Genomic DNA, 56702 nt, shown 5'->3' on the forward strand with positions numbered 1-56702 from the left:
ACCGCGGCCTCGGCGTCATCTTCATCACCCACAACCCCCACCACGCCTACATGGTCGGCGACCACTTCAGCGTCCTGCGCCTGGGAACCCTCGAACTCTCCGCCTCCCGCGACCAGGTCAGCCTCGAAGAACTCACCAACCACATGGCCGGCGGCACCGAACTCGCCGCCCTCAAGCACGAGCTGGCACAGGTGAGGGGTGTCGACGTCGAAGAGCTTCCCGAGGCGAAGGACCTCAACGCACCCGTGGCGGGCGCCGGTTCGGAAGAGGCGTCCTGAGATGGCGGCGCCGCTGGACCGCATCCGGGTCGGCTCCGCCCCCGACTCCTGGGGTGTCTGGTTCCCCGACGACCCCCGACAGGTGCCCTGGGAAAGGTTCCTGGACGAGGTGGCCGAGGCCGGCTACTCCTGGATCGAACTGGGCCCCTACGGCTATCTGCCGACCGACCCGGCCCGGCTCACCGACGAGGTGGGCAAGCGCGGCCTCACGGTCTCGGCGGGCACGGTCTTCACCGGTCTGCACCGGGGGCCGTCCGTCTGGGAGTCCACCTGGGAGCACGTGAGTCAAGTGGCCGCGCTCACCCAGGCCATGGGCGCGAGGCATCTCGTCGTCATCCCGTCCTTCTGGCGCGACGACAAGACCGCCGAGATCCTGGAGCCGCCGGAGCTGACCGGTGAGCAGTGGGCGTACCTGACCAAGGGCATGGAGCGGCTGGGACACGAGGTGAAGGAGACCTACGGTCTCGACATCGTCGTCCACCCGCACGCCGACACCCACATCGACACCGAGGACCATGTGGAGCGCTTCCTCGACTCCACCGACTCCGAACTGGTCAACCTCTGCCTGGACACCGGTCATTACGCCTACTGCGGCGGCGACAGCGTCAAGCTGATCGAGACCTACGGCGAACGTATCGGCTATCTGCACCTCAAGCAGGTGGACCCGGAGATCCTCGCCGACGTGGTGCGCGGCGAGGTGCCGTTCGGGCCGGCGGTCCAGCGCGGGGTGATGTGCGAACCGCCGTCCGGTGTCCCGGAGCTGGGGCCGGTCCTGGTCGCGGCGCAGCGGCTCGGTGTCGAGCTGTTCGCGATCGTCGAGCAGGACATGTACCCGTGCGAGCCGGACCGGCCGCTGCCGATCGCGGTGCGCACCCGGCAGTTCCTGCGGTCCTGCGGGGCGTGATCCCGGCTTCGGCCCGCTGACCAGGCGCGTCGCGCCGTCGCCCGACAGGCGGCGGCGCGCCCGCGCTCGTACGGTGGTCGGGCCGCGCGCGGCCCCTGCCCCATGGTGCGGCTGTGGCCTGCGGCGGACGCCTCCTCGGGAGTGCTGCCCGACGGCGACCGGATGATCAGCGCCGCCACGCAGAACCAGCGGCTGCTCACATCGCCTGCCGTCGGCGCGACCCTCGTGGTCGTGCTGAACACCGACATCAGCTACCGGAACCACGAACCGAGCACCGTGTTCGGCGACTCGATCACGAAGATCATCTCCCCTGACCATGTCTTCAACCTGCCGGCGGAACCAGCGGCGAGGTGAAAACGTCAAGTAGGTGCAAGGTGTGCAGGAGTGGGACGGGGAGGCGAGATGCAGGACAGGAAGCCGCAGGAAGAGCCGTCCGGCTCCGCGGAGGCCGGGCGCCGGTCACGGTTCGCGGCGCTGCCCGAGCGGGTGCGGCCGGAGGACACGGTGGAGGAGCGGCCGGCCACCCCGCGGGACCCGGCGCGGGACGCGTACGACCCGGACGAGTGGATGGTCCGCTACTCCCTGTGAGAGCGGGTGCGGCCCCGGGCAGGGGCCGCACCGGGGCCGGTCGTCAGGAGGCCCGTACCTCGGCGATCGTCACCGGCCGGTGCTCGTGCAGTGACAGGGTGCACGCCTCGGCGATCCAGCCGGCCTCCAGGGCGTCCTCGACCGTGCAGGGCGAGGGCCGGGTGCCCGCCACGACCTCGGTGAACGCGGTCAGCTCGGCGCGGTAGGCGGCCGTGAAGCGGTCCATGAAGAAGTCGTGCGGGGTGCCGGCCGGGAAGGTGACACCGGGCTCGACCGAGCGCAGCGGCAGCTTGTCCTCCAGGCCCACGGCGATCGAGTCCGTGAAGCCGTGGATCTCCATGCGGACGTCGTAACCGCGGGCGTTGTGGCGGGAGTTGGAGACCACCGCGATCGTGCCGTCGTCCAGGGTGAGGATCGCGCCGGTGGTGTCGGCGTCGCCCGCCTCCTTGATGTAGTCGGCGCCCCGGTTGCCGCCGACCGCGTACACCTCGGTGACCTCGCGGCCGGTGACCCAGCGGATGATGTCGAAGTCGTGCACCGAACAGTCCCGGAAGATGCCCCCGGAGGCGGCGACATAGGCGGCCGGCGGCGGCGCCGGGTCCAGGGTGGTGGAGCGGACCGTGTGCAGCTTGCCCAGCTCACCCGACCGCACGGCGGCGCGCGCGGCGACGAAACCGGCGTCGAAGCGGCGGTTGTAGCCGATCTGGATCGGTACGGCGCCGCCCTGGACGGCCTTGAGCACCTCGACGCCCTCGGCCATGGTCTTCGCGACCGGCTTCTCGCAGAAGACCGGGACGCCGGCCTCGACCCCGGCCAGGATCAGGGCGGGGTGGGCGTCGGTCGCCGCGGCGACGACGATGCCGTCGACCCCGGCGGCCAGCAGGGCCTCCGGTGAGTCCACGACCTCGGCCCCGAACCGCTCGGCGGCGTTCTTCGCGGCTTCCGCGAACGGGTCGGTCACGACGAGCGACTCGACGGCGTCGAGTGCGGAGAGGGTCTCGGCGTGGAAGGCGCCGATGCGGCCGAGGCCGAGGATTCCGATACGCATGGGTTGCGGCTCCTAGCGGGGTCGTACAGGGGGCGGGGAGAGGGGGAGACCTAGTCGAGGCCGCCGAGGACGTTCTGGTCCCAGTCGATCACCGAACCGGTGACCACGCCGGACCGTTCGGACAGCAGGAACACCACGAAGTCGGCGATCTCGTCCGGCTGGCCCAGCTTGCCCATCGGCAGCCGGGCCGCCGCCTGCTCACGCCAGTCGTCCCCGGCGCCGTGGAACGCCTTCTGGGTCGCGTCCTCGCCCTCGGTCGCCGTCCAGCCGATGTTCAGGCCGTTGATCCGGACCCGGTCGAAGCGGTGGGCGTGCGCCGCGTTGCGGGTCAGGCCGATCAGCCCGGCCTTGGCGGCGACGTACGGCGCGAGGAAGGGCTGCCCGCCGTGCGCCGAGGACGTGATGATGTTGACGACCGTGCCGGGTGCCTCGCGGGCCACCATGTCCGCCACCGCCGCCTGCATGGCGAAGAACGGCGCCTTCAGGTTGATGGCGATGTGCTGGTCGAACAGCTCGGGCGTGGTGTCGAGGAGCGTGCCCCGGGAGGTCAGCCCGGCCGCGTTGACCAGGCAGTCGACCCGGCCGTAGGCGGCCACCGTCTCGGTCACGGACGCCTTCGCCTGCTCGGCGTCGGCCAGGTCGGCGCGTACGAACAGCGCCTTGCCGCCCGCGGCGCCCAGTTCGGCCACCAGCGCCTCGCCCGGTCCGGGCCGGCGCCCGGTGACGGCGACGACGGCGCCCGCACGGACCGCGGCCCGCGCGACGGCCGCGCCGACTCCCTGGCTGCCGCCATTGACGAGGACGACCTTGTCGTCGAGAAGTCCCATGTACGGAAGGTCCTTTCAGGTGCGGCTCAGCACTGTCATTGTTGTCATGACAAACCCGTCGAACAACCGGCAGGCAGCCATCAAAAAGCCCTCAAGACGATTCAGGAGCCGGACGTGGGCCATCCCTTCCCCATCCGTGAGATCGCACGTCAGGCGGGCCTGAGCGAGGCCACCGTCGACCGGGTCCTCAACGGCAGGGGAGGGGTCCGCGAGTCCACCGCCGAGGAGGTGCGGCGGGCCATCGCGGACCTGGACCGCCAGCGCACCCAGGTCCGGCTGGTGGGCCGTACCTTCATGGTCGACATCGTGATGCAGGCACCCGAGCGCTTCACCACCGCCGTGCGCGCCGCCCTGGAGACCGAGCTGCCCTCCCTGCACCCGGCCGTGCTGCGCTGCCGCTTCCACTTCCGCGAGACCGGCACGGTCCAGGAGCAGGTGGCGATCCTGGACCGGATCGCCCGGCGCGGCTCGCAGGGCGTCATCCTCAAGGCACCGGACGTCCCCGAGATCGGCGCCGCCGTGGGCCGCCTTGCCGCCGCCGGCATCCCGGTCGTCACCCTGGTCACCGACCTGCCCGCGAGCCCCCGCCTGGCCTACGTCGGCATAGACAACCGGGCCGCCGGGGCCACCGCCGCCTACCTCATGGGCCAGTGGCTCGGCGAGCGGCCGGGCAACGTCCTGACCACTCTCGCCAGCGGCTTCTTCCGCAACGAGGAGGAGCGCGAGATGGGCTTCCGCGGTGCCGTGCGGGCCCGCCACCCCGAGCGCGCGCTCGTCGAGATCACCGAGGGCCAGGGGCTGGACGCCACCCAGTACGACCTGGTCCGCGCCGCCCTCGAACGCGACCCGGACATCCGCGCCGTCTACTCCATCGGCGGCGGCAACATCGCCACCCTGCGGGCCTTCGCCGACCTCGGCCGAGAGTGCGCCGTGTTCGTCGCCCACGACCTCGACCACGACAACACCCGTCTGCTGCGCGAGCACCGGCTGTCCGCCGTCCTCCACCACGACCTCCGCCAGGACATGCGCGAGGCCTGCCACACCGTGCTGCGGGCCCACGGCGCCCTGCCGCCGGCGGGGCCCACGCTGCCGTCCGCGATCCAGGTGGTGACGCCGTACAACATGCCGCCCCAGGCGGCGGCCGGGTGACGCGGGCCGCCGCCCGGGGCGGGCGTTGAGCGCGAGGGCCTCAGCCGTGCGGGGCCGCCGCATGTGCCGCCGTCGCCGGGGCGACCCGTGCGGCGCTCCGGTACGTCGTGACGCCCAGGGCCAGCAGCCAGTAGCTGAGGACGGCCCCCATCAGCGCCGTCGTGGCCCAGCCGTTCGCCGCGTAGAAGAACGCGGGGTCGTTGCCGAAGAACAGCGACGGCACGAAGGCGAGGTTGGTCCCGGCCAGGACGTACGCCGAGCGGCCGGTCCAGCGGGGCAGCAGCCCGGCGCGGGAGACGGCGTACCCGAACGCCGTCAGGAACAGGGCCAGCATCAGGCGGGAGATCGAGCCGTAGAGGATGTACGTGCCGCTGACGTCGATGGTCGGGTCGATCGGATGGTCGACGGCGATGACCGCGCCCGCCTCCAGGCCCATGGAGACGAGGGTGACCGTCGCGTAGACCATCCCCGCGGCGAAGGCGATCGAGCCGGCCCAGGCGTGCTCCGGGCGCACTCGCCCGACCAGTTCGCGGAAGGCGGTCACGAACACGACCAGGGACGCCAGCGCGACGATCCCGATCAGCAGCCGGGCCAGCACGTTTGCGTCCGGCGGCGGGCCCGCGTAGACGAAGTACAGCGGTACCTGGACGATCAGGGCGACCGCGGCGACGATGCCCGCGAGGCCGGTCAGTCGCCGGGCGAGGAATTCCGACATGGGTGTCCCCCGAGTTCTCGGTGTGGCGGATTCGGTGCCGGCGTGCGTGCCGGTACCCAGAAGCCTGCCGTTCGCGGCGCGCGCGGTCGCTGGGCCTGAGGACCGAGTCCGCGGTGGTCCTGGCACCACCCCTGGGGGTGCGCCGCACGGCGCGATACGGCGCGATACGGCGGACAAAATTGTTGACAATCTTGTTTGGCTAGATTTAGGTTCGACAGGCACTCACGCAGGGAGGGCAACGATGCCGAAGGAAGCCCGTCCGAGCACCGGGGAGCAGGCCAAGCAGCATGCGTTCGCGCAGCTGCGGCAGGCGATCCTGCACGGCGAGATGGCACCGGCGCAGCGGCTGGTGGAGAACGAGCTCGCCGAGCAGTTCGGTGTGACGCGGGCCAGCATCCGCGCGGCACTCATCGATCTGGAGTCCCAGGGACTCGTCGAACGGATCCGCAACCGCGGCTCGCGGGTGCGGGTGGTGACCGTGGACGAAGCGGTCGCCATCACCGAGTGCCGGATGGCCCTCGAAGGGCTGTGCGCGGCGAAGGCGGCCGTCGCGGCCAGCGACGAGCAGCTGCTCCAGCTGACCGAGCTCGGCACGGCGATGACCAAGGCCGTCGCCGACGGCGAACCGGTCACCTACTCCGACCTCAACCACGAACTGCACGTCCGTATCCGGGAGTTCTCCGGGCAGCGGACCGCGCAGGAGCTGCTGGAGCGGCTCAACGCCCAACTGGTGCGTCACCGCTTCCAGTTGGCGCTGCGGCCGGGGCGTCCGCAGCAATCCCTGAACGAGCACCTGGCCATGATCGAGGCGATCCGGGCCAGGGACCAGCAGGCGGCCGAGACGGCCGTCCGCGCCCACCTCACCAGTGTGATCGAGGCACTGCGCAACTGATCGCACCGGCGCGGGGCGGGCGCCCGTCTGTCATCGAGGAGATCCGAGCATGACCCAGGCCAACGCGCCCGCCCTCCGACCACGTTCGACCCTCGTCGTCACCGCGCACGCCGGCGACTTCGTCTGGCGGGCGGGCGGCGCCATCGCCCTGGCCGCCGCGCGCGGGGAGAGGGTCACCATCGCCTGTCTCACCTTCGGCGAGCGCGGCGAGTCCGCCAAGGCGTGGCGCGAGGGCCGGAAGCTCGACGAGATCAAGGCGATACGCAGGGACGAGGCCGAGCGCGCCGCCGCCGCCCTGGGCGCGGAGGTCCGCTTCTTCGACGCCGGCGACTACCCGCTCGTCGCCACCGCCGAGCTGACCGACCGGCTCGTCGCCGTCTACCGGGAGACCCAGCCGGACGTCGTCCTCACCCACCCCGCCGAGGACCCGTACAACGGCGACCACCCGGCCGCGAGCCGGATGGCCCTGGAGGCCAGGGTTCTCGCCCAGGCCATCGGCTATCCGGGCGAGGGCGAGATCATCGGCGCCCCGCCGGTCTTCTACTTCGAGCCGCACCAGCCCGAGATGAGCGGCTTCAAGCCCCAGGTCCTGCTCGACATCACCGAGGTCTGGGACACCAAGCGCGAGGCGATGGAGTGCCTGGCCGCGCAGCAGCACCTGTGGGACTACTACACCGACCTCGCCGTCCGGCGGGGCGTCCAGCTCAAGCGCAACGCGGGCCCGAACCTGGGCCTCGCGCACAAGACCATGGCCGAGGCGTTCATGCGCCCGTACCCGCAGATCGCGAAGGAGCTGGCGTGAGCGGCGTGATCGTCACCAACCCGCCGAAGGCGGAACAGAAGGACGTCGACGCGCTGGGCGCCTTCGGCGTGGCCACCGTGAGCGAGGCGATGGGGCGAACGGGCCTGCTGGGACCGGGAATCCGCCCGATCCAGCAGGGCGTACGGATGGTGGGCACCGCCGTCACCGTGCTGAGCTGGCCCGGCGACAACCTCATGATCCACGCGGCCGTCGAGCAGTGCGGCGAGGGCGATGTCCTGGTCGTCACCACCACCTCCCCGTCCACCGACGGCATGTTCGGCGAGCTGTTCGCGACGGCGCTCCAACGGCGCGGGGTGCGCGGCCTGGTCATCAACGCGGGCATCCGGGACACCCAGGAGTTGCGCGAGATGGACTTCCCGGCCTGGTCGCGGGCGGTGTCCGCGCAGGGCACGGTCAAGGCCACCGGCGGATCCGTGAACGTACCGGTGGCGATCGACGGCCAGGTGATCCGTCCCGGCGACGTGATCGTCGCCGACGACGACGGGGTCGTGGTCGTCCCGCGCGAGCGCGCCCGCGCCACCGCGGCGGCGTCCGAGGCCCGCGAGGCCAAGGAGGCCCGCGCCCGCGCCGCCTTCCTCGACGGCGAACTCGGCCTGGACCGGTACGGGTTGAGGGAGACGCTGAAGAAGCTCGGCGTGCGGTACAGGACATATGACGAATACACGGAGTACGCGGGGGAGTCGTCGTGACCGTCCTCCCCGAGGAGGTGCCCTGTCTGCTGATGCGGGGCGGCACCTCCAAGGGCGCCTACTTCCTCGCCGACGACCTGCCCGCCGAACCCGCCCTGCGCGACGAGCTGTTGCTGCGCGTCATGGGCAGTCCCGACGAGCGCCAGATCGACGGCCTCGGCGGCGCCCACCCGCTCACCAGCAAGGTGGCGGTGGTCTCCCCGTCCGCCGACCCGCGCGCCGACGTCGACTACCTCTTCCTCCAAGTCGCCGTCGACCGGCCCGAGGTGAGCGACCGTCAGAACTGCGGCAACATCCTGGCCGGTATCGGCCCGTTCGCCGTGGAGCGCGGACTGGTCAAGGCGGGGGAGACGGAGACCGCGGTCCGTATCCGCATGGTCAACACCGGCGACTACGCGACGGCGACCTTCCCGACCCCCGGCGGCCGGGTGCGGTACTCCGGCGACGCCGCGATCTCGGGCGTGCCCGGGACCGCCGCGCCGGTCGTGATCGAGTTCCCGCCGGGCACGCGTCCGCTGCTGCCCACCGGCAGCGTCCGGGATGTGATCGACGGCGTCACGGTGACCTGCGTGGACAACGGCATGCCGACGGTGCTGATCCGCGCCGCCGACCTCGGAGTCACCGGCTACGAGACCCCCCGGGACCTGGAGGAGGACCTGGCCCTCGCCGACCGGCTGCGCGCGATCCGGCTGGCGGCGGGCCCGCTGATGGGCCTCGGTGACGTCGCCGACACCACCGTCCCCAAGCTCACCCTCCTCGCCCCGCCCCGCAGCGGCGGCGCGGTCACCACCCGCACCTTCATCCCCGTGCGCTGCCACACCTCGATCGGTGTCCTCGGCGCGGCAGGCGTCGCCGCCGGCCTGCGGACCGAGGGCGGCGTGGGGGAGGAGGTCGCCGCCCTGCCCCCCGACGGCGACCGCGTGCGCATAGAACATCCCACCGGATTCCTCGACATCGAGAGCAGCCTCGGGAGCACCCCCGACGGCCTGCCCGCCGCCCGCCGCACCGCCGTGGTCCGCACGGCCCGCAAGATCTTCGACGGCACGGTGTTCCCCCGGCCCGACTCCCGGCCGTCCGAGCCCCCGCAGTCCGACACCCCGCAGTCCGATCCCCCTGGAGGTCAACGATGACTCCGCCGCTCGGCGACATCGCCCACATCGGCCACGCCCAGCTCTTCACCCCGGACCTGGACGCCAGCGTCGGCTTCTTCACCGACTACCTGGGGCTCACCGTCAACGGCACGGACGGGGACACGGTCTACCTGCGGACCTACGACGACTACGAGCACCACAGCCTGGTCCTCACCGCCCGCGATCAGCCCGGCCTCGGCCGGCTCGCCCTGCGCACCTCCGGCGAGGAGGCCCTCCGGCGTCGTATCGAGGCCGTCGAGGAGGCGGGCGGCACGGGACGGTGGGCCGAGGACGAGCCCGGCCTCGGCAAGCTGTACGTCACCACCGACCCGGACGGCCATGAGCACGCCCTGTACTGGGAGAGCGAGTACTACCGGGCCCCCGAGGAACTCCGGCCCGCGCTGAAGAACCAGCCGCAGGCCAAGCCCAACCGGGGCGTCGGCGTACGGCGCCTCGACCACGTCAACTTCCTCGCCGCCGACGTCCTCGCCAACGCGGAGTTCCAGGAACGGGTGCTGGGGGCCAGGCCGACCGAGCAGATCCGGCTCGACAGCGGCCGGATCGCGGCGCGCTGGCTGACGTACACCAACAAGTCGTACGACGTCGTCTACACCGAGGACTGGACCGGTTCGGCCGGGCGGCTGCACCACATCGCCTTCGCCACCGACACCCGTGAGGACATCCTGCGCGCCGCCGACCTCGCCGTCGACACCGGTGTGTTCATCGAGACGGGCCCGCACAAGCACGCCATCCAGCAGACGTTCTTCCTGTACGTGTACGAGCCCGGCGGCAACCGGATCGAGCTGTGCAACCCACTGACGCGGCTCGTCCTGGCGCCGGACTGGCCGCTGATCACCTGGACCGAGGAGGAGCGGAAGAAGGGGCAGGCCTGGGGCCTGAAGACCATCGAGTCCTTCCACACGCACGGCACTCCGCCGGTCGTCCCGCCCGCCGATTAGGTGTCGATGAGATTGTTGACAAAAACGTTGACACTCTTGGGGTGGGTCCTTAGCGTCTGAGGACCCACCCCGCTCGAGAGGGAAACAACGATGTCCTCCTCCCCCGCTCCGCCGGCGCGCGGCAGCAGACTGGCCCTGCTGGTCGTCGGTCTGTGCTGGCTGGCCGTCCTCTTCGACGGCCTCGACATGTTCATCTACGGCTCCGTGCTGCCGCACCTGCTGGAGACCAGGACCTTCGGGCTCACCGCGGACACCGCGGGCGACCTCGGCAGCTACGCCACCTTCGGCATGCTGGTCGGCGCCCTGACGGCGGGCACCGTCGCCGACCGGGTCGGGCGCAAGAACCTGATGGTCGGCTGCGTGGTGCTGTTCTCACTGGCGTCCGGGGTGTGCGCGACGGCCGACGGCGTGACCGTCTTCGGCCTCGGCCGGACCCTGGCCGGGGTCGGTCTCGGCGGGCTGCTGCCCACCGCGATCAGCATGGTCTCCGACTACGCCCCGCGCGGCCGGGGCGCGATCGTCATCGGCCTGCTGATGACCGCGCACCACGCCGGCGGCATCCTCTCCGCGTACGTCGCCAAGTGGCTGGTGGACCCGGTGAGCTGGCGGGCGGCCTTCTGGGTCTGTGTGGTGCCCCTGCTGTTCGCCCCGGTGCTCGCGAAGTTCCTGCCGGAGTCGCTGAGCTTCCTCGTCGCCAAGGGCCGCACCGACGAGGCGGCCGCGCTCGCCGCCCGCTACGACGTGGAACCGCCCGGGGCGAAGTCCGGGAGGAGGACGGCCGCCGACCGCTGGGACGCGCTGGCCGGTCTCTTCCGGGGCGGCGAGTGGATCCAGACCCTGCTCTACTGGCTGGCCTCCTTCGGCGGACTGCTCCTCGTCTACGGCGTCGCCACCTGGCTGCCGACCCTGATGCGCGCCGAGGGCTACGCGCTCGCCAACGCGCTGACCTTCGTTGTCGTCTTCAACCTCGGCGGCATCGTGGGCATGCTGGTCGCCGGACGCGCCGCGGACCGCTTCGGCGCCCCGCGCATCTCGGCGGTCTGGTTCGCGCTGACCGCCGCCGGCGTCGCCCTGCTCAGCGTGCACATGTCGACGAGCGTCACGATGGTCGTCGTGTTCCTCACCGGTGTCTTCCTCAACAGCGCCCAGACGATGATCTACGCGACGGTGGCCATCAGCTCCGACCCCGGCAACCGGGCCACCGCCGTCGGCTGGACCTCCGGCATGGGCCGCTTCGGCGCCGTCTTCGGTCCGTGGCTCGGCGGTCAGCTGCTCGCCGCGGGCAACGGCGAGTGGGGCTTCACCGCCTTCGCGCTCGCCGGTGTCTCCTCCATGGTCTTCATCGGGATCGCCGCGCTGCGCACCACCAAGCAGTCCCCGCACGGCGCCGACCAGGAACTGGTCGCCGCGCACTGACGGGCGGGCCCAGGCGCTGGTCGCCGCGCACTGACGGGCGGGCCAGGTGTCGGACGCCGTGCTCTGACGGGGGCGGGCCCAGGCGCTGGATGCCGTGCCCTGACGGGTGGGCCCAGCCGTCGGACGCCGCCCGCTGACGGGCGGGCCAGGTGTCGGACGCCGTGCGCTGACGGGGGCGGGCCCAGCCGTCGGACGCCGTGCCCTGACGGGGCGCGCCCAGGCATGGGACGTCGTGTGCTGACGGGAGGCCCAGGTGTTGGACACCCCGCACTGGTGGGCGGGCCCAGGTGCCGGGCGTCGGTTGTCGTACGAGGTGCGCAGGGCGGTGTGCGGCGTCACGATCTAGATATGGCTGAACGCTGGGAGATCCGCCGGGCGGGTCCGGAGCGGGCCCCGCACCGGGTGCTGATGATCCCGGGCGGACTGTGCACGACCGAGTTCTACGCCGACATCATGGCCGAGCCGGCGGTGGCGGGACTGGGGATGACGGCGGCGACCCTGCCGGGCTTCGGCGGGACCGAGGCGCCCGAGGACATGTCCATGGAGCACTACGCGCGGCTGATGGCGGACCTCGCCGCCGAGTCCGGCTGCGACACGGTCGTGGGGCACAGCCTGGGCGCGAACGTCGCCCTCGAGATGGCCGCCCTCGGCCTGTTCAGGGGCCCGCTGGTGCTGCTGTCGCCGGCCTTCTCGCGCGGGGACGAGATGAGGTCGCTGGCCGCGCTGAACGCCGTGGGCCGGGTGCCCGGGCTCGGCACCGTGGTCTGGGCGGGCATGCTCGGGCTGCTGCCCCGGGCGATGAGACGCGAACTGCCGCCGCGGCGCGCGGACGCGCTGGCGGCGGCGATGAGCGGCAATGATCCGACGGCGAGCCGCCGGATCATCCGGCGCTACTACGCGTACCTGGACCGCTACCCGTCCCTGGTGCCCAGGCTGTGCGAGGCCGGGGTACCGGCCTGGGTGGTGCGCGGCGACCACGACGAGATCGGTCTGACGGACGGCGAACGGCGGGGCCTGGAGGGCTGCCCGCACGTCCGCCTGATCGAGGTGCCCGACGCCGGACACGCCGTCCTCGTCGAACAGCCGGCCGCCGTGGCCGGGATCGTCGCGGAGGCGGCCACGGCGGCGTTGCGCTGAACTGGACCGACTGGACCGACTAGCGGTAGCAGGTGGTCACGCCGGGCCGCCAGGGGCAGGCGAGCGCGGCGAAACCGCCGTTGGCGACGATGTCCGCGCTCAGCGTGTCACCGTTGCGCAGGACCCTGCTGTCCTGGACGAGCCCCTCGGCGCCGTCCTGGATCGTCTGCACCAGCCAGCGTCCCGGCCCGAGGTTCACCGGTACCTCGGCGGTGCGGGCGGCGCCCGCGTACACCCCTCCGATGAACCAGCGGTTGCCGCTGCGGCGGGCGACGACGGCCTCCTGGCCGGGCGCTCCGGCGAGCAGCCGGGTGTCGTCCCAGGCGGCCGGGACCTGGTCGAAGTAGGCCCGGGCGAGCGGCCGTTCGTCGTACGACGCCGGGGTGCCGGCGAACATCTGCAGGCCCGACTCGTAGGCGACGGTGAGTCCGACCTCGGCCGCGTCGGAGTTGGGACGCAGTCCGACGCGCTGGAAGGCGCCGGGGGTGAAGTCCATGGAGCCGATGACGTTACGGGTGAAGGGCAGGGTGGTGAGATGGGCGGCGGTGTTGGTGCGCTTCTCCTCGCCGCCGACGCCCTCCAGGGTCATGACCTGCGGCCAGGTGCGCTGGATGCCCTTGGGGATCGTGGAGCCGTGGAAGTCGACCATGAGGTGGTGGGCGGCGGTCTCCGGGAGGATGATGTCGTACCACTGGAGCATCGACTGCGCCTCGGAGTTCATGAAGTCGATCTTGACGCCCTTGACGCCCCATCGCTCCAACGTGGGCAGCCACTGGGCGCGTTCCTCGGGTGTGTCGAGGTCGCGCTGGTGGATCCAGACGACGATTCCGACGCCCTTGGCCCGCGCGTACTCGACGAGTTCCGGCATCCAGCTGTTGGTCTGCCAGTCGGGGTCGGTGATGTCCCACTCGCCGGGCTTGTAGTACCAGCCGGCGTCGACGGCCTCGTAGGGCCAGCCCCGCTCGGCGGCGTAGTCGACGTACGCCTTCTGCGCGGCCAGGCTCTGCCCGGCCTCCTTCCCGCCGGCCAGCCAGGTCCACAGCACGGTGCCGGGCTTGATCCAGGACCGGTCGGCGACCTTGGCGGAGGGCGCGAGGTCGTCGGTGAAGGTGGACCGGGTGACGGTGGCGAGGTCACCCGTGACCATGGCCCGCCACGTGGTGGCGAGGGCGCCGTCGGTGTGGACCCGCTGGTCGGCGAGCTGGATCCGGTAGCTGCCGGTGCCCTGGGTGTGGGCGAGCTGGGCACCGGAGTAGGAGCCGGTGAGGTCGGACTCGGCGAGCAGGGCGTAGCCGCCGGGCGTGGAGAAGAGCGCCTGTTCCGAGTAGGCGCCCGTGGGGGCCGTGGCGGCGGTGTACTGGGCGAACTGCCCCTCGTTGTCGACCCGGTAGGTGCTCAGCCACGCGCCGGCGTCCGCCGGCAGGTTGAACGCGGACGCCTCGCCGAGCACATCGCCGTGTCCGGCGGGCAGGACGTACCGGTAGGCGACGCCGTCGGCGGAGGCGCGGACGACGAGGTCGACGCGGGCGCCGTCGGCGCCCGCGAACGACAGCCGGGTCTCCTGCATACGGACCTTGCGGTCCAGCCGTTTTCCGGACGTCGTCCGGTAACGCTCGTTCACCTGCCGGTCCTTGCGGTGCAGGAAACGCAACCCCTGGGAGAGATCGGCCTGTTCGGTGACGATACCGACGGGCGACGGCTCGAGGACCGTACGGCCGTCGCGGGACACCGAGAGACTCAGCTTGCCGGTGGTGTCGTCCAGGGATATCCGCGCACGCGGCGCGTGTGCCGCCTCGGACACGGCCCAGACGTGTTCGCGCTGCCCGGCCTGTGCGGGCACCGTCGTGAAGAGTGTGGCCATCAGCCCGGCGCAGAGCGCCGCGACCGTGGTTCTGATCGGAACTGCCATGTGAGCCTTCCCTGTTGTGCGTTCGGACGGACGGTTGGTTACGGCAGTCCCCAGGCCGCACCCGGTTCGCTGACGGCGACGGGCGCGATGACGAGGTCGGGCCGGGCGCCGGAGTACACGAGCACCTCGCGTCCCCGGGGCAGGTCGACGGCGAGGGTGCCGTCGCCCAGGTCGTGGGTGCGGGCGGGGCTGCCGTCGTCCAGCAGCACGGTGAGCCGGCCGGTGAGGCCGTGCCGGAGCTTGAGCGGCTCGCCCGCCAGGCTCCTGATCCGGATGAACCGGGTCTTCCCCGCCTCGCGGACGGCGCTGACGAGGAAGGCGCCCTGGGTGCGGAAGTCGTGCAGGGTGACGTCCGCCCAGGCGTGCGGGACGGCCGGGAAGACCCGGATCACCCCGCCCCAGCTCTGGCAGAACATGTCGTGCAGTGACTGCGAGGCCGACAGCGGTGTCTCGATGACCGGGCCGGCCTCGGTGTAGTGGGTGTTGGCCCGGCACGGGTAGCGGGTGGTGGTGTCGAAGAACTTCCGCAGATAGGTGATCGCGGTGTCGCCGTCTCCGGCCATCGCGTACAGCGAGGCGGCCCCGGTGTAGCTGTAGCCGCGGTGGGCGCCGGGCAGCGCGTGCCAGTGCTCCACCGACTTCGTGATCAGCTCGCGGCTCTCGGGCTGGTCCCAGTTGACGAGGTACAGCGGGTACACCATCAGCAGATGCGAGTAGTGCCGGTGGGACTGCGCGTACGGGGTGTCGGCGCCGATCATGAAACCGTTGTCGTCGACCGGGTACGGCGTGAGCTTGGCGAGTACCTCCTGCCAGCGGGGGGCCAACTCGTCGTCGATGCCCAGCAGTTCGGCGGACTCGAGGAGGGTCTGGCAGCCCCAGCGGATGAGGGCCAGGTCGTAGTTGGTGTCCTGCGGAGGTACGACCGGGTACTCGGGGGAGAGGGTGCTCGGCAGGTGCAGCTTGCCGTCGCTGCCCGGGGTGAGGAAGTGCAGGTAGTAGTTGATCGCCCGGCGCAGCACCGGGAAGACGGTGTCGCGCAGTAAGGACTCGTCCATGGAGTGCCGGTAGGACAGCCACACGTTGTGCAGCGCCCAGGTGAGGTCGCCGGTCTCGGCGCCGGTGCCGGGTTGGCCCACGGTCCGGTTGGCGAACATGTCGGAGCTGCGGCCCACTCCGGAGCTGTCCGCGCGGTAGGCGGCGGGGACGTTCGCGATGAGCTGTTCCTGGTTCTGCCGCACGGTGGTGGCGAGCGCGTCCAGCTCCGGGTGGTTGAAGCCATGGACGAGCCAGTACTCCAGCTGGATGTTGAGGTTCCACCAGACCGCCGGCCAGGGCGTGGGCTCCAGCCAGGGCCCGGAGGTCGCCATGACGGGGCCGCCCGCGCGGCTCGCGGAGGCGACCTTGTACAGCTGGATCCAGTGGAAGCTCTGCAGCCGCTGGTCGGGGAACGACACGAAGCTCTTCTTGTAGAACGCGTGCCACCAGCGGGTGTGCCGCCGCCGCAGCGTGCCGTACGACACCGCGCGGCGCAGGTTGCGCAGCGAGTCGGTCTCGGCGGCGGTGGTGGAGGGCGTGCTGTGCCCGACGCTGAGCAGCAGGTCGTCGCCGCTGCGGCGGTAGGCGGTGGCGGTCTGGCCGCCGGTGAGGGGCTGGAGCACCTGCTCGGTGCCGTCGGCGGAAGTCCGGGTGGTCCAAGGGGGGTTGGGGGTGTAGCCGGCGGGCGGGGCCTCGCTGATCTTCCGGGGGCTGATCGCTTCCTCGGGGTGGAAGGTCCAGACGACCCGTTCGCCGCCGGCGGCCCGTGCGCGGACCGCCAGGACCTCGTCGTGGATGAGGGCGGCGAGGGTGATCGTGCCCGCGGTGGTGGTGACGGTGCCGGTGAGCTCGGCGTTCCACAGGCTCAGCCGCCAGTCGACGGCGGTGACGGTGCCGACGGGTTCGAGCGTGAGATGGCCGACCGGCAGCCGGCAGGTGCCCCAGCCGCTGCCGAACTGGGGCCGGTGGTCCTGGACCCGGCCGTGCTGCACCGTGAAGCGGATCTGGTTGGCGCCGGGCTCCTGGTAGATCATGCTGCCGAGCTGCCCGTCGCCGAGGAACGGGCCCTCGTGCCAGAGGGTCGGCAGTCTGCTCCACAGCAGGTCCTGATCGCGCAGGAACCCGCTCCAGGAATGGTCGGAGGTCATGGTGTCGCGGAGCTTCCAGGGGCGCCGGCCGTGCGCGGTCCCGGTGGTGGTTCCGGTGGCGGAGGCGGAGGCCGCTTGGGCCGTGCCGGGCAGTGCGGCGACCGCAGCGCCGCCGAGAGCGGTGCCGATCATCGCTCTTCGGGGCATGCCTGAGGGGTTCCCCGACTGCGAGGTCATCATCGTCCTCCAGATCTGACGGATCATCGATACATCGGATACATCGGGTGTATCCCGGACCGTAGGCAGGGTTCACGGACATGTCAATGGTTCAAGTCCTTGACTCCTCCGATGTATTGGAGTTCCCTACTGGCGTGTTCCTGACATGGTCCATACCTGGGAAAGGACGCGCGATGAACCGGAGAACCCTCTTACGGGCGGGCGGTGGCCTGCTGGCCGGCGGCGCCATGACTGCGGCGGCGGCCCCGGCGGCCGGCGCCGCGCCGGCCGCGGACCCCACCGACGGCTGGACGGAGACCTCGTTCACGTACAGCTGGCAGAAGCCCTGGAACCTCGACCTGGCCGACCGGCACAGCTCCAGCGGCGGCGTCGACCGCATGTGGGTGTACGCCACCGACGAGCCGTTCGAGGAGGACAGCACCACGGACCCGCGCACGGAGATGCGCTGGAAGAACGACTACAAGACCGGTGACCGCATGTGGGACGCGGACGTCTATCTGCCGTCCGGCACCGACGGCGCGTCCTTCGTCCAGATCCTGCGCAGCGTCCACCCCTCGGGCACGCCGGCCACCGACATCATGCTCAACGTGTACAACACGAGCGGCGGCACCGTGCGGCGCTACGACGGCACGGTGCTCAAGACGAACGCGTACAACACCTGGTTCAACGTGAAGATCGCCCACCAGGCGAGCACCGGGACCGGCACCATCAAGGTCTACTTCGACGACTCACTCGTCCTGACCGTCGCCGACCGGGGACCCGCCACCCGCTACTTCAAGAACGGCGTGTACAACCACGGTTCCGGGCGCGTCGAGGCCCGCTTCCGCAACATCACCTACTGGACGCGGTGATCCTGACCCTCAACCTGATCTTCCCGCCTGTCGTCCGAGCCCATCCGGTCCTCGGGCGACAGGTGTTCCACCGTCTTCCCGGTCTCGGTGAACGTACGGGTGACATGCCCGGACGAGTACACCCACAGGATGCGCAGCGGGACGTCACCGACGTTGCGGAACAGGTGGGGGATGGGGGAGGGGACGTACGTCGTGTCGAAGCGCTCCAGCCTCGTCACCTCGCCGTCGACGACCACCTCGGCCTCGCCCTCCAGGACCGTGACGTGCTCGTCGCAGTTGTGCGAGTGCAGCGGCGCGCCGGAGCCCACCGGGTAGACGCTCATCCCGCTGGTGATCCTGTTCTCGCCGTGCGCCGACGACGTGGTGACGAGCGGGGTCGTCGCGACCGCGCCGCCGCGGTCGAGCAGCGGGACGGACGCGGCCTTGATGATGGTCGTCATACCGGACGACGTTAGGTCGGCGTCCGGCGAATGGGGGGCCTCCGGCGTGCAGGTTTACCTTGCATTCCGAGGAGGGTGAGCTTCCCGGACCCGGCTGTACTTTCACCTGGCACCGCACGGCCGCACCATCCGTGGCCGTAACGCGCCGGAAAGAGAAGGCAGGTAACGGCCGGATGAGGCTTCCCGTTCTCAGCGAAGACGACATGGACGCACGGCAGCAGGAACTGGCGGCGCGGATCGCCGGCCGCCGCGGTGCCGTCCGAGGTCCCTTCCGGGTCTGGCTGCACAGCCCCGAGATGTGCGAGCGGGCCGAGTCCCTCGGCGCCTTCGCCCGCTTCGACTCCAGTCTCCCGGAGCACCTGCGCGAGCTGACCCTGCTGATGGCCGCCCGCAACTGGGACGCGCAGTACTCCTGGAACGCCCACGTACGGCAGGCGATCGAGGCGGGCATCCCCGAGGCCGCCGTGAAGGCCATCGCCGAGAAGCGCGAGGCCGTCTTCGACGACCCGGCCGACCAGGCGTTCTACCGGTTCTGCCGGGAGGTCCTGGAGGACCACTTCGTCACCGACGGGACCTTCGCGGCGGCGCTCGCGCACTTCGGCCCCAAGGGCCTGGTCGACACCATCGGCGCGCTCGGCAACTTCACCATGCTCGGCATGTGCCTCAACACCTTCCAGGTGGACCTCCAGGCCGACCGGGAACCCCCCTTCCCGGACATCCGCGGCTACGGCCGTGTCGTCCCCGGCGGCGACCGGCCGTGACCCCGCCGTCCCACCCGGTCCTGCGCGTCCGGGGCGTCACCAAGCACTTCGGCGGCGCCGCCGCGCTCAAGGGCGTCGACCTCGACCTGTACCCCGGCGAGATCCACGCCCTGATGGGCATGAACGGCGCCGGCAAGTCGACGCTCGTGCGGGTGCTGTCCGGGGTCCACCAGGCCGACGGCGGCACGATCGAGGTCGACGGACGCGAGCAGCACGCGCTGACCGTGCGCAGGGCCCGCAAGCTGGGCATCTCCTTCGTGCCGCAGCGCCGCGAGCTGGCGATGGGCCTGACCGTCGCCGAGAACGTCCTGCTCGGCGATCTGCCCACCCGTGGCCGCGCCGTCCACTGGAAGGCCGTACGGGACGAGGCGCACGACGCGCTCGCCGCCCTCGGCATCACGCTCGACGTGGAGCGCACCGCCGGTTCCCTCACCGTCGCCGAGCAGACCATGGTCGAGGTGGCCCGCGAGGTCCGCCGCGGCGGCCGGGTGCTGATCCTGGACGAGCCGACCGCCTGCCTCGGCGCGGAGGCCGCCCAGCGCATCCGCGCCCTGGTGCGCACCCTGCGCGACGAGGGCGTGGCCGTCGTCTACATCTCGCACTACATCGACGAGGTGATGGCCGTCGCCGACCGGCTCACCGTCCTGCGGGACGGGTCCGTGGTGACCGGCGCCCCCGCGGCCGAACTGGACGAGACCGCTCTGGTACGGGCCATGGTGGGCCGGGACGTCGTCTCCACCCGCCCCGGACGCCCCGCGCCGAAGGACGAAGTCGGGCTGGCGGTAAAGGGGTTGAGTCACGGCCGGGCCGTACGGGACTTCTCCGTCGAGGTGCGCAGGGGCGAGGTCGTCGCCGTCCTGGGGCCCGCCGGGGACGCCCAGTCCCGGCTGTTCGACCTGCTGTCGGGACGCCGGCGCCCCGACTCCGGCCAACTCCACGTCGAGGGGCGGGCGGTGCCCTTCGGGAGCGTCGCCGCCTCGCTGGCCGGCGGGCTGCGCTGCGTCACCGGCGACCGGCACGCCCTGGGCCTGGTCCCCGCGCTGTCGGTCGACGAGAACCTGCTGCTCGCCGACGACCGCTTCGCCCGCCGGCGCCTGCACCGCCGTACCGAACTCGCCCGCCGCGCCGCCCCGTTGCGCCTCGCCTACGGAGTGCGGGCGGCGGCCGGGAACCCGCCGGTGAGCGCGCTGTCCGGCGGCAACCAGCAGAAGGTACTGCTCGGCAAGTGGCTGGAGAACGTACCGGCCGCCTGCTTCCTGGAGGACCCCACCAACGGTGTGGACATCGCGGCCATGGCCGACATCCACGCCCTCCTCGACGACCTCGCCTCCCGGGGCGTGGCCGTACTGCTCGCCTCCTCCTCCGCCGAGGAGGTCATGCGCCTGGCCGACCGGGTCGTCGTCGTGCGCGCCGGCCGCACCGTCGCCGAGCACGACATCACCGCCCTCACCCGCGACGAACTCGTCGCCACGGCCCTCGGAGGACAACCGCAGTGAGCGTCAAGACACTTACCGATGCCCCCGGCGCCCTGGACCCGCCCCGGTCCCGCTCCGTCGTGCACCGGCTGCGGGACCTCCCGCACGCCGGGCTGATCGCCGTGCTCGTCCTCGTCGTGGTGTTCACCGCCGTACAGAGCGAGACGTTCGCGACCGACCGCAACATCGTCAACATCCTCGGCCAGATCAGCGTCAACGCCGTGCTCGCCGCCGGGCTGACGCTGCTGATGACCGCGGGCGGCATGGACTTCTCCATGGGCAGCAACACCGCCGTCACCGCCGCCGTCTCGGCGAAACTCCTGGCCGACGGGCAGCCCACCCTGTACGCCGTCGTCGTCGCGCTGCTCCTCGGCACGGCGATCGGCCTGGTGAACGGGCTGGTGGTGACCTTCACCCATGTGGCGCCCTTCGTGGCGAGCCTGGCCTCCGCGACCCTCCTGGACGGGGTCGCCCTCCTGGTGCACGACGGCTCCACCATCTCCATCGGCACCCGCATGTTCGCCCTCGGCAACGACAAGGTCCTCGGCGTGCCCTGGCTGCTGGTGGTGGCGATCCTGGTACTGGCCGCGACCGCGCTGGTCATGCGGTTCACGGTGTTCGGCCGCGACGCGTTCGCGATCGGCGGCAACGAGCACGTTGCCCGGCTCAGCGGTATCGACGTCACCGCCCGCAAGCTCACCCTGTACGGCCTCACCGGCACCCTCTCCGGACTGGCCGGGCTGATGATCCTGTCCCGGCTGGGCTCCTCCAGCCCCGGCGGCACCGCGGGGCTCTCCCTCCAACTGGCGGTCGTCGCCGCGGTCGTCATCGGCGGCACCTCGCTGGCCGGCGGCCACGGGACGGTGGTGGGGACCGCCCTGGGCCTGGTGCTGCTCGGGGTGGTGGCCAACGCGCTCAACCTCCTGGACTTCTCCAGCAACTACCAGCCGGTCTCCGTCGGCGCCGTGCTGCTCGTCGCGGCCGTCGCGAACGAGATGCACAAGGCCCGCTCCGGCTCCGCACCCCACTGACCGCGAACTCCCCGCTCCCGAAAGGCGGTTCACCATGAGACTTCCCGCCCGCACGCCCAGAACCCTGTTCGTCGCGGTCGCCGGCTGCGCGCTGGTGCTGACCGGCTGCGGCAAGGGCGACGGCGGCGGCAGCTCCGGCGGGGTCTCCCTCGGCTTCGTCAACGGGGGCGACACCAACTTCCACAGCTGTCTGCAAAAGGCCGTCGAGAGCCAGGCGAAGACGGAGGACGCCAAGGTCTACACGGCCAACTCCCACCAGAACGCGGGGACCGAGCTGTCCAACATCGAGGACATGATCTCGCGCGACGTCAGCGCCCTGATCGTGCAGACGGTCAACGTCGACTCGCTGAAGGGCGACATCGCCAAGGCCAAGGCCGCCGACGTGCCGATCTACCTCACCTCCGTGACCACCGACGACGTGGACGACATCCTGGGCGCCGCCGTCGTCGACCTGAAGAAGGCCGGCGCCCTGGACGCCGGCTGGATCGGCGAGGACGCGGCGGGCAAGGGCGTGAAGGTCGGCATCGTCGCCGGGGCGCCGGGCGCGGCCTCGGACCTCCTCGTCGGCGGCTTCCAGGGCGCCCTGCCGGCCACGGCGAAGGTGGTCGCCAACCAGCCCGGCATGTTCAACCCGGCGAAGGCCCAGGACGTCGCGGAGAACATGATCCAGGCCAACCCGGACCTCGACTACGCCTTCGTCGCCAACGAGGAGATGGCGTTCGCCGTACGCAAGGCGTTCGACGCGGCCGGCGCCGACGACGTGAAGATCGTCACCGTGAACGGTACCGACGAGGGGCTGGCCGCGGTGAGGAGCGGCGAGTTCTCGGCCACCGTCGCCAACTCGGCGAAGGTGATCGGGGAGACCGCCGTGAAGAACGCCGTGGCCCTTCTGGGCGGCAAGGGCACAGACGACAATAATGTTGACAAAATCGCCAACATACCTCTTGTGTTGGTGACCGAGGACAACCTGGGCGAGGCCCCCCAGTACTGCCCGAAGTGAGGGCCACCGGAGGACACATGGACCGCTTGCTGCTGATGCACAGTTTCGTCACCGTCGCGCAGGCCGGGAGCTTCAACGGGGCCGCCAGGAAACTCGGCTCCTCGGGCTCCCTGGTCTCCCGGCACGTGGCCGAGCTGGAACGACAGGTGGGGGTCCGCCTGGTCAACCGCACCGCCCGCTCGGTGAGCCTCACCGAACCGGGACAGCGCTACGCCGAGTTCGCCGCCAGGATCCTCGACGAGATCGACGCCCAGGACGCGGCGCTCGCCGACTCCCACGACCGGGCCGAGGGCACCCTCAGCATCATCTGCCCGAAATGGATAGGCAGCCTCGATCTCGGCGACGCCATCGCCGCCTTCTCCGCGGCCCACCCGAAAATCCAGGTCCGTTTCGAACTCGGCGGCATGTCCGACCGCACCTACGACTTCCTGGACAGCGGATTCGACGTCGCCTTCCACACCCGGGACCTGCGGGATTCGAGCGTCCGTCTGAAGAAGATCTCCTCGCTGCCGTTCGTGCTGTGCGCGTCGGAGGAGTACATCAAGCGCTGCGGCGCCCTCGGCCACCCCAACGACATCGCCCACCACGACTGCCTGGTGCACGTCAACGACCCGGTCTGGCGCATCGGCCACGGCCACGCCAGCACCCTGCACAAGATCCGCAACATCGCCTTCTCGTCCAACTCCTACCTGGCCCTGCAGAAGGCCGCCGGGCACGGCCGCGGCATCGCGCTGCTCCCACAGCGCCCCGCCTACGACGACCTCGTCTCCGGCGCCCTGCGGGTGCTGCTGCCCGACCTCGCCGTACCGGACCGGCCGCTCTACGCGATCTACGGGCCCGGCCCCGACACCCCGCGCAAGATCAGCGTGTTCCTGGAGTTCCTCTCCGCGTGGTTCGCGCAGAACCCGATTCCCGCGATCCGGCCGTAAGCGCAAGAAACGAAACGAGGAAGCGATGGGAATCCGGAGAATCGAATCGGTCACCCACTCCGTCGGGGAACCCGGTGAACCCGGTGAACTCGGCGAATGCGTCCGGTTCTTCGACGACTTCGGACTGTTCCTCGTGGAACGGACCGACGAGCACGCCGTGTTCGAGACGCTCACCGGGCAGACCCTGCACCTCGACACCGACCCCGGCCCGCTGCTGCCGGCGCCCGTGGAGGACGGACCCACCCTGCGGGAGGTCGTCTGGGGCGTCGACACGGCGGAGGAACTGGACCGGCTGGTGACCGCCGTCGCCCGCGACCGCGCCGTGCGCGAGAGCGCCGACGGTGTCTTCCACACCGTCGACCGCAGCGGCTTCGGCGTGGGCCTCACCCTCGCCCGGCCGCGCAGGACGGTGGCCGAGCCCCGCCCCGCCAACGCCCCGGGCGCCGTCAACCGCTGGAACACCCCGCTGGAGCCGCTCACGCGCGCGTACCCGCTGCGGATGTGCCATGTCGCCCTGAACATCGCCAAGGAGGGCAAGGACGAGGCCGTCGCCTTCTACACCGGCCTCCTCGGCTTCCGCCCGACCGACGTCGTCGAGCCGATGGGCGTGTTCCTGCGGGCCCCGGGAGACGACGACCAGCACACCATGCTGCTGTGCCACCGCCCCGACCGCGTCGGCGTCAACCACGTCGCCTACGAGGTGCCCGGCTTCGACGACGTGATCGAGGGCGGCAACTACATGATCGAGCGGGGCTGGCGGGAGGCCCGCCGGCTGGGCCGGCACACCGTCGGCTCCAATGTCTTCCGCTTCCTGCACGCCCCCTGCGGGGGCCGCGTCGAGTACGCCGCCGACATGGACCGGGTGGACGACTCGTACGGGACCCGGGTCCACGAGACGACCCCGCCGCACCACATCTGGGCGCTGCGCACCAACCGCGACCAGCAGGAAACCCCGACTTCGTGAACCGCTGAAGGGCACCCCAGCCATGACCACCGACCACGGCCACCCCGCCGTCCGTCTCCATATCGCGGGCGAGTGGTGCCAGGGCGGCACCGGACGCACCGCCCCGATCGTCAACCCGGCCACCGAGGAGGTGATCGGAGCGGTACCCCTGGCCACCTCCGCCGACCTGGACCGCGCGCTCGAAGCCGCCGCGCGGGGCTTCGAGACGTGGCGCGCCACGCCCGTGGCCCGGCGTACGGCGATCCTGCACACGGCCGCCGACCTGCTGACCGAGCGCGCCGACGAGGTCGGCCGGATCATGACCCTGGAGCAGGGCAAGCCCCTCGCCGAGGCCGCCGGCGAGGCCCGCAGGGTCGCCGACACCCTGCGCTGGCACGCCGACGACGCCCGCCGCGCCTACGGCCGCATCATCCCGTCCGCCCCCGGCACCCTGCTCACCGTGCGCCGCGAGCCGATCGGCCCGGTCGCCGCCTTCGTCCCGTGGAACTTCCCGGCGGGCGGCCCGATGCGCAAGATCTCCTCCGCGCTCGCCGCGGGCTGCTCGATCGTCATCAAGGCCTCCGAGGAGACCCCGGCGACCGCCGCCGCCCTGGTGGAGTGCTTCGTGGAGGCGGGGCTCCCGGCCGGGGTGCTGAACCTCGTCTTCGGCGAGCCCGCCGAGGTCTCCGACCGGCTGATCGCCTCCCCGGTCGTGCGGCTGGTCGCCTTCACCGGCTCGGTGCCCGTCGGCAGGCTGCTGGCCGCGAAGGCGGGCGAGGCCATGAAGCCGTCACTGATGGAACTGGGCGGCCACGCCCCGGTGATCGTCTGCGCCGACGCCGACCCGGTGAAGGCCGCCCGCAGGGCCGCACACGCCAAGTTCGTCAACGCCGGGCAGGTCTGCACCTCCCCGAGCCGCTTCCTGGTCCACGCGAGCCTGCTGGAGGAGTTCACGGCCGAGTTCACCCGCGCCGCCGAGGCGGTCGTCGTCGGCGACGGGCTGGAGCCGGGCACCACCATGGGCCCGCTCGCCAACGAACGCCGGCTGAAGGCGCTGGAACGGCTCACCGCCGACGCCGTCGCCCGGGGGGCCAGGATCCGCACCGGCGGCGAACGGCTCGACCGCCCCGGCTACTTCTTCGCGCCGACCGTCCTGACCGACGTACCGCGGGACGCGGAGCTGATGAACGAGGAGCCCTTCGGGCCGATCGCGCCGATCGTGCCGTTCACCGACCTCGACGAGGCGCTCGCCGTCGCCAACGGGCTGCCGTACGGCCTGGCCGCCTACGGCTTCACCGACTCCGCGGCGACCGCCGAGAGACTGTCGGCCGGGCTGGAGGCCGGGATCCTGTCCATCAACCACTGCGGCGGCTCCGTCCACGAGGCGCCCTCCGGCGGGGTCAAGGACAGCGGCTACGGCCGTGAGGGCGGGCCGGAGGCGCTGGACGCCTACCTGGTCACCAAGCGTGTCTCCCACCTGCTGGCGCCATGAGGTACGCGCGCGTCGCGGTGGGCGGCCGGGCCGTCTGGGGCCGGGTGGGGGCGACGGAGGTCGAGCTGCTGTCCGGTTCCCCGATCGACGGGAAACCCCGCGTGACCGGAGCCGTCCGGCGGGAGACGGCCGTCTGGCTCCCACCGGTCGTACCGCCCGTGTTCTACGCCGTCGGCATGAACTACCCGCGCCACATCGCGCACGCCGGAGTCCCGGTGCCGGAGCGGCCCGAGGTCGGCTACCGCGCCAACAACGCGCTCACCGGGCACGGTTCGCCGATCGTGAAGCCGGCCGGGGTCGAGGGCCGCTTCGAGGCCGAGCCCGAACTCGTCGCCGTCATCGGCCGGTCGCTCAGACACGCCGGCCGGGAGGAGGCCCGGGCGGCGGTCTTCGGCTGGACCATCGGCAACGACGTCAGCGCCCGCGCCTGGCAGCACCAGGACCGGACGTTCTGGCGCAGCAAGAACAGCGACACCTTCAAGCCGATGGGCCCCTGGATCGAGACCGACGTCGACGCGCTCGCGCAGACCACCACCCTGCGCGTCAACGGTGCGGAGCGGGCCTCCTTCCCCACCGGTGACATGGTCTTCGACCCCTTCGACTTCCTGGTCGAGATCACCCGGCACATCACCGTGCACCCCGGTGACGTGCTGTGGATGGGCGCCGAGGCCACCTGCCGGATCGAACCCGGCGACACCGTGGAGGTCGGGATCAGCGGCATCGGCGTGCTGTCCAACCCCGTACAACTCGAAGGGAATCAGCCATGAGCGCGGAACCCCGCTACATCCACCACGTCAACTTCCCCACCACCGACCCCGACCGCACCGCCGCCTGGTACGCCCAGGTCTTCGGGATGAAGCGCATCACGCCCAAGTCCAACACCCGCGTGGTGCTGATGACCCGGGGCACCTTCGACCTGCACTTCACCCCGGTCGAGGAGATGGAGCGCATGGCGCCCTACCACTTCGCGGTCGAGGTCGACGACTGGGACGACTTCCTGGCGCACCTCAAGGAGCTGGGCATCCGGCACACCCGGCCCATCCAACGCCCCGAGAACCAGTCCAAGTTCTGCTACATCCACGACCCCGACCACACCATGATCGAGCTGGTCCACCACGCCAGGCGCCCCAACTGACCGCGTACGCACGGGAGTTCACTACGATGCCTATCGCCGACTCCGACGGCACCTCCATCTACTACGAGCGTCACGGCAGCGGTCCGGCGATCCTGTTCGTGCACGGCAGCGGCGGCCACCACGCCGCCTGGTGGCAGCAAGTAGCCGCCCTGCGTGACGAGTTCACCGTGGTCACCGTCGACCTGCGCGGCTTCGGCAGGTCCGACTCGTCCATGCCGGAGTTCGACGGCCAGGACTTCCCCGGTGACGTCGTCGCCGTCCTCGACCAGGAGGACCTCACCGACGTCATGCTCGTCGGCCAGTCCATCGGCTCCGTCGCCGCCCTGCGTGCCGGACTGCTGCGTCCCGGGCGGGTCTCCTCCGTCGTCCTCGGCCACTCCCTGGGAGGTGTCGGCCACCCGGAGCTGAAGGAGCTGGCCGCCGCCGACCGCGCCGAGGCCGTCAAACTCCCCGTGATCGACCGCCTGTTGACGAAGCCGTTCCAGCGGGAGCGCGCCGACCTCACCTTCCTCTTCCAGCAGATGGGCACGTTCAACGTCGCGAAGATGGCCGACCTGCGCAACCTCGACACCGACGGCCCCTCCCTGGAGGAGATCCGGGCCTCGGGTGTCAAGGTCGCCTTCCTCGCGGGCGAGAAGGACGCGGTGCTCAGTGTGAAGACCGTGACCCGCGCCCACGAACTGCTCCCCGGCTCGCACCTGGAGATCGTCCCGGGCGCCCCGCACTCCATGTACTGGGAGACACCGGGCCCCTACAACACGGCGATCGCCCACCTGCGCCGTACCCTCACCGCACCGAAGGACGCCGTATGACCAGCCTGAACCTGGCCGCCGCCGAGGAGATCGTCGAGGCCGCCCACCGGCGCGCGCTGACGGTCGGCAAGGCCGTGAGCGTCGCCGTCGTGGACGCCGGCGGCTTCCCCGTGGCCATCCGCCGCGCCGACGGGGCCCGTCCGCTCACCCCGGACATCGCCCGCGCCAAGGCCTACACCGCGGCGATCATGCAGCGCCCCGGCACCATGCTGAGGAAGTGGCAGGAGAGCCAGCCCGTCTTCTTCGCCCAGCTCTCCCAGCTCCCCGGCGCCGCGTGGCCGATCATGGCCACCGAGGGCAGCGTCACCATCAAGAAGGACGGCGAGATCATCGGCGGCCTCGGCATCGCCGGGGGTACCGCGGACGAGGACCAGCGGATCGCCGAGGACGTTCTCCAATCCCTGGGCTACGAACTGGAGTTCGCGGCCTGGGGCGTCACGGGCGGCCCGGCCGGCAGCGGAAAGGACGCGTGACCCCATGGCGGACACCTACAACTACCGCATCGACCACCACGGCAGCCTGGTCCGGCCGGCCGGGCTCGCCGCCGACGACCCGGAGGCCGTCGACGCGGCGGTCCGGGAGGCGGTGGCCCTCCAGCGCAGGCTGCGCTCCACCGTTGTCACCGACGGCGACCTCCCGCGCGAGGACTTCCGCAGCGCCGTCCTCGACGGGGTCTCCGGCTTCCGCCGTACGGCGGAGGCGGACGAGGACGGCCTGGTGCGCTGGGTCGCCGAGTCCCTCCCCAAGGCGGACGGCCCGCTGCTCGCCGACCGGGCCGCCCGGCTCACCGAACTGACCGTGATCGCCCCCAAGGTGTCGCTGCCGTCCCCGGCCTACCTCGCCGCGACCACGTTCCGGCCCGGAGCGGGGGTGGCCTCCGCCCGGGAGCTGGGCGAGGCGCTGGCCGAGATCGTCCGGGCGGAGATCGAGCTCCTCATGGCGCGGGGCGTACGGCTGATCCAGCTCAACAACCCGCTCCTGCTCGGCCAGTTGGGCACCGGCCCGGCCGACCCGGGTGCGCTGTCGTTCGCGGACGCGCTCGCCGTCGACGCCCTGGCCGTAGCGTCGGCCGAGCGCCCCGAGGGCGTACGGATCGGTGTCGCCCCGGGCTGGACCGCCCCGGCGGAGGTGGACCGGGCCCGCGCCGAACAGCTCTACGGCGGGATCGGCGCCGACCGCTGGATCCTCCCCTTCGACCAGGGCACCCCGGCCGAGCTGGACCTCGTCAGGGCGCTCCCGGAGGACCGGGACGTCTGTCTGGGCGTGGTCGACGCGACCGTGGCGGACCTGGAGGACATCGACACCGTCATGGCCCGCATCGACGCGGTCGCCGAGTTCAAGGACCTCGAGGACGCGGCCGTATCGCCGTCGCGCGGGTTCGCCGACGTGGCGTCGCGGCCGGCGCTGAGCGCGGAGGAACAGCGCGGGAAGATGGTCCTGGTGGAGACCGTCGCCCGGTACTGCTGGGGCAACGAGTTCTGACTCCGGGGGGCCGGGTTCGCACCCGGCCCCGCCGGGCTACAGCGCCTCGGCGAACGTCACCGACCGGTCCGTCAGCAGCGGCCACACCGTTTCCACGATCAGCTCCCGGAAGTGCCCGGCCGCCTTGTGCGCCTCGAACCCGGCCCGGTCGGCATACCGCTCGTACAGCAGGAAGCCGCCCGGCTCGTCCGCCACGGCGTGTACCTCGTACGCCTCGTTCGCGGGCTCGGCCCGGGTGTGCTCGCGCATGGTCAGCAGCGCGGCGCGCACCGCCGGCTCGTCGGCGGGGGCGCAGCGGTAGTGGGCGACGACCGCGTAGGACATGGCCGTGTCTCCTCGTCTCCTGGGGTCCGGTCCGGCCCGGAGATTCCAGCACGGATCATGCGCCGGACGGCCACCGCGCGGCGCAAGCATTGCCTGCTGCCACGGAGCTGTCGACACCGCCCCCACGTGGTGTGTTGTCGGATTCCGCACCTGGATTCCACACCCGGATTCCGCACCCGGATTCCGAACCGGCCGACAAAGGAAGTGAACATGCGCACCCTGCAAGCCCTCTCCGGCGGGGAGTGGGTGGCGAGCGGCGACTGGATCGACGTCCTCGACCCCGCCGACGTCCGTGCCCCGATCGCCCGCGTTCCGGCGCTCGCCGCCAAGGACGTCACCCGGGCCTACGACCACGCCGAGCGCGGGTTCGCCGCCTGGAAGCGCACCAGCCCCTTCGAGCGCGCCCGGATCCTCACCGACGCGGCCCGGCTGATCCGCGAGCGGGCCGAGGAGATCGCCGCCGATGTCACCGCCGAGAACGGCAAGACCATCACGGAGGCCACCGGCGAGACCCTCAAGGCCGCCGACTTCCTCGAGTACTACGCCGGTTACGCCCGCCAGGGCTACGGCACCCTCCTGCACGACGTACGCCCGAACCACCGTACGCACACCCAGCGCGAGCCCATCGGCGTCATCCTGGTGATCAGCCCCTGGAACGACCCGCTGATCACCCCGGCCCGCAAGCTCGCCCCGCTGCTCGCGGCGGGCAACGCGGCCGTGTTCAAGCCGGCCACCGAGACCCCGATGGCGGGCCTGCACTTCGCCCGGGCCCTGCACGACGCGGGCCTGCCCGCCGGGGTCCTGAACGTGGTCACCGGACGCACCGCCGAGATCGAGGAGGCGCTCCTCGACGACCCGCGGATCGCCGGCATCACCTTCACCGGCTCCAACGCCGTGGGCAACCGCATCCGGCGCCGGCTCGCCGACCGCAACGTCCGCTTCCAGGGCGAGCTGGGCGGCAAGAACGCCTCGGTCGTCCTGCGTGACGCCGACCTGCCGGCCGCCGCGAAGGCCGTCGTCGCGGCCTCCTTCGGACAGGCGGGCCAGCGCTGCACGGCCACCAGCCGGGTGATCGTCGACCAGCCGGTGTACGCGGAGTTCACCCGGCTGCTGGTCGCCGAGGTCGAGGCGCTGAGGGCGGGGCCCGGCAGCGACCCGGAGACCACCCTGTGCCCGCTGTCGAGCCCGAAGCACCGCGACAGCGTCCTCGCCGATCTGCGCCGGGCCGTCGAGGCGGGCGCCACCGTGCTGACCGGCGGCCGTGACGACACCGAGCGGCCCCACGGCTGCTTCGTAGGGCCCACCGTGCTCGGCGAGGTCACCCCGGAGATGGCGATCTGGCGGGAGGAGGTCTTCGGGCCGGTGCTCGCGCTGCGGGCGGTGACCGGCTTCGACGCGGCCGTCGAGGCCGTCAACGACTCCGACTTCGGCCTCGCCGCCGCCGTCTTCACCCGCGACCTCGTGTCCGCGTACCGCTTCGCCGACGAGGCCGAGTGCGGGCAGGTCGCCGTCAACACCACGACCACCGGGTGGGACGTCCACCTGCCGTTCGGCGGGTTCCGCGACTCCGGCACCGGCTACAAGGAGCAGGGTGAGGAGGTCCTGCGCTTCTCCACGCGGGTCAAGACGGTGGCCGTCCACCTCGGCGCCGCGGAGCCGGCCCGTGGCTGACGAGACGGTCGGCGTCGTCGGCGCGGGCATCGTGGGGCTGGCCACGGCCCGCGAGATCGCCCTGCGCCGGCCCGGCACCCGGGTCGTGGTCCTGGAGAAGGAGCGGGAGATCGCGCTCCACCAGACCGGCCACAACTCGGGCGTCGTCCACGCCGGCCTCTACTATCCGCCCGGCAGCCTCAAGGCCGGTCTGTGCGTACGCGGAGTGCCCCTGCTGCGGGAGTACTGCCAGGAGCGCGGGCTGCCGTACCGCGAGATCGGCAAACTGGTCGTCGCCGTCCGCGAGGACGAACTCGGCCGGATGACCGCCCTCTACGAGCGGGCCGGGCGCAACCACGTGCCCGACCTGCGCCGGATCTCCCGCGAGGAGATCCGGGAGATCGAACCCCACGCCGGCGGGATCGCGGCCCTGCACTCCCCGCGCACCGCCATCACCGACTACCCGGCGATCGCGCGCGCCTTCGCCGAGGACGTCGCCGGCTCCGGCGGCGAGGTCCGGCTCGGCTTCCCCGTCACGGGAGTTGCCGAGGTACCGGACGGCGTGGAGGTGGCCTCCGGGCCGGAGCGCCTCCGTGTGCAACGGCTGATCCTGTGCGCGGGCCTGCGGTCCGACACGGTCGCCAGGCTGGCCCGGGACCGGCGGGAGCCGCGGATCGTCCCCTTCCGGGGCGAGTACATGCTGCTCAGGCCGGAGCGGACCGACCTCGTGCGGGGCCTGGTCTACCCGGTGCCCGACCCCCGCTACCCCTTCCTCGGCGTGCACTTCACCCCGCGCGTCGACGGCTCGGTGGAGGTCGGCCCCAACGCCGTCCTCGCCCTGGCCAGGGAGGGATACACCCGGACCCGGATCTCGCCGCGGGACCTGCTGGGGCTCGCCGCCTACCCCGGCACCTGGCGGATGGCGGCCCGGCACTGGCGTACCGGAATCCGGGAGTACCGGGGCTCGCTCTCCGCGGCCGCCTTCATGAAGGACGCCGGGCGGTACGTCCCCGGCGTGGGCGTCCGGGACGTCGTACGCGGCGGAGCGGGCGTGCGCGCCCAGGCCCTGGACCGGGACGGCACCCTCGTCGACGACTTCCGCATCCACCGGCTGGGCCGGGTCACCGCCGTCCGCAACGCCCCCTCGCCGGCCGCGACGGCCTCCATGGCGATCGCCGAGCACATCGTCGCCGCGGTGTTCCGGCGCGGCTCCCTCACGTGAGAGTGCCCTGCTCAAGGCTCGATCCCACGCAACAACAGCTTGCGCTCCCAGAGGCTCCGCAAGACCTTTCCGCCCGCCTAGCGTTCCTCGCGCAAGGCCCACTGAGAGAAGGAAGTACGGGACATGTTCGTCGTCGACACGCAGATCCACATCTGGCTGGAAGAGACCCCGGACCGCCCCTGGGTCCCCGGCGCCCGTGAGCGGATCCGGCTCAACGGCCACCGCGAGGACCCCTTCTCCTACGAGGAGGCCCTGGAGCTGATGGACGAGGCGGGCGTCAACCGCGCGCTGATCCTGCCGCCGTCCTGGGAGGGCGACCGCATCGACTACGCCCTCGAAGCCTGCGAGGCGTACCCGGACCGCTTCGGCATCATGGCCCGCATCCCGCAGAACAAGCCTGCCGAAGGCAAGGCGATGCTGCGGGACTTCGCCCAGAACCCGCACGTCAAGGGCACCCGGCTGACCTTCCACCGGCCGATCGACAGAAACTGGATGATCGACGGCACCAACGACTGGTACTGGCCCGTCGCCGAGGAACTGCGCGTCCCGACCATGGTCCACGCCCCGATCTGGAAGCGGGAGCTGGGGCAGATCGCCGAGAAGCACCCCGAGCTGAAGATCATCATCGATCACATGGGCATCATGGCGCGCTGCGTCGACGACTCCATCGGGTACTGGGTCTCGGAGACCGCCGATCTGGCCGTCCACCCCAACATCTACGTCAAGGTCTCGGCGCTGCCCGGCTACTCGACGCATCCGTTCCCGAACAACAACATCCAGAAGTACGTGCGCGAGATGGTCGACAGGATGGGCCCGCAGCGCTGCTTCTACGGCACGGACATCACCCGTCTGCTCGGCCACGGCATCACGTACACCGACACGATCGAACAGTTCACCAAGCACTGGGACTTCACGCCCGAGGAACTGGAGTGGATCATGGGCCGCGGTATCTCCGAGGTCCTGAACTGGCCGATCGAGGGCTGAGGGCACCGGAGATGAAGGACAGCACGCAACTGGCGGGCGGCGACGCCCTCGTGTCCGCCTTCGACGCGGCCGGCGCCGACCACCTCTTCTGCTCCTCGGGCTCCGAGTGGGCCCCGGTGTGGGAGTCCCTGGCCCGCCGGCACCGTGACGGCGAGCCCGCGCCGCGCTATCTGGACCTGACCCACGAGACCGTCGCCGTCGGCATGGCCACCGGCTACGGACTCCTCACCCGCCGCCCCCAGGGCGTGCTGCTGCACGCGGCTCCCGGCCTGCTCCAGGGCTCGATGGCGGTGCACGGCGCGCTCCTCGCGGGTGTACCGATGGTCGTCGCCTCCTCGGAGTCCACGACCTACGGCGACGCCCCCGGCCACGACCCCGGCGGCCAGTGGTACCGCAACCTGTCGATCGTGGGCGGCCCGCAGGGCGTCGCCCAGCCGTTCACCAAGTGGTCGACCGAGGCGGCCAGCGTCCACACCCTGCCGTCGATGATCACCCGGGCGGCGGAGCTGTCCCGGCGCGCCCCGGCCGGCCCGGTCTATCTCAACATCCCCCTGGAGACCCTCCTTCAGGAGTGGGACGGCCGCGAGGCCAAGCCGGTCGTCGCTCCGGGCTCCACGCACAGCTCGCCCGACGAGGTCGACGAGGTGGCACGGCTGCTGCGGGAGGCCCACAACCCGGTGGTCGTCACCGAGACGGCGGGCCGCGAGGCGGGCGGCTTCGAGGCCCTCGTCGCCTTCGCCGAGGCCTGGGGTGTCCCGGTCGTGGAGCCGGACTCCGCGGTGTGCGCCAACTTCCCGCGCACCCACCCGCTGCACGCCGGCAGCGACATCGGCCCCTGGATGGACACGGCCGACCTGATCCTGCTGGTCAACTGCCGGGCCCCCTTCTACCCGCCGTCCCGCAAGCCGTCGAAGGCGCGGATCGTCGTGATCGACGAGGTCCCGCAGCGCCCGCACGTCGTCTACCAAGTCCTTTTCGCCGACCGGTACTTGGAGGGCAACGCGGCCAACACCCTGCGGCAGCTCGCCAAACGGGCGAAGGATCTCGACGAGAGCGTCGTCGCCGATCGGCGTGCGGCGCAGAAGGCCCGGTCCGACGGCGAACAGACCGCGCTGGCACGGGCGGAGGCGAAGGCCGGGCAGGCCGACGGGGTCGATCCGGTGCTGGTCGCCGCCACCCTGCGGGCCCTGCTCGACGGGCAGGACGCGATCGTCGTGGACGAGACCATCACCCACAGCCGGGTCGTCAAGCGCCATCTGCGCACCGCCGCCCCCGACTCGTACTTCTATGTGCAGGGCGGCCTAGGCCAGGGCATCGCGGTCGCGCTCGGCGTCAAACTCGCCGCGAGGGAACGCCCGGTGGTCCTCACCATCGGCGACGGCGCGTTCGCCTACAACCCGGTCATCCCGTCGTACGACGCCTCCAAGGCGTACGAACTCCCGGTGCTGATCGTGGTGTTCAACAACCGTGTCTACAAGTCGATGAACCTCAACCACCGTCGCTTCTACCCCGAGGGCGCGGCGGCCGAGACCGGCGAGTGGCTCGGCACCGATCTGCGCCGGCTGCCCCGACTGGCCGCGTTCGCCGAGCCGTTCGGGATGCACACCGAGACCGTCGACGACCCCGAGGCGCTGGGTCCCGCGCTGGTGCGCGCCCTGAAGTCCGTCGCGGAGGGAACCACCGCGGTCGTCGACGTCCTAGTCACCCGCTGAGCCACCAGGAGGCCCCTCATGTCCACCCCACCCGCCAAGGTCCTGGTGCCGGCAGAAGACCTGCGCACGTTCTCCGCGGCCCTGTTCGAGAAGGGCGGTCTGAGCGCCGAGCACGCCCGCACCGCCGCCGACGTCCTCGTCTGGGCCGCCCTGCGCGGTGTCGACTCGCACGGCATCGCCCGCGTGCCCGCCTATCTGGACCTGCTGGAGAAGGGCGTCGCCAACGCGGACGCCCGGATCGTCGTCGAGTCCAGCACCCCGGCCGCGGCCGTCCTGGACGCCGACCGCGCGCCCGGTCCGGTCGCGCTGTGCGCCGCCGCCGACGAGGCCGTCTCCCGGGCCGGGACCACCGGGATCGCCGCGGTGGGCGTGCGGCGCACGGTGCACACCGGCGCGATCGGCTACTACGTGTCCCGGATCGCCGAGCGCGGACTGGTCGGGCTGGCTTTCGTCGCCGGTATGCCGAACATGGCATACACCGGCGCCAAGGGCGCGGCGGTCGCGACCAGCCCGCTCGCCGTCGCCGTGCCGGCCCGGTCACACGCCCCGCTGCTGCTGGACATGGCGACCGCGACCATCGCCCTCGGGAAGATCCGCCAGGCGAAGGCGAACGGCACCCCGCTGCCCGAGGGCGCCGCCGCCACCGCGGACGGCACCCCGACCACCGACCCCGGGCAGGCGGTCATGCCGCTGCCGCTGGGCGGCGCGAAGGGCTCCGGCATGTCCCTCGCGTTCGAGCTGCTGACCAGCGTGCTCGTCGGCGCGCCGATCTTCGCCGCGTTCCACTCCGACGACCCGGCAGGGCGCGAGCACCGGCAGAACGCCCTGCTCATCGCCGTCGACCCGGCCGCCTTCGGAGACGCCGACGCCTTCGCCGAGCATGTCGAGGAGACCCTGGGCACCCTGAAGAGCCTGCCGCCCGCGGAGGGCGCGCAGGGCGTGTTCTACCCGGGCGAGCGCAGCGCCGCCGTGGCCGCGGGACGCGGCGAGAAGGGCATCCCGGTGGCGCCGAAGGTGTGGCGGGAGCTGACCGAGCGGGCCGGGCGGCTGGGCGTCGCCCCGCCGGCTCAGACGGACGGCGCGGTGGCCTCGCGGAGGTGACGGGCGATCAGGGCGTAGGTGGCACGTGCCCGTTCGTCGTCCTTGGTGTCGTAACCGTGGTCGGCGCCGGTGACCTCGTGGTGCTCGACCAGGGCGCCGGCCGTGCCCAGCCGGCCGGCGTAGCGGACCCCCTCGGCGCGCAGCAGGTCGTACTCGGCGGTGATCAGCAGGGCCGGGGCGATACCCCGCAGGTCGGCGGTGTCCGAGGGGTGCGCGGGCGAGACCAGCCGGTCCGCGCGCTCGCCCGGGTCGGGGACGTACGACGTGTCGAAGACCGCCGCCATCCAGGGCCGCAGCACGGGCTTGGCGGCCGCGCCCTTCTGGTCCCTCAGTTTGTCCTTCGCGCCGGTCGCCAGGTCCAGCGGCGGATAGTGCAGCACCTGGAGCGCGATCGACGGGCCGCCCCGCTCCAGGGCCTGCCGGGCCACCGCCGCGGCGAGCCCGCCGCCCGCGCTCTGCCCGCCCACGGTGAGCCGCCCGCCGTCCCAGCCCTGTTCCGCGCCGTGCTCGGCGACCCAGCGGACGACGTCGTACGCCTGCGTGGTCGGGGCCGGGAACGGATGCTGGGGCGCGACGACGTACTTCACGTTGACCACGACCACCCCGGCCTCGGCGGCGAGGAACCGGCACAGCGCGTCGTCCACCTCCGGCACCGACATGACGTAGCCGCCGCCGTGGAAGTTCACATGGACGGGCGGGCGGGCCGCCGTCCCGGCCGGCGGCAGGTACACCGTGACCGGGGCGGGCGCCACCGAGGTCGGGATCGTCGACTCGCGTACGTCGCGCGGGTGTTCGGGGAAGCGGCTCTGCCAGGCGGCGGCCGTACCGGGGCCGGTGGAGCGGCGCTCCGCGAGGCGGGTGAGACCCTGCAAAGTCTTGGCGACACGGGTCGCCACCGCCGGTCTGGCCAGGAGGGACATGCGGGTTCCGTTTCGTCGAGCCACAGCGCCGATTGCCAGGAATCCTGACGATGGGAGGCGTGGCCCGAAGCTAGCACGAAGGAACCCGGGTGCGCACCCGTCAGTCGCGCCGCGCGACGATCCGGTAGGCGTTGGACACCCCCAGCCGGTGCGACAGCGGCCGGACCGCGAACCGGTCGAGGAGGGTGCCCGCGATCAGCGCGGGAATACCGGTGATCAGCAGGGCGGCCCGCAGGGTGCGGCGCAGCGCGCTCGGCGGCCCGGGCAGCCACGGCGCGTCGTCGCGCGGCGCCGCGTGGTCCAGCGACAGCCATACGGCGGCCAGCAGGTCGACGGGGTCGTGCGGCTCGGCGTGCTGCTCCGCGACCACCGTGAAGCCCAGCTCGGCGAGCCGGTCGCGCAGATTGGCCACCGGCACGAAGTGCAGATGCTGCGGCTGGAGCCACGGCAGCCACCAGCGGCCCAGCAGCCGGGCGTACCGGCTCTCGGGGTCGGGGACCTCGATCAGCAGATGCCCGCCGGGCCGTACCGTGTCCCGCGCGGCCCGCAGCTCACGGTCGGGGTCGGTGCTGTGCTCCAGGTAGTGGAACATGCTCACCACGTCGTAACGGCCCGCCAGTTCGGGCGCGAGGTCGGGGAAGTTCCCCCGGTAGCCGTGCTCCACCCGGCCCTCCCGCTCGGCGAGTTCGACGCCGTCGGTGAAGTCCAGTCCGTCGAACGCCGTGTCCGGCAGCACCTCCCGGGCGGCGGCGCAGAAATGCCCGTGGCCGGTGCCGACGTCCAGCCAGGTCTTCGGCCCCGGGTCGTGCGGGACCATCGACTCGGCCCGCCCCCGGTACATCCTGGTGCGTCCGCCGAAGGTGTCGCCGAGCTTCTTCTCGCCCAGCCCGTCGTAGAAGTCCCGGTAGTAGAACTCCAGCCCCTCCGCGCTGAGCCGGGGATTCTGGAAGGTGTGCCCGCAGCCCCCGCACCGGTCCAGGACGAAGCTGCCCGGCTTGTGCTGGAGCAGGTCGGTGGTGTGCAGCCGGGGCTTGAGATCCTCACTCCCGCACCAGGGGCAGCTGGTGCGCCGGGCCTCGAAGAAGCGGTCGAGGCCGGCCGCGATGTCCGCCTGGTAGCCGGGGCGCAGCGCGGCGATCCGCTCGCCCGGCCTGGTCTCGTCGGTCATCCGAACTCCCTTGCCAGCTCGTCGAGACGGTCCGCCGCCGCGGGTGCGCCACCGGCCGCCCGCAGCGCCGAGCCGATCCGGCCGGCCGCGTCGCGGTGGCCGGGTTCGTGCAGTACGGCGTCCAGGGCCGCGCCCAGCTTCGGTGCGGTGACCCGGCCGAAGCGCACCCGCACCCCGGCACCGGCGTCCACGACCTGCCCGGCCACCACCGGCTGGTCGTCCCGGATGGGCGCCACCACCAGCGGCACCCCGAACCACAGCGCCTCGCACACGGTGTTGTGCCCGGCATGACAGACCACCGCGTCAACCCCCCTCTCCAGCAGGGCCAGTTGGGGTACGGACGGCACGACCAGCAGGTCCTTGTCGTCGCCCGGCACGTCGAGCGTGCCGCCCGGGTCGACCAGCACCGCCTGCACCCGGTCGGCCCGTTCGCGCAGCGCCTCCCGGCACACGTCGAGGAACCGCCCGCCGACATCGGTGTTGGCGGTGCCCAAGGTGACGAGAACCTTCGCCCGGCCCGGGTCGAGCCACTCCCAGGGGAAGCCCGAGGAGGACGGACGGCCCGCGATCGACGGCCCGACCCAGCGCACCCCGGCCGCCGAACCCGCCAACTCCGCCGCGCTGAAGGCCAGTACGAGATGCGGGGAGAACCGGGGATCGGTGTCGCGGGCCGGATCCCCGACGGCCGCCCGCAGCTCCGCCAGCCGGTCGCGCACCCACTCCCGCACCTTGGGCAGCCCGGCCAGCGGATCCGTGAACTCCGCGGACGTGGTCGCCGAGGTCGCCCACGGCAGCCCCAGCCGCTCGGCGGTGAACGCGCCCGCGAACGCCTGCTGGTCGGACACGACCACGTCCGGCCCGAACACCTCGACGGCCGCCCGCACTCCGGGCGCCATCGCCTCGGCCAGCGGCAGCAGATACCACTCCCACAGGAACTTCAGCGCCTCCGGGCCGCGCAGCTCGGCCGGCCGCTCGCCCTGGGCCGCTCCGGCGCACCCGAACACGGTGACGTCGGCCCCCGCGAGCCGTCCGACCAGCTCCGGATCCGGGCACACCCACGCCACCCGGTGTCCCCGCGCGGCGAGTTCGGCGGCGACCCCCACGGTCGGGTTGATGTGCCCGACCAACGGCGGTACGACGAACAGGAACCGGCTCACCGTGCGGCCGCCTCCGCCCTCACCCGGCCGGCCTCCTCGACCAGGGACGGCCCGTTCTCGCCGAGGGACCGCCGGGCCTCGTCCACGAGGGACAGGATGTGCCCGCCCACCGTCCCCGAGGCCTCCACCAGAACCGAGTGCTCGTGCCCCGGGACCACCACGGTCCGGCAGTCCGGCAGCACCGCCCGCAGCCAGGGCACCAGTTCGGCCAGGTCGGAGTCGCCCCCGTACACCCCGAGCACCGGGCAGCGCACCGCCGCGATCTGATCCTCCGTCAATACCCGGCTGGCCGGGATGTCCCGGCCGAGGGTGGTGTCCCGGGCCAGCCGCGCCGCGCCCTTGGCGAGCCGGGCGGTGTTGTGGCCGCGGTTGGCGGAGATCCAGGCGATGGTGTCGGGCTCGTTGTGCGCGAGCTGCGTCACCACCCGGCCCAGAATGCCCTCCAGCTTCACCGCCCAGGCGGGGGTGGCCGGTTCGGACTCGATGAGGGAGACGCTCGCGGCGCGCTCCGGGTGACGGGCCGCGTAGCCGAACGCGATCGTGCCGCCGTAGGAGTTGCCCACCAGATGCACCGGACCGGTCACCGCCAGCCGGTCCAGGAGGGCCTCCAGGTCGTCGACGTTGTCGTCCAGGGTGTAGCCGTCGGCGGGGCGTTCGCTGCGCCCGTGGCCGCGCAGGTCGTACATGACCACGTCGAGACCGGCCGCCGCGAACGCGGGCGCGACGGTGAAGTAGTAGCTCGCCAGGCTGTCGGTGAGCAGACCGTGCACCAGCACCACGGTGCCGATGGCCGGCCGTCCCTCGCGCGGGCCGAGCCGCTGTACGTGCAACCGGACGGCGCCGGTGTCGACCATCGCCATGGCTAGCTCGCCCCCGCGGCCTTCAGACTGGTCACCACGTACTCCACCAGCCGGCCCACGGTCAGCTCGATGATCTCGTCGAACTCCATGCCGGCCAGGAACTCGGCGAAGTTGACCCGGTCGCCGTACCGCTCCTGGAGCATCCCGGCCAGGGTCACCAGGTCGATGCTCTCCAGCTCCAGATCCCGGTTGAAGGTGGTCTGCATGCCGATCTCGGCGTCGTCGACGCCGTACTCGTCCTCCAGGAGACGCGCGAGCATTCCGGCGAGGTCGGCGAGGACGCTCTCCTCGTCCGCGGTGACGGGGGTCATCGGTCGTACTCCTTCGTTTCGACGGCACCTGTGGTCCAGGCCACGACGTACTCGCGCGCCGGCAGGGTGGGCGGGTTGGCGGTCGACTCGCAGTGCACGGTGTAGGCGCGCTCCAGCCGGCCCGAGACGGTCAGCCGGTCACCGGCCGGTGTCGCGTCACGCACGGTGAAGTCCCTCGGCCGGCCGCCGAACCCGGTGCCCTCCGCCTTGGCGACGGCCTCCTTCGCCGCCCAGAACCGGGTGAACCAGAGCGCCTCGGACCCGTCGGAGGCGGCCAGGAGGCTGTGCAGCAGGGCGAGTTCGTCCGCGCCCAGCGCCACGTCCAGGGTCTCCGGGGTCCGGTCGACGACCTCCTCGATGTCGATTCCGGGGCCCGGGCCCGGGGTGTGCGGCCGGACGATCGCCACCCCCGCCTCCGCGCAGTGGGCCAGCGACACGTCCAGGCCGGGCAGGACGCGCCCGTGCACACCGGTGACGTACGGGCGGCCCGACTCGTCGTTGCGCACCCGTAGTTCGGCGGGGAAGACCGGGCCCTCGCCGTGGTCCCACAGCCACTGCCGTACCGCGTCCTTGGCCGCGATCCGGCCCAGCAGCCACTGTCTGCGGCCACGCGGCGCGTGGGCCGCGTACTCCGAACGCTCCGTCCCGCCCAGGGAGTTGCGCATGATGAGCTCGCGGGAGGCCAGGTCCGGCCAGCGCTCGTGCAGCAGCGACCAGCCGCCCGGACGGGCCTCGGAGAGCGTGTTGCGGTCGGGGAACCGCTCCACGGGACGGGTCTTCGGGTCGTTGTCGAAACGCCGGTCCTGCCAGCCGGACAGCTCCGCCCACACCGTGCCGTCGACCGTCAGCTGCACGTCGGCCTCCAGGAAGGCGTCGGTGAGCGAGGTGATCCGGATATGGCAGCCGACCTCGGTGCCGGGCGCCGGATGCGGTCCGTGGAAGCGCATCTCCCGCATCCCGACCGGGAACACCACGGTGCGTTCCGTGCGGGTCGCCATGATCCAGTAGCCGAGGATCTGGCCGACGTTGTCCAGCAGCGCGCCCGGCGCGGGCGGGGTCGTGATGACTCCGCGCACATGCAGGTCGCCGATCGCGGTGAGCTCGGTGACGCCCTGGAACGCCGGGCCGTGGAACATCCAGCGCTCGTCGTAGAGCTGGGCGGCGGTGTGCTCGGGCGTGCGTTCGCCGGCGGGGGAGACCGGCCAGGGGGACGGGGGCGGGGGATAGTGGGCGGTCAGTTCGACGGTGGCGCGGGCGCGGGGGCCGAAGGAGACGGCCACCCGGCCCGGCTCCTCGGGTGTTGCCGTCACCGGTACGTCCACGGCCGGAGTCGCGGTGAGCCACTCCTCGAACCGGGCCCCGTGCACGGCGACCGGCACTGTGCCGGGGGCCGTCTCGCGTGCCGCGTCCACGATGTGCTGCACGATCGTCGTCGCCGGGACCACCGGCCACCGGTCGGCGACGTCCGGCCAGCCGGGCCGCTGCGGGAAGAAGCAGTGGTCCAGGAGGTGGGGCATGGTGTCGGGGGAGACGTGGACGGTGGTGTGGCGGGCGGTCAGCGCGGGGGCGGGGGCGGCGACGCGGGCGTTCGGGGAGCCGGGGGCGACGCGGGCGACGCGGGCGTTCGGGCAGCCGGGCGTGAGGGCGGCGACGCGGGCGTTCGGGGAAGCGGGCGCGATGGCGGAGAGCCGGGCGTCCGGGGAGCCGGGCGTGGCGGCGGCACGGCCGTGCGATGGGTCAGGCACGACGCCGGCGACACGGCCGTGCGGTGAGTCGGGCAGGGCGTGGACGGCGCGGCCGTCCGGCGCGTTGATGAGCGCCACCGCCGTGTCCGCCGTCTCGCGCATCAGCGCGGTCAACTCGGCGGCGATCGACGAGTGTTGGGCGAGACCGTCGAGGGGAGAGGCGGCTGCCGCCGTGCCGCGGGGACGCAGCCCGGTGCGCAGCTCCGCCAGCCGCTCCGGCGGGAGGGACACCAGGGCGCCCCCCAAGTCCAGGCGGACAGGGGAACGTTGCGGCTGCGAGGCCTTCGGTGTCAGGGAGGGCGCCACTTCGGCCCCCGCCGTCCACAGTGCCGTCGCCACCCGGCGGAGCTGGGCGAGGCCGCCGCGGTGGGGCGAGTTGGCGGCCACGACCAGATGGTCCTCGCCGCCGAGGGTGTCCCCGACCAGCGAGCCCAGCTGTCCGGGACCGGCCTGGACGAACACCCGGTGGCCCGAGGCGTACAGCGCCTGCGCCAACTGCCGGAACCGGACGGGCTCCAGCAGATGCCGGACGAACAACTCCCGTATCCCCTTCTCGTCCCCGGGGAAGGGCGCGGCGGTCGTCCCCGACCAGACGGGGGTGTGCGGCGACCGCAGCCGGAAGCGTTCGGCGGCCTCCTTTATCGGGCCGAGGTGGGGCTCCAGCATCGGAGTGTGGAAGCCGGACCGGAACGGCAGCACCTGACTCAGCACACCCTGCGCGCGGAAGGACCGTACGAACTCCTCCACCGCGCCCTCGGGGCCGCACACCATGGACTGGCCGGGCGCGTTGTCGTGGGAGAGGACCAGCCCGGAGCCGTCCCTCTCGCCCAGCGCGGCCAGCACCCGTTCCGCCGACGCGCCGATCGCGCCGAAGGCCAGCCCGGGGACCGTCACCGAGTCCGGGTCGAAGTCCGCCATGAAGGCGTCGACCTCCGCCCCCGCGTACAGCCCGCCCGCCGCCATCGCCGTCCACTCGCCGACGCTGTGCCCGGCGACCGCGTCCGGCACGATGCCGGTGCGGCGCAGCGCGGTGTCGAGGAGCCGGCCGACGGCCACGACTCCGAAGCCGTGCCGGCCGATGTCCCCCGTCTCCTGCTGGGGGAGCGCGGGCGCGGGCAGTCCGAAGTGGGCTGCGACGTCGTCGACCCGCGGCGTGAAGTCGCCCTCCAAACCCGGGAAGAGGAACACCAGCTTGCCGTTCCCGGGGCCGAGGAGCGGGCCGGGCCGGAACCAGACGTCGCTGCGGCCGTGCCAGGCACGCCCCTTGCCGATCGCGCGCCGGGCAAGGGCGAGCCGCTTCGCGGTGGGGTCGACGATGCCGAGCCGCGCCGGGCCCGCCTCCGGGTGCGGCCGGTCCGGGTCGAGGCCGGCGGCGCGTACTGCGGCGTCGTCGGAGTCCAGGAGCGCGGCGAGACGCCCGGGGGAGCCCGCGGCGAGGAGCAGGACGCGCTCGGGCTCGGTCACCAGGGCGGCAGCGGCGGTCCTTGAAGCGCCCGGCGCCTCCTCCAGCACCACATGCGCGTTGATGCCGCCGAACCCGAAGGCGTTGACCGCCGCCCGGCGCACCGGCCGGTCGTCCGACGTCTCCCACTCCACCGCCTTCTCCAGCGTGCGGAACCGGGTGCGGGCCAGCGCGGGGTGCGGGTCGTCGCAGTGCAGGGTCGGCAGCAGCGTGCCGTGGTGCACGGCCAGCGCGGCCTTGATCAGACCGGCCACACCGGCGGCCGGCATGGTGTGCCCGATCATCGACTTCACCGAGCCCAGCACCGCGTCCGGCTGTCCGTCGCCCGGCCCGAACACCTCGCCCAGGGTGGTCAGTTCGGCGCCGTCGCCCGCCGGGGTGGCGGTGCCGTGCGCCTCGAGGAGGCCGACCGAGCCGGGTGCGGCCGGGTCCAGCCCGGCCGCCCGCCACGCCTGCCGCACGGCCTGGGCCTGACCGGCGGGATCGGGGTTGACCAGACCGGCCGCCCGGCCGTCGCTCGCCACTCCGGTGCCCCGGATCACGGCGTAGACCCGGTCGCCGTCCCGCTCGGCGTCGGCGAGCCGCTTGAGGACGACGACGCCCGTGCCCTCGCCGATCAGGATGCCGTCGGCGTCCCGGTGGAAGGGGCGGATGCGCTCGCTCGGGGACAGTGCGCGCAGCTGGGAGAAGACGCTCCACAACGTGATGTCGTGGCAGTGGTGGACGCCGCCGGCGAGCATCAGGTCGCAGCGCCCGGAGGAGAGTTCGCCCACCGCCTGGTCGACGGCGACCAGCGACGACGCGCAGGCCGCGTCCACCGTGTACGCCGGGCCCCGCAGGTCGAGGCGGTTGGCGACCCGGGACGCGGCCAGGTTGGGTACCAGACCGATCGCCGACTCGGGACTGTCCGCCCCGAGCCGGTCGGTGAACGCCCGCCGCACACCTTCGAGCTGGTGGTCCGTCAGCTCCGGCAGCAGTTCGCCGAGGGTGCGCACCAGCTGGCCCGCCGTGCGCACGCGCTGGTCGAGCCGGACCAGGCCGGGGGTGAGGTAACCTCCCCGGCCGAGTACGACGCCGACACGTCCTCGGTCGGGGAGGCGGTCCGCGCCGCCCGCGTCGTCGAGGGCGGCGGAGGCCACGTGCAGGGCGATGAGCTGGTCGGGCTCGGTGCCGGCCACCGAGTTCGGCATGATCCCGAACCGGGTGACCTCCACCTCCGCGAGCCCGTCCACGAACCCGCCGCGCCGGCAGTACACCCGGTCGGCGACGGCCGGTTCGGCGGCCGTGCCGGGCCGGTAGTAGTCGGTGTCCCAGCGTCCGTCCGGCACCTCGCCGATCGCGTCCACGCCGTCCCGCAGGTTCCGCCAGTACGCGTCCAGGTCGACGGCGCCCGGCAGGAGCACCGACATCCCGACGATCGCGACCGGCACTTGACGGTGTGTCACCGGAGCCGTCACCAGCCCGAGGCGGTGTGGACGACAGCCGTGTCCGAGTGCTCGCCCCACGCCAGCTCGCGCAGCAGGGCGGCGGTGCCCTCCTCCGGGTCGATCAGCCGGATGCCGCGCCGCGCGTACTCGCGGGCCAGCTCCGCGCCGACCATCCCGCCGTGCCCGGGCGCGGGCGCCCACGGACCCCAGTGCACCGTGAGCGCGCGCCCGCCGGTGCGGGCGGCGAAGGCCGCGCCGAGGGTCTCCAGGGCGTCGTTGGCGGCGGCGTAGTCCACCTGGCCACGGTTGCCGAGGACGGCGGAGATGCTGCCGAACAGCACGGTGAACCCGGGCGCGGACGGCAGTTCCTCCAGCGCCGTGAGCAGGGCGTCCGCGCCGGTCGCCTTGGTGCCGTAGACCCGCTGGAAGGACTCGGCGGTCTTCTCGGCGATCAGCCGGTCCTCGATCACCCCGGCCGCGTGCACCACACCGTCGAGCCGGCCGTGCTCGGCGTGGATCTCCTTCACCGCCTGCACCACCGCCTCCGGCTCCCGGAAGTCGACCGAGCGGTAGCGCACCCAGCTGCCCAGCGCGGTGAGTTCGGTGAGCGTCGCGGTGATCTCCCGCTGGGCCAGCAGGAGTTCGGCGGCCTTGTTGATCTCGGCAGGCTTCAGCCCGCCCCGCGCGGCGAGTACGGCGCGCAGCTCGGCCGGGGTGCGTGCGGCGGCGGTGTCGGCGTCCTCGGGTCCGTCCGGCGCGGGCGTACGGCCGAGCAGTTCGAGACGGCAGCGGGCGGCGCCGGCGAGGGCGGCGGCGAACTGCGCGGTGATGCCCCGGGCCCCGCCCGTCAGCACCACCACGGAGTCCCGGTCCAGGCCGAGCGCGGTCGCCTCGGCGACCCCGTCCCCGGCCGGTCCGGCGCCCGTGCTGCCGAGCGAGCCCAGCGGCTCCTCCACCAGTTCCAGACCCTGCCGTCCGGCCGCGTCGCGCAGCACGACCGGGGTACGGTCGGCGGCCACGGCCTCCTCGACCACCGCGTCCGCGACCGCGACCGCCGAGGTGTCGGCCAGGTCGACGACCCGGGCGAGCGTCTCCGGATACTCCCGCGCCACGGTCCTGAACAGCCCGCGCAGCCCCGCCGACCGGGCGTCCGGCACCTCGCCGTCGGCCTGCCGCACGGCCAGCAGCCGGCGGGGGCCGTGCGCGAGGGCGGCCTTCAGCACGGGGAACGCGTCGGGCAGCACCGGCGCGTCGTCGGCTTCGTCGCCCGCGAGCGCCCCGAGGTAGAGCACGCCGTCCAGCGGCCCGTCCGACTCCGACAACACGTGGTCCCGGCCGTGTACGACGACCTCGGCGCCGTGGGCGACCAGGCGGGCGGCGGCCTCCGGGCCGTCGCCGAGGACGGCCCAGCGGGTACCGGAGAGCACGGCGGCCGGGTCGCGCGTCTCGGCTCCGGCTTCGGCTTCGGCTTCGAGGAGGACCGGCCGTAGGACGAGCCGCTTGGGCGGCGCTCCGGTCACTTCCTCCGCCGGTTGGGAGATCTCCGTAGCCGGGGCGACCGGGGCGACCGGGGCGACCGGGGCTACGGCTTCGGCCGGGCCGTCCAGCCTGGCCTTGAGCCAGTCGGTCACCGCTGCGGCCGTACGCGCCTTCGCCAGTTCCTCCAGCTCGGAGTCGTCCATCGAGGTGAGGTCGGCACCCGCCCCGGCGCCGAGCCGCCTCGCCAGCTCCCCGGCGATCTCGGCCCGCTTGATGGAGTCGATGCTGAGGTCGGCCTCCAGGTCCAGATCGGGCTCGATCATGTCGACGGGGTAGCCGGTGCGTTCGCTGATGATCTCCAGGACGACCTGCTGGACGTCCGTGGCACCGGCGGGAGCGGGCTCCGGCGCCGGTACCTGTGCGGCCAACACCTGTGCCGCCGCCACTTGCGGCTCCGCCACGGGGAGTTGGGGCACCTCGGGTACGACCTGGGCCTGCTGCACCAGTACCGGCGCGGCGATCTGCGCGCCGGGCGTGGTGCCGAAGTAGGTGAGCAGCACGTCCCGTTGGGCGGCGATCATCTCCCGGCTGGTGCGCAGGAATTCGGAGATCAGCGCGTCCCGGTCGGACGGGACGCCGTGCGGGGAGTTCGTCGTCACAGTCGTCCCAGTCCTCTCGAGGGGGTCCACGACTCGTCGGGCAGGTGCCAGGGCACCGGGCAGGAGGGCGCCCGCGGCGGTGCGGACGAGATGTCCGTCCACCGTCCAGCCGGGCCGCTTCGGTACAGGGGTGCGGACGGCGTCGACCGCGTCCCGGCCGCGCAGCAGCCAGCCGCCGCGCACCGGCAGCCCCGTGACGGCGAGCCGGGCCAGCGCGTCCAGCCAGCCGGGCAGCCCGCCGCCGGGCCGGGGCTCGCAGGCGACCGTGCGGTGCGGACGGTCGCCGAGGATCTGCCCGACCAGGCGCGTCAGCACCGATCCGGGCCCGGCCTCGACGAACACCCGCGCGCCCGCCTCGTACATCGTCTCGATCTGTGCCACGAAGGCGACGGGCGCGCCGATCTGGGCGGCGAGTTCGGCGCGCACGGCGTCCGGCTCGGCGGTGTAGGGGGTGGCGGTGCGGTTGGACCAGACGGGGAACTCGGGCGCGTGCACCGGGCGGGCCGCGAGCGCCTCGCCGAACCGGTCCCCGGCGCCCGCGACCAGCGGGCTGTGGAAGGCGCAGGCGACCGGGATCCGCTTGGCCCCGAGCCCCGCCTCGCGCAGCAGCCGCACGGCCTCGCCGACCGCCTCAGTCGGTCCTGAAATCACCGTCTGCTTCGGCGAGTTCTGGTTGGCGACCACCACGGAGTCCGGTGCGCCCGCCGCCCGCAGGGCCTGCGTGACCTCGTCGGCGCCGGCCGAGACGGCGGCCATGGTTCCGGGTTCGTCCCCGGCCGAGCCGGCCGCGTCGAGGATCGCCGCCGCCCGCTCGGCGCTCAGTTCCAGCAGCGTCTGCGGATCCAGGGCGCCGGCCGCGCAGAGGGCGACCAGTTCGCCGTAGCTGTGCCCGGCCGCCATGTCGGGTCGCACCCCGGCCGCGGTGAGCACGGCGTGCGCGGCGAGCCCGGCGATGCCGAGGGCGGGCTGCGCGACGCGGGTGTCGGTCAGCGCCGCCTGCTGCCGGTCGCGTACGGCGTCGTCGAACGCGGCCGGAGGGTACAGCGTGTCGGCGTGGGCGCGCCCCAGCTCCAGATGGGCGCGCAGCTCGGGGAAGGTTACGAAGAGTTCGGCGAGCATGCCGGTGCGCTGGCTGCCCTGGCCGGGGAAGAGGAAGGCGACCTGGCCGTCCTGCGGGTCGTACGTGTGCAGTCCGTGCCCGGGGTCGGACTCGCCGCGCAGCGCCCGCCGCAGCTTGTCCGCGAGATCCTCCGGATCTGTCGCCACGACCGCGATCCGCACCGGGTCGGTGCTCGCGTCGGACCGCCGGGCGGCGCTCAGCGCCAGGTCCCGCAGCCGCCACGGCCGGCCCTCGGCCTCCGCCGCCTTCAGCAGTTCCTCCGCCGCCCGGCGGGCCGAGCCCTCGTCCCGGCCCCGGAACAGGAACAGTTCGGCCGGCCAGGCGTCCAGGGCCGCCACGGGCGGTACGCCGTCGGCGTAGGCGCCCAGCACCACATGGAAGTTGGTGCCGCCGAACCCGAACGCGCTGACCCCGGCGACCCGTTCCGCGGCGGGCGTCGCCCAGGGCCGGGCCTCGGCGTGGAAGGCGAACGGGCTGGCCTGCGCGTCCCAGGCGGAGTTGGGCTGCTCGACGTGCAGCGTCGGCGGCCGGACCCCGGTGTACAGCGCCAGCAGTGTCTTGATCATCCCGGCCAGTCCGGCCGCGCACTTGGTGTGCCCGATCTGCGACTTCACCGAACCGAGCACACACTCGCCGGACTTCGCCCCTCCCTCCGTGAACACATCGCTGAGGATGCGCAGTTCGGTGCGGTCGCCGACCACGGTCCCGGTGCCGTGCGCCTCGACCAGGCCGACGTCGGCCGGGGAGACGCCCGCGTTGCGGTAGGCCCGCTCGAGGGCCGAGCGCTGGCCCTCGGGCCGGGGCGCGGTCAGGCCCAGGGAGCGGCCGTCGCTGGAGGAGCCGAGGCCCTTGATCACACCGTAGATCCGGTCGCCGTCCCGCTCGGCGTCCGCTAGCCGCTTCAGCACCAGACAGGCCACGCCCTCGCCGAGCGCGATGCCGTCCGCCGAACCGTCGAAGGCCCGGGAGCGGCCGGTGGGGGACAGGGCGTGCACGGAGGAGAACAGGACGTAGTCGTTGATGCCGTTGTGCAGGTCGGCGCCCCCGCACAGCACCACGTCGCTGGTACCGGCGAGGAGTTCCTTGCAGGCCACGTCGACCGCGGCGAGCGAGGACGCGCAGGCCGCGTCCACGGTGTAGTTGGCGCCGCCGAGGTCGAGCCGGTTGGCGATCCGCCCGGAGATCACGTTGGCGAGCATGCCGGGGAAGGAGTCCTCGGTGAGCTGCGGCAGCTGGTCGGCCAGTCCCGCCGGGACCTGCCCGTAGTACGAGGGCAGCACCGCCCGCAGCGTCGCGGCGTTCGACAGGTCGCTGCCCGCCTCCGCGCCGAACACCACCGAGGTGCGCGAACGGTCGAACTGCCGTCCCCCGGCGCCGTATCCGGCGTCGTCCAGGGCGCGCCGCGCCGCCTCCAGGGACAGCAGCTGGACCGGCTCGATGCTGCCGAGCGACGTGGGCGGGATGCCGTAGCTCAGCGGGTCGAACGGGATGCGGGGCAGGAAGCCGCCCCACTTCGACGCGGTCGACTCGCCGTGGTGGACCGCCGGGTCCCAGCGGTCGGCCGGGACCTCACGGACCGCGTCCACGCCGCCGACGACGTTCGCCCAGAACGTGGGCAGGTCGGGGGCGTCCGGGAACATGCACGCCATACCGACGACGGCCACGTCGAGAGGCTGCGGAGCCGTCGGCTCGGGCACCTCGCGCACCGGCCCCAACTCGGCCGCCCGCGACCGGAGACGCTCGGCCGCGCCCGTCGTCACCGACGTGTGCAGCGCGGTGAGGGTCGTGGTGGCGGAACGCAGCACGGCCACCTCCCCGGCCATGAACATCCCCTCGCTGTACTGCCGTTGCTCGTCCACCGGGGTCAGGGCGCCGGCCTCGTCCCGGGTCACGCCCTTGCTCGCGATGCGCAGCCGGCCGACGTTGAGACGCTCCAGCTCCTCCCAGATCCGCCGGTCCGGCACACCCTCCGCGCGCAGCCGAGCCTCCTGCTCGCGGTACCCGGCGGCGAACGGGCTGGGCACACAGCGCGTGGCATGGCCCGGCGCCGACTCCAGCAGCGCGGTGGACTCGGCGGCCAGCACCTGCTGTTGGAACAGCGGCCGGATCGCGCCGTGCGTCACGGCCTCCTCGGTGAACAGGTACGCGGTGCCCATCAGCACCCCGACGGCCGCCCCGCGCGCGGTCAGCGGCGCGGCCAGCGCGGCGACCATCGCCGCCGAACGCTCGTCGTGCACCCCGCCGGCGAAGAACACCTCGACCTCCTGGGCCGTGGCGTCGTCCAGGAAGTCTTCCAGCACGGCGAGTTGGGCCTCCCACAGCGGGAAGCTGCCGCGCGGTCCGACATGGCCGCCGCACTCGGAGCCCTCGAACACGAACCGGCGCGCCCCCGCCTGGAGGAACTGCCGCAGCAACCCCGGCGACGGCACGTGCAGAAAGGTCCGGATGCCGTCGCGCTCCAACGCCTGTGCCTGGGACGGCCGTCCGCCCGCGATGATCGCGTGCGTCGGCCGCAGCTCCCGTACGGCGTCCAGCTGGGCGGCACGCACGTCCTCCGGCGCGAAACCGAGCACACCCACGCCCCAGGGCCGGTCGCCCACCGCGTCCCGGGTCTGCGCGAGCATCTCCCGTGTCCTGGCGCCGTCGGCCAGCGCCAGCGCCAGGAACGGCAGCGCCCCGTCCGCGGCGACCGCGGCGGCGAACGCGGCCTCGTCGCTGACCCGGGTCATCGGCCCCTGCGCCACGGGCAGCCGGGTACCCAGCGCCCGGCTCATCGGGGACTCCGGCCGCAGTGCCGCCGCGGCCGTCTCCTCGTGTACGGCGGCCTCGACCGCCTCGCGCAGCGCCCGCACCGTACGCCGTACGTCGCCCCAGCGGTCGGCGAATCGGGCGGCGAGGAAACCGTCCTGGCCCACCGGCAGCAGCTGGGCGCGGGGGTCCTGCGCGCCCAGCCGGGCCGCCACCGCGTCCGGTGCCGCCCCGGGCGGAACCTGCGGGGCATCGGGACCGCGCCGCAGCAGGACGCGGTGACCGGCCAGGACCACGGTTTCCGAGCCGTCCATCGAGCGCAGCGCGGCGGCCGCGGGCTCGGGCAGCGCGGACTCGGCGAGCAGCGCGAGCTGGCTGTCCAGGACCACCCCGGCCGCCCCGCCCGCCACCGCGGCGGCGGCCGTGTGCGGGCCGATACCGCCGCACGCCCACACCGGCAGTGCGAGATCGGGTTCGGCGAGGAGCCGCTGGAGCAGCACGAACGTGCTCAGCTCGCCGATCAGCCCGCCGCACTCGGCGCCCCGCGCCACCAGCCCGTCCGCCCCGGCGCGCACCGCCTCCCGCGCGCCCGCCAGGTCGGTTACCTCCGCCAACACCCGGAAACTCGCCGTGAGTTCGTTCACCGGCCAGGGCGCGTCGGCGGCGAGCACCACCGTGTGCGGGCCGTCCGGCCCCAGGTCGCCGGGGGCGATCCGGCAGCCCGGGCCCACCCGGACGCCGAATCCGCCGGGTGCCGCGCGGCGCATCCGGTGCAGCGCCTCCCGTGCTCTTCGGTCACCGGCACCCAAATCGAGTACACCGAGGCCGCCGGCCCGGGCGACCGCCAGGGCGAGCGCGGCATCGGGCTCGCCGAACGGGGTGACGCCGATGATCATGTCCTCGGAACGCACAGCAGACGTCATGATTCTCCGAATCAAGGGTGAGACTGCACGGTGGGGGGTTCGGGACAGCAACGACTGCGTGCCGGATTCCGCCGGGCACAGGTCAACCGCGGAACGCCAGCTGGAAACGCTTGCTGGAAACGGGTTGAAAGGTAGTGGTGTGATTACTCGCCGGTCAACATACGAATGGTCGGCCGGTAACCGGACGAAGGAATTCGGTCAGTCGCGAGGGAGGGCCATGGCGTAGGAAAACGGATGAATTCCTTTCGGGCACCAGTCCGTTCACTCCGCACTCACACCGAGGAAACATCGCCGACGGTAAGAAATGGGTTCCTTTGGACCGCTTGTCCGAATCGACATGCACATTTCCCGTCCAGTGTCTACGGTTGGGAAAACTCTGTGTATCGGTCGTGCGGTGACGGGAAGGGGCCGTCCCGCCGCCGGGCGGGGTCTTGACGTGTGACGACCCGCCACCAAAACTGGCGTGACCACGGAGTCGGGCCGGTCCTCGGGAGGTCGTCGGCCGGCCTGGCTGCGCGGTCCCCCAGGAGGGGGGTTCACATGCCGAAGAACGCGGCTCTCGACGAGCGGGGCGCGCGGGGCGTGACCCTGCACCTCGGGCCGCTCGACGACTTCACCGGCGTCCCTGTCGCTCTGCCCGCGACGTCCTTCCTGGGGGCGCGCCCGGCCGGATCCCGCCGCCTCCCGGGCCGCAGCTGCCGGCTCCCCGCCACGTCCGACGGCGCCCGCCTCGGACACCCCGGCTCCTCCCGTCCGCCGCACGACGGCCACGAGAACCGGCTTCTCGACGTCACCGTGCCCGCCTTCGCCGGTGCCGACACCGTCATCGCGGCCCTGCGCCGGCTCGCCGTCCACGCCGCCCGGCGCCTCCGGGGCCGGGTGAGCGACACCGGGTACGGCCGCGACGGCGGCCCGGTGTTCCCGGGCCACTCCCTCACCGACGCCCACTCCCTGACCGCCGGAGACGGGGAACCACCTCGCCACGGCGGCCCTGGCCCGCTCCCGGGATCGAACGGGACGGGCGGGCCGGGAGTGCCGGGAGTGCCGAGGCGACGTGTGGGTGTGTGCCCGGTCGTGGCGGCGCGGTGCGTGGGTGTGGGGTCGGGGGTGCCGAGGCGACACGTGGGTGTGAGGCCGGCGCGGTGCGTGGGTGTGGCGTGTCGATGTCCCGCCCGGCGGCCCGGGGGTGCCGAGGGCTCCAGGGGGCGGTCGTGCTGATCCGGGGCGTCGAGGTTGCCGGGCGGCGTGGCCCGGTCGACGTGCGGATCGCCGAGGGCGTGATCGTGGAGATCGGGCCGGGACTGGGCGGGCCGGACGGGGTGGACGGGCGGGGCGGGGCGCTGCTGCCGGGCCTGCACGACCATCACATCCACCTCACGGCCCTGGCCGCGCAGGCCGCCTCGGTGCGGGTCGGCCCCGCCGACGTGCACGGCCGCGCCGGTCTCGCCAAGGCGCTGCGGGCCGGGCAGCCGGGGGAGTGGGTACGGGCCGTCGGCTACCACGAGAGCGTCGCCGGGGAGCTGGACCGCGCGGTGCTGGACGCCCTCGTGCCCGACCGGCCGGTGCGGATCCAGCACCGCAGCGGCGCGATGTGGTTCCTCAACAGCGCCGCGCTGCGGGCCGCCGGTCTCGACGGGGACGGGCGTCTCTGGCGGGCGGACGAGCGCCTGGGCCATCTGGTCCCGGCCGTCGCGATCGACCTGCCGGCGGTGGGACGGCGGGCGGCCCGGCGCGGTGTCACCGGTTTCACCAACGCCGACCCGCACCCCCGGGCCGGACTCGCGCAGACGCTGGCCGTGCTGCCGCAGCGGCTCCTCGTCATGTCCGTCGACCCGCCGGTGAAGCTGACGCTCGACGACCCGACACTCCCCACTCCCGGCGAACTCGCCGCCACCATCGCGGAGTTGCGGCCCCGGCCGGTCGCCGTCCACTGCGTCACCCGGGTGCAGTTGCTGGTGACCCTGCTCGCCCTGGACGAGGTCGGCCCGGCCGACGGCGACCGCATCGAGCACGCGGCCGTCGTCCCGGTGGAGACGGTCGACTGGATACGACGGCTCGGTGTGACGGTGGTGACCCAGCCGCACTTCCCGGTGGAACGCGCGCAGGCCTACGCCACCGACGTCCACCCCGACGACCGCCCGCACCTCTACCGCTGCCGCAGCCTGGCCGACGCGGGCGTCCCGCTGGCCGCCGGCACGGACGCGCCGTACGGCACCGACGACCCGTGGGCGGTGATGCGGGCGGCCGTCGACCGCGCCGACGGGGAGGCCGTACCGCCCGAGGACGCCCTGCGTCTCTTCCTCGGCGCCCCCGAACACCCCGCCCGACCAAGGCAGTTGGCGGTCGGCTCGGCCGCCGACCTGTGTCTGCTCCAGGTACCCCTGCGGGAGGCGCTCGACGTGCTCTCGGCGGACCTCGTGCGGGCCGCGTTCGTCGCCGGGGAGCCGGTTCACACGCTGTAGCCGCCGTCCACCCCCAGCGCCTGCCCGGTGATGAACCCGGCCCGGTCCGAGGCGAGGAAGGACACGGCCTCCGCGATGTCGGCCGCCTTCCCGAAGCGGCGCAGCGGGATGTTGCGCCGGGTGACGGCCAGCGCCGCGTCGTCCAGCTCGCCCGACTCGATCAGCCGGCCCGCGATGCCGTCGGTGAGCATGCCGGGCGCGACACAGTTCACCCGGACCCCGTACCGTCCCTCCTCGGCGGCCAGCGCGCGGGCGACCGCCTCGACGGCGCCCTTGGCACCCGAGGACAGCCCGTCGCGCACCGGGAACCGGCGGGTCGCCACGGTGGTCACGGCGACGACGCTGCCCCGGCTCGCCCGCAGCAGCGGCAGCGCGGGGTGGACGAGGTTGAAGAACGCCACGGCGTCCGCCTCCAGTTGGGCGCGGTACTCGCCCGGCGACACCCGGCTCAGATGCCGCATCGGCACATGCGGACCGGCCGCGTACACCAGCGTGTGGATCCCGCCGTACGCCTCGGCCGTCCCGGTCACCGCCCTGGCCGTCGCCTCCTCGTCGGTGAGGTCGACCGCCGGCGCCGCGACCGCCTTCACCTCCTCCGCCAGCTTCCGCGCCGCCTCCCGGCCGGCCCGGTAGGTGAACACCACCGCGCTGCCGCGCGCGGCCAGGGTCCGTACGACGGCCGCGCCGATACCGCCGGTGCCGCCCGCGACGAACGCGACCCCCGGCCGGTCGGAGAAGTCCTCGAAGTCCTCCATGTGCCTCACAGTCCCAGCGACTTGGCGATGATGACCTTCATGACCTCGCTCGTCCCGGCGTAGATACGGGTGATGCGGGCGTCCGCGTACAGCCGGGCGATCGGGTACTCCAGCATGTAGCCGTATCCGCCGAAGAGTTGAAGACACCGGTCGACGGCCCGGGCCTGGACCTCGGTGCAGAACAGCTTGACCCGCGCCGCGTCGGCCCCCGTCAGGCGACCGTCGACGAGTTCGCGCACGGCCCGGTCCAGCATGGTCTGTGCCGCCTCCAACTCGGCCGATACAGCGGCCAGTTCGAACTTGGTGTTCTGGAAGGACGCGACCGTCCGGCCGAACGCCTTGCGCTCCCTGACATAGGCGATCGTGGTGTCGAGCGCGGCGCGGGCCTGTGCCACCGAGCCGACCGCGACCGTCATCCGCTCCTGCGGGAGGTTGTGACCGAGGTAGGAGAAGGCGGCACCCTCCTCGCCGAGCCGGTTGGCCACCGGTACCCGTACGCCGTCGAAGGCCAGCTCGACCGTGTCCTGCACCTTGATGCCCAGCTTGTCCAGCACCCGCCCGCGGGTGAACCCGGGCATACCGTCCTCGACCACGAGCAGCGTCAGCCCGGCCCGCCGGTCCCCGGGGTCGGACGACGTACGCGCCACCACGATCACCAGGTCGGCCAGCAGCCCGCCGGTGATGAACGTCTTCGCCCCGTTCAGCACGTACGTGTCCCCGTCGCGCACGGCGGTCGTACGGATCCCGGCGAGGTCGGAGCCGGTACCGGGCTCGGTCATCGCGACGGCGGTGAGCAGCGTGCCCGAGGCCAGCCCGGGGAACCACCGCCGCCGCTGCGCGTCGTCCGCGTAGGCGAGGAAGTAGGGCAGGACGACGTCGAGTTGGGTGCGTACCGTGCCGAGGGTGACCAGGGCGCGGTACGCCTCCTCCTGGAGCACCACGTTGTACCGGTAGTCGGGCAGGCCCGCGCCGCCGTACTCCTCGGGTAACGCCGTCCCCAACAGGCCGAGGGAGCCGAGCTGTTCGAAGAACGAGCGGGGCACCCGGCCCGCCTTCTCCCAGTCGGCGTAGTGCGGCACCACTTCCTTCGCCACGACGTCCCGGACCAGGTCCCGGAACGCCTCGTGGTCGGCGGTGAACAGATCCCGGCGCACAACCCGCCCTTTCAGTCGGCCAGTTCGACGAGGGTGGCGTTCGCGGTGCCGCCGCCCTCGCACATGGTCTGCAGCCCGTAGCGGATGCCGTGGGCCCGCATGTGGTGGATCATCCGGGTCATCAGGACGGCGCCGGACGCGCCCAGCGGATGGCCGAGCGCGATGGCCCCGCCCAGCGGGTTGA

At 72.7% G+C, this 56702-nt stretch carries 48 protein-coding genes and 1 pseudogene (1 of these 49 running past the window's edge); 32 read left to right on the forward strand and 17 right to left on the reverse strand.

Annotated features, from left to right (window positions below):
• The 4 genes and pseudogenes from ACFPIH_RS28175 to ACFPIH_RS28190 all read left to right on the forward strand — a co-directional run.
• Positions 1 to 278: pseudogene (locus ACFPIH_RS28175) on the forward strand (sugar ABC transporter ATP-binding protein); the annotation flags it as partial.
• 1 nt (position 279) lies between these two features.
• Positions 280 to 1182: a sugar phosphate isomerase/epimerase family protein gene (locus tag ACFPIH_RS28180; RefSeq protein WP_381177911.1), complete on the forward strand. Its 903-nt coding sequence runs from the start codon at positions 280 to 282 to the stop codon at positions 1180 to 1182.
• A 102-nt stretch (positions 1183 to 1284) separates the two neighbouring features.
• Positions 1285 to 1536, forward strand: coding sequence for a hypothetical protein (locus ACFPIH_RS28185; protein WP_381177914.1), 252 nt, complete (start codon positions 1285 to 1287; stop codon positions 1534 to 1536).
• Between the two features lie 48 nt (positions 1537 to 1584).
• Positions 1585 to 1770 (forward strand): hypothetical protein, encoded by a 186-nt coding sequence (locus tag ACFPIH_RS28190; protein WP_381177917.1) that lies wholly within the window; start codon positions 1585 to 1587, stop codon positions 1768 to 1770.
• Positions 1771 to 1813: 43 nt separating this feature from the next.
• On the opposite strand, the gene ACFPIH_RS28195 is transcribed toward ACFPIH_RS28190, so the two are convergent.
• Both ACFPIH_RS28195 and ACFPIH_RS28200 read right to left on the reverse strand, forming a co-directional pair.
• A complete protein-coding gene (locus tag ACFPIH_RS28195; RefSeq protein ID WP_381177920.1) occupies positions 1814 to 2818 on the reverse strand; it encodes a Gfo/Idh/MocA family protein in 1005 nt (334 codons plus the stop codon).
• A gap of 50 nt (positions 2819 to 2868) precedes the next feature.
• Positions 2869 to 3645, reverse strand: coding sequence for an SDR family oxidoreductase (locus ACFPIH_RS28200; protein ID WP_381177923.1), 777 nt, complete (start codon positions 3643 to 3645; stop codon positions 2869 to 2871).
• Positions 3646 to 3759: 114 nt separating this feature from the next.
• Here ACFPIH_RS28200 and ACFPIH_RS28205 point away from each other — a divergent pair, with 114 nt between their 5' ends.
• Entirely contained in the window at positions 3760 to 4794 is a 1035-nt protein-coding gene (locus ACFPIH_RS28205) for a LacI family DNA-binding transcriptional regulator (RefSeq protein WP_381177926.1), read from the forward strand.
• A 40-nt stretch (positions 4795 to 4834) separates the two neighbouring features.
• On the opposite strand, the gene ACFPIH_RS28210 is transcribed toward ACFPIH_RS28205, so the two are convergent.
• Positions 4835 to 5509 (reverse strand): hypothetical protein, encoded by a 675-nt coding sequence (locus ACFPIH_RS28210; protein ID WP_381177929.1) that lies wholly within the window; start codon positions 5507 to 5509, stop codon positions 4835 to 4837.
• Between the two features lie 241 nt (positions 5510 to 5750).
• Here ACFPIH_RS28210 and ACFPIH_RS28215 point away from each other — a divergent pair, with 241 nt between their 5' ends.
• The 7 genes from ACFPIH_RS28215 (at position 5751) to ACFPIH_RS28245 (ending at position 12555) form a co-directional block, all read left to right on the forward strand.
• Positions 5751 to 6401, forward strand: a complete 651-nt coding sequence (locus tag ACFPIH_RS28215) for a GntR family transcriptional regulator (RefSeq protein WP_381177932.1) — start codon at positions 5751 to 5753, stop codon at positions 6399 to 6401.
• A gap of 49 nt (positions 6402 to 6450) precedes the next feature.
• A complete protein-coding gene (locus ACFPIH_RS28220; protein WP_381177935.1) occupies positions 6451 to 7203 on the forward strand; it encodes a PIG-L deacetylase family protein in 753 nt (250 codons plus the stop codon).
• Positions 7200 to 7913, forward strand: a complete 714-nt coding sequence (locus tag ACFPIH_RS28225; protein ID WP_381177938.1) for a 4-carboxy-4-hydroxy-2-oxoadipate aldolase/oxaloacetate decarboxylase — start codon at positions 7200 to 7202, stop codon at positions 7911 to 7913. Before ACFPIH_RS28220 ends, ACFPIH_RS28225 begins: the two co-directional genes overlap by 4 nt.
• Positions 7914 to 7945: 32 nt before the next feature.
• Positions 7946 to 9043, forward strand: a complete 1098-nt coding sequence (locus ACFPIH_RS28230) for a 4-oxalomesaconate tautomerase (RefSeq protein ID WP_381178449.1) — start codon at positions 7946 to 7948, stop codon at positions 9041 to 9043.
• The gene (locus tag ACFPIH_RS28235; protein WP_381177941.1) at positions 9040 to 10002 is read left to right on the forward strand and encodes a catechol 2,3-dioxygenase; all 963 of its coding nucleotides are present in this window, start codon (positions 9040 to 9042) and stop codon (positions 10000 to 10002) included. The genes ACFPIH_RS28230 and ACFPIH_RS28235 overlap by 4 nt, the downstream gene beginning before the upstream one ends.
• 90 nt (positions 10003 to 10092) lie before the next feature.
• Positions 10093 to 11418, forward strand: a complete 1326-nt coding sequence (locus tag ACFPIH_RS28240) for an MFS transporter (RefSeq protein ID WP_381177944.1) — start codon at positions 10093 to 10095, stop codon at positions 11416 to 11418.
• Between the two features lie 348 nt (positions 11419 to 11766).
• Positions 11767 to 12555: an alpha/beta fold hydrolase gene (locus tag ACFPIH_RS28245; protein ID WP_381177947.1), complete on the forward strand. Its 789-nt coding sequence runs from the start codon at positions 11767 to 11769 to the stop codon at positions 12553 to 12555.
• Between the two features lie 19 nt (positions 12556 to 12574).
• Here the strand turns inward: ACFPIH_RS28245 and ACFPIH_RS28250 are convergent, their stop codons facing one another.
• Positions 12575 to 14464: a glycoside hydrolase family 97 protein gene (locus ACFPIH_RS28250; protein ID WP_381177950.1), complete on the reverse strand. Its 1890-nt coding sequence runs from the start codon at positions 14462 to 14464 to the stop codon at positions 12575 to 12577.
• 38 nt (positions 14465 to 14502) lie between these two features.
• Complete coding sequence (locus tag ACFPIH_RS28255; protein WP_381177953.1) at positions 14503 to 16794, reverse strand: glycosyl hydrolase family 95 catalytic domain-containing protein; 2292 nt, start codon at positions 16792 to 16794, stop codon at positions 14503 to 14505.
• 203 nt (positions 16795 to 16997) lie between these two features.
• On the opposite strand from ACFPIH_RS28255, the gene ACFPIH_RS28260 reads away from it, so the two are divergent.
• The gene (locus ACFPIH_RS28260; protein WP_381177956.1) at positions 16998 to 17675 is read left to right on the forward strand and encodes a polysaccharide lyase family 7 protein; all 678 of its coding nucleotides are present in this window, start codon (positions 16998 to 17000) and stop codon (positions 17673 to 17675) included.
• Here the strand turns inward: ACFPIH_RS28260 and ACFPIH_RS28265 are convergent.
• A complete protein-coding gene (locus tag ACFPIH_RS28265; protein ID WP_381177959.1) occupies positions 17660 to 18115 on the reverse strand; it encodes a cupin domain-containing protein in 456 nt (151 codons plus the stop codon). The genes ACFPIH_RS28260 and ACFPIH_RS28265 overlap by 16 nt on opposite strands.
• A 203-nt stretch (positions 18116 to 18318) precedes the next feature.
• On the opposite strand from ACFPIH_RS28265, the gene ACFPIH_RS28270 reads away from it, so the two are divergent.
• The 12 genes from ACFPIH_RS28270 to ACFPIH_RS28325 are packed head-to-tail and all read left to right on the forward strand — an operon-like array spanning position 18319 to position 29175.
• Positions 18319 to 18876, forward strand: a complete 558-nt coding sequence (locus ACFPIH_RS28270; RefSeq protein WP_381178452.1) for a carboxymuconolactone decarboxylase family protein — start codon at positions 18319 to 18321, stop codon at positions 18874 to 18876.
• A complete protein-coding gene (locus tag ACFPIH_RS28275) occupies positions 18873 to 20372 on the forward strand; it encodes a sugar ABC transporter ATP-binding protein (RefSeq protein ID WP_381177962.1) in 1500 nt (499 codons plus the stop codon). Before ACFPIH_RS28270 ends, ACFPIH_RS28275 begins: the two co-directional genes overlap by 4 nt.
• Positions 20369 to 21382, forward strand: a complete 1014-nt coding sequence (locus ACFPIH_RS28280) for an ABC transporter permease (RefSeq protein ID WP_381177965.1) — start codon at positions 20369 to 20371, stop codon at positions 21380 to 21382. Before ACFPIH_RS28275 ends, ACFPIH_RS28280 begins: the two co-directional genes overlap by 4 nt.
• A 34-nt stretch (positions 21383 to 21416) precedes the next feature.
• Complete coding sequence (locus tag ACFPIH_RS28285) at positions 21417 to 22382, forward strand: sugar ABC transporter substrate-binding protein (protein ID WP_381177968.1); 966 nt, start codon at positions 21417 to 21419, stop codon at positions 22380 to 22382.
• A 17-nt stretch (positions 22383 to 22399) separates the two neighbouring features.
• Positions 22400 to 23311 (forward strand): LysR family transcriptional regulator, encoded by a 912-nt coding sequence (locus ACFPIH_RS28290; RefSeq protein ID WP_381177971.1) that lies wholly within the window; start codon positions 22400 to 22402, stop codon positions 23309 to 23311.
• Positions 23312 to 23336: 25 nt separating this feature from the next.
• A complete protein-coding gene (locus tag ACFPIH_RS28295) occupies positions 23337 to 24275 on the forward strand; it encodes a VOC family protein (protein ID WP_381177974.1) in 939 nt (312 codons plus the stop codon).
• Positions 24276 to 24297: 22 nt separating this feature from the next.
• A complete protein-coding gene (locus ACFPIH_RS28300; protein ID WP_381177977.1) occupies positions 24298 to 25746 on the forward strand; it encodes an NAD-dependent succinate-semialdehyde dehydrogenase in 1449 nt (482 codons plus the stop codon).
• Complete coding sequence (locus ACFPIH_RS28305) at positions 25743 to 26513, forward strand: fumarylacetoacetate hydrolase family protein (protein WP_381177980.1); 771 nt, start codon at positions 25743 to 25745, stop codon at positions 26511 to 26513. Before ACFPIH_RS28300 ends, ACFPIH_RS28305 begins: the two co-directional genes overlap by 4 nt.
• Positions 26510 to 26881: a VOC family protein gene (locus tag ACFPIH_RS28310; RefSeq protein WP_381177982.1), complete on the forward strand. Its 372-nt coding sequence runs from the start codon at positions 26510 to 26512 to the stop codon at positions 26879 to 26881. The genes ACFPIH_RS28305 and ACFPIH_RS28310 overlap by 4 nt, the downstream gene beginning before the upstream one ends.
• Before the next feature lie 26 nt (positions 26882 to 26907).
• The gene (locus ACFPIH_RS28315; protein ID WP_381177985.1) at positions 26908 to 27693 is read left to right on the forward strand and encodes an alpha/beta fold hydrolase; all 786 of its coding nucleotides are present in this window, start codon (positions 26908 to 26910) and stop codon (positions 27691 to 27693) included.
• The gene (locus ACFPIH_RS28320; protein WP_381177988.1) at positions 27690 to 28166 is read left to right on the forward strand and encodes a GlcG/HbpS family heme-binding protein; all 477 of its coding nucleotides are present in this window, start codon (positions 27690 to 27692) and stop codon (positions 28164 to 28166) included. Before ACFPIH_RS28315 ends, ACFPIH_RS28320 begins: the two co-directional genes overlap by 4 nt.
• Before the next feature lie 4 nt (positions 28167 to 28170).
• Positions 28171 to 29175: a methionine synthase II (cobalamin-independent)-like protein gene (locus ACFPIH_RS28325; protein WP_381177991.1), complete on the forward strand. Its 1005-nt coding sequence runs from the start codon at positions 28171 to 28173 to the stop codon at positions 29173 to 29175.
• Between the two features lie 36 nt (positions 29176 to 29211).
• On the opposite strand, the gene ACFPIH_RS28330 is transcribed toward ACFPIH_RS28325, so the two are convergent.
• On the reverse strand, positions 29212 to 29499 hold the full coding sequence (locus ACFPIH_RS28330; RefSeq protein WP_381177994.1) for a putative quinol monooxygenase: 288 nt from the start codon (positions 29497 to 29499) through the stop codon (positions 29212 to 29214).
• 210 nt (positions 29500 to 29709) lie between these two features.
• On the opposite strand from ACFPIH_RS28330, the gene ACFPIH_RS28335 reads away from it, so the two are divergent.
• The 5 genes from ACFPIH_RS28335 to ACFPIH_RS28355 all read left to right on the forward strand — a co-directional run bounded on the left by ACFPIH_RS28335 (position 29710) and on the right by ACFPIH_RS28355 (position 36168).
• On the forward strand, positions 29710 to 31170 hold the full coding sequence (locus ACFPIH_RS28335; protein WP_381177997.1) for an aldehyde dehydrogenase family protein: 1461 nt from the start codon (positions 29710 to 29712) through the stop codon (positions 31168 to 31170).
• Positions 31163 to 32371, forward strand: a complete 1209-nt coding sequence (lhgO, locus tag ACFPIH_RS28340) for an L-2-hydroxyglutarate oxidase (RefSeq protein ID WP_381178000.1) — start codon at positions 31163 to 31165, stop codon at positions 32369 to 32371. The genes ACFPIH_RS28335 and lhgO overlap by 8 nt, the downstream gene beginning before the upstream one ends.
• Positions 32372 to 32494: 123 nt before the next feature.
• The gene (locus tag ACFPIH_RS28345) at positions 32495 to 33355 is read left to right on the forward strand and encodes an amidohydrolase family protein (protein ID WP_381178003.1); all 861 of its coding nucleotides are present in this window, start codon (positions 32495 to 32497) and stop codon (positions 33353 to 33355) included.
• Positions 33356 to 33366: 11 nt separating this feature from the next.
• The gene (locus ACFPIH_RS28350) at positions 33367 to 35067 is read left to right on the forward strand and encodes a thiamine pyrophosphate-dependent enzyme (RefSeq protein ID WP_381178006.1); all 1701 of its coding nucleotides are present in this window, start codon (positions 33367 to 33369) and stop codon (positions 35065 to 35067) included.
• Between the two features lie 18 nt (positions 35068 to 35085).
• Positions 35086 to 36168, forward strand: coding sequence for an Ldh family oxidoreductase (locus ACFPIH_RS28355; RefSeq protein WP_381178009.1), 1083 nt, complete (start codon positions 35086 to 35088; stop codon positions 36166 to 36168).
• Here ACFPIH_RS28355 and ACFPIH_RS28360 read toward each other — a convergent pair.
• The 7 genes from ACFPIH_RS28360 to ACFPIH_RS28390 form a co-directional block, all read right to left on the reverse strand.
• Complete coding sequence (locus ACFPIH_RS28360) at positions 36135 to 37088, reverse strand: alpha/beta hydrolase fold domain-containing protein (protein ID WP_381178012.1); 954 nt, start codon at positions 37086 to 37088, stop codon at positions 36135 to 36137. The genes ACFPIH_RS28355 and ACFPIH_RS28360 overlap by 34 nt on opposite strands.
• A gap of 100 nt (positions 37089 to 37188) precedes the next feature.
• A complete protein-coding gene (locus tag ACFPIH_RS28365) occupies positions 37189 to 38256 on the reverse strand; it encodes a class I SAM-dependent methyltransferase (RefSeq protein WP_381178015.1) in 1068 nt (355 codons plus the stop codon).
• Positions 38253 to 39413 carry a glycosyltransferase gene (locus ACFPIH_RS28370; RefSeq protein ID WP_381178018.1) on the reverse strand — a complete coding sequence of 387 codons (1161 nt, stop codon included), beginning with the start codon at positions 39411 to 39413 and terminating at the stop codon, positions 38253 to 38255. Before ACFPIH_RS28370 ends, ACFPIH_RS28365 begins: the two co-directional genes overlap by 4 nt.
• Positions 39410 to 40273 (reverse strand): alpha/beta fold hydrolase, encoded by an 864-nt coding sequence (locus ACFPIH_RS28375; protein ID WP_381178021.1) that lies wholly within the window; start codon positions 40271 to 40273, stop codon positions 39410 to 39412. Before ACFPIH_RS28375 ends, ACFPIH_RS28370 begins: the two co-directional genes overlap by 4 nt.
• 2 nt (positions 40274 to 40275) lie before the next feature.
• Positions 40276 to 40584 (reverse strand): acyl carrier protein, encoded by a 309-nt coding sequence (locus ACFPIH_RS28380; protein ID WP_381178024.1) that lies wholly within the window; start codon positions 40582 to 40584, stop codon positions 40276 to 40278.
• Positions 40581 to 45200, reverse strand: a complete 4620-nt coding sequence (locus ACFPIH_RS28385) for a beta-ketoacyl synthase N-terminal-like domain-containing protein (protein WP_417801378.1) — start codon at positions 45198 to 45200, stop codon at positions 40581 to 40583. Before ACFPIH_RS28385 ends, ACFPIH_RS28380 begins: the two co-directional genes overlap by 4 nt.
• 44 nt (positions 45201 to 45244) lie before the next feature.
• Complete coding sequence (locus ACFPIH_RS28390) at positions 45245 to 52147, reverse strand: SDR family oxidoreductase (protein ID WP_381178030.1); 6903 nt, start codon at positions 52145 to 52147, stop codon at positions 45245 to 45247.
• A gap of 540 nt (positions 52148 to 52687) precedes the next feature.
• Between ACFPIH_RS28390 and ACFPIH_RS28395 the strand changes: the two genes are divergently transcribed.
• Together ACFPIH_RS28395 and ACFPIH_RS28400 are read left to right on the forward strand one after the other, a co-directional pair.
• The gene (locus ACFPIH_RS28395) at positions 52688 to 53365 is read left to right on the forward strand and encodes a hypothetical protein (RefSeq protein WP_381178033.1); all 678 of its coding nucleotides are present in this window, start codon (positions 52688 to 52690) and stop codon (positions 53363 to 53365) included.
• A complete protein-coding gene (locus tag ACFPIH_RS28400; RefSeq protein WP_381178036.1) occupies positions 53359 to 54609 on the forward strand; it encodes an amidohydrolase family protein in 1251 nt (416 codons plus the stop codon). Before ACFPIH_RS28395 ends, ACFPIH_RS28400 begins: the two co-directional genes overlap by 7 nt.
• Here the strand turns inward: ACFPIH_RS28400 and ACFPIH_RS28405 are convergent.
• The 3 genes in view from ACFPIH_RS28405 to ACFPIH_RS28415 are tightly spaced (at most 11 nt apart) and all read right to left on the reverse strand, a layout consistent with a single transcriptional unit that may run on beyond the window.
• Positions 54597 to 55364: an SDR family NAD(P)-dependent oxidoreductase gene (locus ACFPIH_RS28405; RefSeq protein ID WP_381178039.1), complete on the reverse strand. Its 768-nt coding sequence runs from the start codon at positions 55362 to 55364 to the stop codon at positions 54597 to 54599. The two genes, ACFPIH_RS28400 and ACFPIH_RS28405, sit on opposite strands and share 13 nt — an antisense overlap.
• A 5-nt stretch (positions 55365 to 55369) precedes the next feature.
• Positions 55370 to 56518 (reverse strand): acyl-CoA dehydrogenase family protein, encoded by a 1149-nt coding sequence (locus tag ACFPIH_RS28410; RefSeq protein WP_381178042.1) that lies wholly within the window; start codon positions 56516 to 56518, stop codon positions 55370 to 55372.
• An 11-nt stretch (positions 56519 to 56529) separates the two neighbouring features.
• Positions 56530 to 56702, reverse strand: partial view of a thiolase family protein gene (locus ACFPIH_RS28415; RefSeq protein ID WP_381178045.1) — the 3' end only. Its footprint extends 961 nt past the window's final position; only the last 173 of its 1134 coding nucleotides appear in the window; its start codon lies beyond the right edge, outside the window — the gene reads right to left on this strand; its stop codon occupies positions 56530 to 56532.

This window comes from Streptomyces vulcanius (assembly GCF_042653945.1).
Taxonomy (GTDB): Bacteria; Actinomycetota; Actinomycetes; order Streptomycetales; family Streptomycetaceae; genus Streptomyces; species Streptomyces mangrovi.

Bases quoted from the DNA above. Each gene is read 5' to 3' on its own strand.
- ACFPIH_RS28335 (WP_381177997.1), top strand. From the start codon at position 29,710: ATGCGCACCCTGCAAGCCCTCTCCGGCGGGGAGTGGGTGGCGAGCGGC.
- ACFPIH_RS28375 (WP_381178021.1), bottom strand. From the start codon at position 40,273: ATGGCGATGGTCGACACCGGCGCCGTCCGGTTGCACGTACAGCGGCTC.
- ACFPIH_RS28325 (WP_381177991.1), top strand. From the start codon at position 28,171: ATGGCGGACACCTACAACTACCGCATCGACCACCACGGCAGCCTGGTC.
- ACFPIH_RS28320 (WP_381177988.1), top strand. From the start codon at position 27,690: ATGACCAGCCTGAACCTGGCCGCCGCCGAGGAGATCGTCGAGGCCGCC.
- ACFPIH_RS28290 (WP_381177971.1), top strand. From the start codon at position 22,400: ATGGACCGCTTGCTGCTGATGCACAGTTTCGTCACCGTCGCGCAGGCC.
- ACFPIH_RS28355 (WP_381178009.1), top strand. From the start codon at position 35,086: ATGTCCACCCCACCCGCCAAGGTCCTGGTGCCGGCAGAAGACCTGCGC.
- ACFPIH_RS28385 (WP_417801378.1), bottom strand. From the start codon at position 45,200: ATGTCGGTGCTCCTGCCGGGCGCCGTCGACCTGGACGCGTACTGGCGG.
- ACFPIH_RS28210 (WP_381177929.1), bottom strand. From the start codon at position 5,509: ATGTCGGAATTCCTCGCCCGGCGACTGACCGGCCTCGCGGGCATCGTC.
- ACFPIH_RS28235 (WP_381177941.1), top strand. From the start codon at position 9,040: ATGACTCCGCCGCTCGGCGACATCGCCCACATCGGCCACGCCCAGCTC.
- ACFPIH_RS28230 (WP_381178449.1), top strand. From the start codon at position 7,946: ATGCGGGGCGGCACCTCCAAGGGCGCCTACTTCCTCGCCGACGACCTG.
- ACFPIH_RS28300 (WP_381177977.1), top strand. From the start codon at position 24,298: ATGACCACCGACCACGGCCACCCCGCCGTCCGTCTCCATATCGCGGGC.
- ACFPIH_RS28315 (WP_381177985.1), top strand. From the start codon at position 26,908: ATGCCTATCGCCGACTCCGACGGCACCTCCATCTACTACGAGCGTCAC.
- ACFPIH_RS28255 (WP_381177953.1), bottom strand. From the start codon at position 16,794: ATGCCCCGAAGAGCGATGATCGGCACCGCTCTCGGCGGCGCTGCGGTC.
- ACFPIH_RS28200 (WP_381177923.1), bottom strand. From the start codon at position 3,645: ATGGGACTTCTCGACGACAAGGTCGTCCTCGTCAATGGCGGCAGCCAG.
- ACFPIH_RS28310 (WP_381177982.1), top strand. From the start codon at position 26,510: ATGAGCGCGGAACCCCGCTACATCCACCACGTCAACTTCCCCACCACC.
- ACFPIH_RS28395 (WP_381178033.1), top strand. From the start codon at position 52,688: ATGCCGAAGAACGCGGCTCTCGACGAGCGGGGCGCGCGGGGCGTGACC.
- ACFPIH_RS28220 (WP_381177935.1), top strand. From the start codon at position 6,451: ATGACCCAGGCCAACGCGCCCGCCCTCCGACCACGTTCGACCCTCGTC.
- ACFPIH_RS28180 (WP_381177911.1), top strand. From the start codon at position 280: ATGGCGGCGCCGCTGGACCGCATCCGGGTCGGCTCCGCCCCCGACTCC.
- ACFPIH_RS28330 (WP_381177994.1), bottom strand. From the start codon at position 29,499: ATGTCCTACGCGGTCGTCGCCCACTACCGCTGCGCCCCCGCCGACGAG.
- ACFPIH_RS28405 (WP_381178039.1), bottom strand. From the start codon at position 55,364: ATGGAGGACTTCGAGGACTTCTCCGACCGGCCGGGGGTCGCGTTCGTC.
- ACFPIH_RS28360 (WP_381178012.1), bottom strand. From the start codon at position 37,088: ATGTCCCTCCTGGCCAGACCGGCGGTGGCGACCCGTGTCGCCAAGACT.
- ACFPIH_RS28270 (WP_381178452.1), top strand. From the start codon at position 18,319: ATGGACGCACGGCAGCAGGAACTGGCGGCGCGGATCGCCGGCCGCCGC.
- ACFPIH_RS28265 (WP_381177959.1), bottom strand. From the start codon at position 18,115: ATGACGACCATCATCAAGGCCGCGTCCGTCCCGCTGCTCGACCGCGGC.
- ACFPIH_RS28190 (WP_381177917.1), top strand. From the start codon at position 1,585: ATGCAGGACAGGAAGCCGCAGGAAGAGCCGTCCGGCTCCGCGGAGGCC.
- ACFPIH_RS28195 (WP_381177920.1), bottom strand. From the start codon at position 2,818: ATGCGTATCGGAATCCTCGGCCTCGGCCGCATCGGCGCCTTCCACGCC.
- ACFPIH_RS28365 (WP_381178015.1), bottom strand. From the start codon at position 38,256: ATGACCGACGAGACCAGGCCGGGCGAGCGGATCGCCGCGCTGCGCCCC.
- ACFPIH_RS28345 (WP_381178003.1), top strand. From the start codon at position 32,495: ATGTTCGTCGTCGACACGCAGATCCACATCTGGCTGGAAGAGACCCCG.
- ACFPIH_RS28350 (WP_381178006.1), top strand. From the start codon at position 33,367: ATGAAGGACAGCACGCAACTGGCGGGCGGCGACGCCCTCGTGTCCGCC.
- ACFPIH_RS28260 (WP_381177956.1), top strand. From the start codon at position 16,998: ATGAACCGGAGAACCCTCTTACGGGCGGGCGGTGGCCTGCTGGCCGGC.
- ACFPIH_RS28250 (WP_381177950.1), bottom strand. From the start codon at position 14,464: ATGGCAGTTCCGATCAGAACCACGGTCGCGGCGCTCTGCGCCGGGCTG.
- ACFPIH_RS28305 (WP_381177980.1), top strand. From the start codon at position 25,743: ATGAGGTACGCGCGCGTCGCGGTGGGCGGCCGGGCCGTCTGGGGCCGG.
- ACFPIH_RS28215 (WP_381177932.1), top strand. From the start codon at position 5,751: ATGCCGAAGGAAGCCCGTCCGAGCACCGGGGAGCAGGCCAAGCAGCAT.
- ACFPIH_RS28295 (WP_381177974.1), top strand. From the start codon at position 23,337: ATGGGAATCCGGAGAATCGAATCGGTCACCCACTCCGTCGGGGAACCC.
- ACFPIH_RS28185 (WP_381177914.1), top strand. From the start codon at position 1,285: ATGGTGCGGCTGTGGCCTGCGGCGGACGCCTCCTCGGGAGTGCTGCCC.
- ACFPIH_RS28245 (WP_381177947.1), top strand. From the start codon at position 11,767: ATGGCTGAACGCTGGGAGATCCGCCGGGCGGGTCCGGAGCGGGCCCCG.
- ACFPIH_RS28380 (WP_381178024.1), bottom strand. From the start codon at position 40,584: ATGACCCCCGTCACCGCGGACGAGGAGAGCGTCCTCGCCGACCTCGCC.
- ACFPIH_RS28390 (WP_381178030.1), bottom strand. From the start codon at position 52,147: ATGACGTCTGCTGTGCGTTCCGAGGACATGATCATCGGCGTCACCCCG.
- ACFPIH_RS28240 (WP_381177944.1), top strand. From the start codon at position 10,093: ATGTCCTCCTCCCCCGCTCCGCCGGCGCGCGGCAGCAGACTGGCCCTG.
- ACFPIH_RS28285 (WP_381177968.1), top strand. From the start codon at position 21,417: ATGAGACTTCCCGCCCGCACGCCCAGAACCCTGTTCGTCGCGGTCGCC.